General features: G+C 71.2%; 39 protein-coding genes, 1 pseudogene and 1 riboswitch. Of the genes and pseudogenes, 14 read left to right on the top strand and 26 right to left on the bottom strand.

Translation table 11 applies throughout. The features are described 5' to 3' along the window. Positions 1 to 140: 140 nt before the first annotated feature. From AB0D31_RS28425 to AB0D31_RS28410, 4 genes are all read right to left on the bottom strand, one after another. The gene (locus AB0D31_RS28425) at positions 141 to 725 is read right to left on the bottom strand and encodes a winged helix-turn-helix domain-containing protein (protein ID WP_362728344.1); all 585 of its coding nucleotides are present in this window, start codon (positions 723 to 725) and stop codon (positions 141 to 143) included. 433 nt (positions 726 to 1,158) lie between these two features. After that, positions 1,159 to 2,190 (bottom strand): glutamine synthetase, encoded by a 1,032-nt coding sequence (glnII, locus tag AB0D31_RS28420; protein ID WP_362728342.1) that lies wholly within the window; start codon positions 2,188 to 2,190, stop codon positions 1,159 to 1,161. A gap of 121 nt (positions 2,191 to 2,311) precedes the next feature. Beyond that, positions 2,312 to 3,412, bottom strand: coding sequence for a hypothetical protein (locus tag AB0D31_RS28415; protein ID WP_362728340.1), 1,101 nt, complete (start codon positions 3,410 to 3,412; stop codon positions 2,312 to 2,314). Beyond that, positions 3,409 to 4,830: a hypothetical protein gene (locus AB0D31_RS28410; protein ID WP_362728338.1), complete on the bottom strand. Its 1,422-nt coding sequence runs from the start codon at positions 4,828 to 4,830 to the stop codon at positions 3,409 to 3,411. Before AB0D31_RS28410 ends, AB0D31_RS28415 begins: the two co-directional genes overlap by 4 nt. A 179-nt stretch (positions 4,831 to 5,009) precedes the next feature. Between AB0D31_RS28410 and AB0D31_RS28405 the strand changes: the two genes are divergently transcribed. Continuing rightward, positions 5,010 to 5,915, top strand: a complete 906-nt coding sequence (locus AB0D31_RS28405) for a Gfo/Idh/MocA family oxidoreductase (protein ID WP_362728336.1) — start codon at positions 5,010 to 5,012, stop codon at positions 5,913 to 5,915. A gap of 39 nt (positions 5,916 to 5,954) precedes the next feature. Here the strand turns inward: AB0D31_RS28405 and AB0D31_RS28400 are convergent, their stop codons facing one another. Beyond that, positions 5,955 to 6,317 (bottom strand): arsenate reductase family protein, encoded by a 363-nt coding sequence (locus tag AB0D31_RS28400; RefSeq protein ID WP_362728334.1) that lies wholly within the window; start codon positions 6,315 to 6,317, stop codon positions 5,955 to 5,957. A 118-nt stretch (positions 6,318 to 6,435) separates the two neighbouring features. Between AB0D31_RS28400 and AB0D31_RS28395 the strand changes: the two genes are divergently transcribed. Next, positions 6,436 to 6,717 carry a hypothetical protein gene (locus tag AB0D31_RS28395; protein ID WP_362728332.1) on the top strand — a complete coding sequence of 94 codons (282 nt, stop codon included), beginning with the start codon at positions 6,436 to 6,438 and terminating at the stop codon, positions 6,715 to 6,717. 226 nt (positions 6,718 to 6,943) lie between these two features. Here AB0D31_RS28395 and AB0D31_RS28390 read toward each other — a convergent pair whose 3' ends face one another. Beyond that, positions 6,944 to 7,306, bottom strand: a complete 363-nt coding sequence (locus tag AB0D31_RS28390) for a metalloregulator ArsR/SmtB family transcription factor (protein WP_362728330.1) — start codon at positions 7,304 to 7,306, stop codon at positions 6,944 to 6,946. A 76-nt stretch (positions 7,307 to 7,382) separates the two neighbouring features. Next, positions 7,383 to 7,600: riboswitch (cobalamin riboswitch) on the top strand. Between the two features lie 27 nt (positions 7,601 to 7,627). On the opposite strand from AB0D31_RS28390, the gene AB0D31_RS28385 reads away from it, so the two are divergent. Then, a complete protein-coding gene (locus AB0D31_RS28385; RefSeq protein ID WP_362728328.1) occupies positions 7,628 to 8,734 on the top strand; it encodes a HoxN/HupN/NixA family nickel/cobalt transporter in 1,107 nt (368 codons plus the stop codon). Between the two features lie 37 nt (positions 8,735 to 8,771). Here AB0D31_RS28385 and AB0D31_RS28380 read toward each other — a convergent pair whose 3' ends face one another. Next, the gene (locus AB0D31_RS28380; protein WP_362728326.1) at positions 8,772 to 9,692 is read right to left on the bottom strand and encodes a LysR family transcriptional regulator; all 921 of its coding nucleotides are present in this window, start codon (positions 9,690 to 9,692) and stop codon (positions 8,772 to 8,774) included. A 144-nt stretch (positions 9,693 to 9,836) separates the two neighbouring features. Between AB0D31_RS28380 and AB0D31_RS28375 the strand changes: the two genes are divergently transcribed. Together AB0D31_RS28375 and AB0D31_RS28370 are read left to right on the top strand one after the other, a co-directional pair. Continuing rightward, positions 9,837 to 10,211, top strand: coding sequence for a nuclear transport factor 2 family protein (locus AB0D31_RS28375; RefSeq protein ID WP_362728324.1), 375 nt, complete (start codon positions 9,837 to 9,839; stop codon positions 10,209 to 10,211). 236 nt (positions 10,212 to 10,447) lie between these two features. Further along, a pseudogene (locus AB0D31_RS28370) lies at positions 10,448 to 12,016 on the top strand (mobilization protein). 56 nt (positions 12,017 to 12,072) lie between these two features. Here the strand turns inward: AB0D31_RS28370 and AB0D31_RS28365 are convergent. The 4 genes from AB0D31_RS28365 to AB0D31_RS28350 all read right to left on the bottom strand — a co-directional run bounded on the left by AB0D31_RS28365 (position 12,073) and on the right by AB0D31_RS28350 (position 15,132). Further along, on the bottom strand, positions 12,073 to 12,654 hold the full coding sequence (locus AB0D31_RS28365; protein WP_362728322.1) for an HAD domain-containing protein: 582 nt from the start codon (positions 12,652 to 12,654) through the stop codon (positions 12,073 to 12,075). A gap of 33 nt (positions 12,655 to 12,687) precedes the next feature. Continuing rightward, a complete protein-coding gene (locus AB0D31_RS28360; RefSeq protein WP_362728320.1) occupies positions 12,688 to 13,383 on the bottom strand; it encodes a class I SAM-dependent methyltransferase in 696 nt (231 codons plus the stop codon). After that, positions 13,384 to 14,295, bottom strand: a complete 912-nt coding sequence (locus AB0D31_RS28355; protein WP_362728318.1) for an aminoglycoside phosphotransferase family protein — start codon at positions 14,293 to 14,295, stop codon at positions 13,384 to 13,386. It lies immediately after the preceding gene. 72 nt (positions 14,296 to 14,367) lie between these two features. Then, positions 14,368 to 15,132 (bottom strand): hypothetical protein, encoded by a 765-nt coding sequence (locus tag AB0D31_RS28350; RefSeq protein WP_362728316.1) that lies wholly within the window; start codon positions 15,130 to 15,132, stop codon positions 14,368 to 14,370. Between the two features lie 228 nt (positions 15,133 to 15,360). Here AB0D31_RS28350 and AB0D31_RS28345 point away from each other — a divergent pair, with 228 nt between their 5' ends. Continuing rightward, positions 15,361 to 16,719 (top strand): tetratricopeptide repeat protein, encoded by a 1,359-nt coding sequence (locus AB0D31_RS28345; RefSeq protein ID WP_362728314.1) that lies wholly within the window; start codon positions 15,361 to 15,363, stop codon positions 16,717 to 16,719. A gap of 1 nt (position 16,720) precedes the next feature. Continuing rightward, entirely contained in the window at positions 16,721 to 17,257 is a 537-nt protein-coding gene (locus AB0D31_RS28340) for an NUDIX domain-containing protein (RefSeq protein WP_362728312.1), read from the top strand. A gap of 151 nt (positions 17,258 to 17,408) precedes the next feature. Here AB0D31_RS28340 and AB0D31_RS28335 read toward each other — a convergent pair whose 3' ends face one another. Both AB0D31_RS28335 and glnA read right to left on the bottom strand, forming a co-directional pair. Continuing rightward, entirely contained in the window at positions 17,409 to 18,587 is a 1,179-nt protein-coding gene (locus AB0D31_RS28335) for a hypothetical protein (protein ID WP_362728310.1), read from the bottom strand. Between the two features lie 377 nt (positions 18,588 to 18,964). After that, a complete protein-coding gene (glnA, locus tag AB0D31_RS28330; protein ID WP_362728308.1) occupies positions 18,965 to 20,374 on the bottom strand; it encodes a type I glutamate--ammonia ligase in 1,410 nt (469 codons plus the stop codon). Positions 20,375 to 20,582: 208 nt separating this feature from the next. Here glnA and AB0D31_RS28325 point away from each other — a divergent pair, with 208 nt between their 5' ends. Continuing rightward, positions 20,583 to 21,050 carry an RDD family protein gene (locus tag AB0D31_RS28325; protein WP_362728306.1) on the top strand — a complete coding sequence of 156 codons (468 nt, stop codon included), beginning with the start codon at positions 20,583 to 20,585 and terminating at the stop codon, positions 21,048 to 21,050. 166 nt (positions 21,051 to 21,216) lie between these two features. Here the strand turns inward: AB0D31_RS28325 and AB0D31_RS28320 are convergent, their stop codons facing one another. From AB0D31_RS28320 to lipB, 4 genes are all read right to left on the bottom strand, one after another. Next, positions 21,217 to 21,924: a DUF4191 domain-containing protein gene (locus AB0D31_RS28320; RefSeq protein ID WP_362728304.1), complete on the bottom strand. Its 708-nt coding sequence runs from the start codon at positions 21,922 to 21,924 to the stop codon at positions 21,217 to 21,219. Between the two features lie 19 nt (positions 21,925 to 21,943). After that, positions 21,944 to 22,156, bottom strand: a complete 213-nt coding sequence (locus AB0D31_RS28315; RefSeq protein WP_362728302.1) for a hypothetical protein — start codon at positions 22,154 to 22,156, stop codon at positions 21,944 to 21,946. Between the two features lie 272 nt (positions 22,157 to 22,428). Further along, complete coding sequence (gene lipA, locus AB0D31_RS28310) at positions 22,429 to 23,385, bottom strand: lipoyl synthase (RefSeq protein ID WP_362728300.1); 957 nt, start codon at positions 23,383 to 23,385, stop codon at positions 22,429 to 22,431. A 125-nt stretch (positions 23,386 to 23,510) separates the two neighbouring features. Further along, the gene (lipB, locus tag AB0D31_RS28305) at positions 23,511 to 24,308 is read right to left on the bottom strand and encodes a lipoyl(octanoyl) transferase LipB (RefSeq protein WP_362728298.1); all 798 of its coding nucleotides are present in this window, start codon (positions 24,306 to 24,308) and stop codon (positions 23,511 to 23,513) included. Between the two features lie 243 nt (positions 24,309 to 24,551). On the opposite strand from lipB, the gene AB0D31_RS28300 reads away from it, so the two are divergent. Then, positions 24,552 to 26,000 (top strand): regulator, encoded by a 1,449-nt coding sequence (locus AB0D31_RS28300; protein ID WP_362728296.1) that lies wholly within the window; start codon positions 24,552 to 24,554, stop codon positions 25,998 to 26,000. A 97-nt stretch (positions 26,001 to 26,097) separates the two neighbouring features. After that, the gene (locus AB0D31_RS28295; RefSeq protein ID WP_362728294.1) at positions 26,098 to 26,742 is read left to right on the top strand and encodes a hypothetical protein; all 645 of its coding nucleotides are present in this window, start codon (positions 26,098 to 26,100) and stop codon (positions 26,740 to 26,742) included. 110 nt (positions 26,743 to 26,852) lie between these two features. On the opposite strand, the gene AB0D31_RS28290 is transcribed toward AB0D31_RS28295, so the two are convergent. Then, positions 26,853 to 28,169, bottom strand: a complete 1,317-nt coding sequence (locus tag AB0D31_RS28290; protein ID WP_362728293.1) for an NAD(P)/FAD-dependent oxidoreductase — start codon at positions 28,167 to 28,169, stop codon at positions 26,853 to 26,855. A 539-nt stretch (positions 28,170 to 28,708) separates the two neighbouring features. Then, positions 28,709 to 29,602, bottom strand: coding sequence for a TIGR01777 family oxidoreductase (locus AB0D31_RS28285; protein ID WP_362728291.1), 894 nt, complete (start codon positions 29,600 to 29,602; stop codon positions 28,709 to 28,711). Between the two features lie 36 nt (positions 29,603 to 29,638). Between AB0D31_RS28285 and AB0D31_RS28280 the strand changes: the two genes are divergently transcribed. Beyond that, on the top strand, positions 29,639 to 30,166 hold the full coding sequence (locus tag AB0D31_RS28280; RefSeq protein WP_362728289.1) for a GNAT family N-acetyltransferase: 528 nt from the start codon (positions 29,639 to 29,641) through the stop codon (positions 30,164 to 30,166). Between the two features lie 37 nt (positions 30,167 to 30,203). Beyond that, positions 30,204 to 31,469, top strand: a complete 1,266-nt coding sequence (locus AB0D31_RS28275) for an amidohydrolase (protein WP_362728287.1) — start codon at positions 30,204 to 30,206, stop codon at positions 31,467 to 31,469. 11 nt (positions 31,470 to 31,480) lie between these two features. Here the strand turns inward: AB0D31_RS28275 and AB0D31_RS28270 are convergent, their stop codons facing one another. Continuing rightward, positions 31,481 to 32,131 carry a TetR family transcriptional regulator gene (locus AB0D31_RS28270; protein ID WP_362728285.1) on the bottom strand — a complete coding sequence of 217 codons (651 nt, stop codon included), beginning with the start codon at positions 32,129 to 32,131 and terminating at the stop codon, positions 31,481 to 31,483. A gap of 166 nt (positions 32,132 to 32,297) precedes the next feature. On the opposite strand from AB0D31_RS28270, the gene AB0D31_RS28265 reads away from it, so the two are divergent. Further along, entirely contained in the window at positions 32,298 to 33,101 is an 804-nt protein-coding gene (locus tag AB0D31_RS28265) for an SDR family NAD(P)-dependent oxidoreductase (RefSeq protein ID WP_362728283.1), read from the top strand. Positions 33,102 to 33,171: 70 nt separating this feature from the next. Here AB0D31_RS28265 and AB0D31_RS28260 read toward each other — a convergent pair whose 3' ends face one another. Both AB0D31_RS28260 and AB0D31_RS28255 read right to left on the bottom strand, forming a co-directional pair. Further along, positions 33,172 to 33,693: a DUF4240 domain-containing protein gene (locus AB0D31_RS28260; protein WP_362728346.1), complete on the bottom strand. Its 522-nt coding sequence runs from the start codon at positions 33,691 to 33,693 to the stop codon at positions 33,172 to 33,174. Positions 33,694 to 33,884: 191 nt separating this feature from the next. After that, the gene (locus AB0D31_RS28255; RefSeq protein ID WP_362728281.1) at positions 33,885 to 34,757 is read right to left on the bottom strand and encodes a winged helix-turn-helix domain-containing protein; all 873 of its coding nucleotides are present in this window, start codon (positions 34,755 to 34,757) and stop codon (positions 33,885 to 33,887) included. 259 nt (positions 34,758 to 35,016) lie between these two features. Here AB0D31_RS28255 and AB0D31_RS28250 point away from each other — a divergent pair, with 259 nt between their 5' ends. Beyond that, positions 35,017 to 35,244 carry a hypothetical protein gene (locus tag AB0D31_RS28250; RefSeq protein ID WP_362728279.1) on the top strand — a complete coding sequence of 76 codons (228 nt, stop codon included), beginning with the start codon at positions 35,017 to 35,019 and terminating at the stop codon, positions 35,242 to 35,244. Between the two features lie 10 nt (positions 35,245 to 35,254). On the opposite strand, the gene AB0D31_RS28245 is transcribed toward AB0D31_RS28250, so the two are convergent. The 4 genes from AB0D31_RS28245 to AB0D31_RS28230 form a co-directional block, all read right to left on the bottom strand. Next, entirely contained in the window at positions 35,255 to 36,172 is a 918-nt protein-coding gene (locus tag AB0D31_RS28245; RefSeq protein ID WP_362728278.1) for a winged helix-turn-helix domain-containing protein, read from the bottom strand. A 325-nt stretch (positions 36,173 to 36,497) separates the two neighbouring features. Further along, positions 36,498 to 37,283: a VOC family protein gene (locus AB0D31_RS28240; RefSeq protein ID WP_362728276.1), complete on the bottom strand. Its 786-nt coding sequence runs from the start codon at positions 37,281 to 37,283 to the stop codon at positions 36,498 to 36,500. A gap of 115 nt (positions 37,284 to 37,398) precedes the next feature. Further along, positions 37,399 to 40,095 carry a pyruvate dehydrogenase (acetyl-transferring), homodimeric type gene (gene aceE, locus AB0D31_RS28235; protein WP_362728274.1) on the bottom strand — a complete coding sequence of 899 codons (2,697 nt, stop codon included), beginning with the start codon at positions 40,093 to 40,095 and terminating at the stop codon, positions 37,399 to 37,401. Positions 40,096 to 40,365: 270 nt separating this feature from the next. After that, positions 40,366 to 40,992, bottom strand: coding sequence for a GntR family transcriptional regulator (locus tag AB0D31_RS28230; RefSeq protein ID WP_362728272.1), 627 nt, complete (start codon positions 40,990 to 40,992; stop codon positions 40,366 to 40,368). Positions 40,993 to 41,072: the final 80 nt, after the last annotated feature.

Below are 41,072 nucleotides of genomic sequence, written 5' to 3'. Positions count from 1 at the left end.
GGCACCACCCCGGGGCCGGGGCGCGGAGAAGCGTGCGCACACTCGCCCACGCCGGGGCGCGCAGAAGCGTGCGGACACCCGCTCGCACCGCGGACTCCGGACCGCACCGGGGCGCGCGCCGGACCTCGCCAACTGCCGTGTCAGGGCGTGTACTTGTAGCCCACGCGGCGCACGGTCTGGATGGCCCCGCGGTGCTCGGCGCCCAGCTTGCGGCGCAGTCGGGCCACATGGACGTCCACGGTGCGGCCGTCGCCGACGTGCCCGTACCCCCACACGGTGCTCACCAGCTGGTCGCGGGTGTGCACCCGGTGCGGATGGGCCACGAGGTGGGCGAGCAGCTCGAACTCCAGGTAGGTGAGGTCGAGTTGCTCGCCGTCCACCTCGGCGGTCCTGCGGACGGTGTCGATCCGCACCCGGGCGTCACCACCCGCCGTGGCGGGCCCGGCCGGCACCGGCGTCAGCGGCTCGGGCGCCGCGGCGAGCACCGGGGGCTGCTGGTCGGCCGGGACGAGTACGAGGTAGCCGATCATCGGCGGACGGCCCGGCAGTGCGGGCAGGGTGTGCTGCGGCGCGGGCAGCCAGGTGGCGCCCGGCGGAAGGAAGTCGAGGACCTGGGCGGCGGCCGGCCGGGCCGTCTCGTCGCGGTCCACGGCCCGCAGGCGATGGCGGCCGAGCGGCAGGGCGGCGGGGGCTTCGGCGGTCGGGAGGGTACGGGTGTTCGCCATGAGGGGTCAGCTCTTTCGCGCGGAGAGTCGTCGGCAGGGGACGTACGTCGGTGCGCGCGGGCCGAAGGCCTGGAGAGGATCGAGGCGTTAGAGGGCCGGCGCGTTCGTCGCGCGGCAACACACCCGGTCGAAGTCGTGGTCCTGGCGGGAGGGCCAGAACGGTTCGAGGTCGCTGCGACCCGTCACGGAGTTCTGGATGCTGGACATGCGCCCATTCAACCAGACGATCCGCCCCGAGCAGCAGTCCCCTCCCACGGACTGGTACGGATCCCTGGCACACCGTGACCGGAACATGTGCGTCCGCGCGGAGTGCGGCGGGAGGTCACCGGGTCGGCGCGGGGATCCCGGACGAACGCCGACAGGGCGCCCACCGCCGCGGCGGGGACGCCCTGTCGAGGCCGGACTCGGCTCAGTGGAGCGAGCGGCGGACGGCTCAGACCTGGCCGGCCTTCTCCAGACCGGTGCAGCAGGTGTCGACGATGAGGCGGGTCACGACGTACGGGTCGACGTTGGCGTTGGGGCGGCGGTCCTCGATGTACCCCTTCTTGTCCACCTCGACCTGCCACGGGATGCGTACCGAGGCGCCGCGGTCCGAGACGCCGTACTTGTACTGGTCCCACGGGGCGGTCTCGTGCAGACCGGTGAGGCGGTCGTCGATGCCGGCGCCGTAGTTCTTGACGTGGTCCATCGGCTTGGAGCCCTCGCCGAGCGCCTCGCACGCGGTGATGATCGCGTCGTAGCCCTCGCGCATCGCCTTGGTGGAGAAGTTGGTGTGCGCGCCCGCGCCGTTCCAGTCACCCTTGACCGGCTTGGGGTCGAGCGTCGCCGACACGTTGAAGTCCTCGGCGGTGCGGTACAGCAGCCAGCGGGCGATCCACAGCTGGTCGGAGACCTCCAGCGGGCCGACGGGGCCGACCTGGAACTCCCACTGGCCGGGCATGACTTCGGCGTTGATGCCGGAGATGCTCAGACCGGCGGCGAGGCAGTGGTCGAGGTGCTGCTCGACGATGTCGCGGCCGAAGATCTCGTCCGATCCGACACCGCAGTAGTAGCCGCCCTGCGCGGCGGGGAAGCCGTTCACGGGGAAGCCGAGCGGGCGGGCACCGTCGAAGAAGGTGTACTCCTGCTCGATGCCGAAGATCGCCTCCTGGTCCGCGAACCGCTCGGCCACGGGGCGCAGCAGGGCGCGGGTGTTGGACGCGTGCGGCGTCCCGTCGATGTCGAAGACCTCGCACAGAACGAGGATGTTCTCGCCGCCGCGGATCGGGTCCGGGCAGGAGAAGACGGGCTTGAGGACCCGGTCCGACGCGTGACCCTCGGCCTGGTTGGTGCTGGACCCGTCGAAGCCCCACAGCGGCAGCCCGTCGACGCCGGCCGGCGAACCGGTCATGATCTTCGTCTTGGAGCGGAGCTTGGCGGTCGGCTCGGTGCCGTCGATCCAGATGTACTCGGCCTTGAACGTCACGGAAGCCATCCTCTGTGGGAGCTGCGGGGTGTCTGCGCGCTGCCACGCTGCGGCGCTGCTGTACGCCCGGCAGCCTCACACCCCGAAATTTCCCGCCCGTTGCCCGTTTGTGAACCCGGTGTTACCTGGGGGGTTTCAGGAGGGCGGAAAAGCCCGCGGCGCGTATCCGCCTCGTCAGTTCCTCCGGCGTCGTCCCGAGCGCCTCGGCGCATCGTCCCAGATGCCAGTCGTGCGCGGCCAGACTCTGCAGCAGATGACCGCGCCGCACCTGGTTCTCGGAGAGGCGGAACGTCTTCAGATACGCCACCCGGCCCTTGCGGTCGGTGATCACCTCGCCGATGTGCTGGGCCGCGCCGCCGCGCTGGAACGGTGGCAGGAAGCGCCACAGGTCGAACCCGCCCATCCGGTGGACGCGGCTGAAGGCGTACGAGGTGTCGTACAGCTCCGCCGCCATCACCTCGTCATGGGCTACGCGCCAGGCCCGCTCCTGGGCTCGCGCCGCGGCGCGCAGATCGGCGACATCGCGCACGTTCCGGTCGTCGATGCGGGCCGTGAACTCCTCGACCGCACGCCCGTACCGCGCGTACTGGTGGATCAGCTCCCCCAACAGGTCCTGGAGCAGGGTGGCGTGCAGCGCCCGGTAGTCCTGTGGATGCGGCACCGCGAACGCGGCGCCCAGCGCGTCCGCCGCGTACACGAGGACCCCGCACTGGCCGGGGTGGATCTCGAACACCCGCAGCGCCTCGGCGAGCCCCGGTACCTCGGCCCCCAGGCAGGCGCTCTCGACGCGCGGCGAGAGCCCGGAGCGCACCGCCTCGCGCGACCAGGTCTCCCACAGGACGGACGGCCCGCCGAAGTGCAGCGCCAGATAGCCCTCGAGGGCCAGGTGCAGCGGCAGGAACCGCAGCCGGCTGCCGGGCCGCCGCTTCGCCAGCCGGTGCAGCGGCATGCGGCTCGGCGGGGCCTCGCCCAGGCTCGTGCCGTACGCGGCGCCGGTGCCCTCGCCCGACCAGTCCGCGACGAAGCCGTGCGGAATGTAGGAGAGGTAGCGGCTGCGCTCGTCCAGGCGCACGATCGACACCTCGTGGTCCTCGACGCCGTACGCCTCCCGGTGCAGCCGCAGCCCCGCCACCGGCTCCGCGCGGAGCAGCGGCACCAGCCGGATACCGCCCCACACCTGGGCGGGCCCGGCGGTCAGGCCGGTCAGGTCGAGCGAGGTCATCGCCGGCCCTTGGTGAAGTCGGCCGTGCGGCGGTCGAGATACGCGGAGAGCTCGGCCGGGCTGGTGCGCCCCTCGGCGAACTCGGCGATCTCCACCAGCGCGGGCAGGTCCTCCGCGTCGCGGATGCCGGCCGTCGGCACCGAGGGCGCGAGGCGGCGCACGTCGAAGCCGTCCGCGTCGTATACGGGATTGAGGTGCACCACCCGGGTGCGCCGGTCCGGGTCGAGGCGGGCGCGCCACACCCGCAGCACCTCGCCGGCCAGGCCCGGCGGCGCGTTGTCCCAGCCGTCGGAGACCACCACGAGCCGGTCCGGGCCGTCCTCCAGCGCGTCCAGGAGGCGGGAGCCGAGCGGGGTCGCGCCCTGCGGCCGCACGAGCAGCGCGTCCGTGCCGCCCGAGGTCCAGCGGCCCCGGTACGCCCCGGCGCCGGCCAGCGCCTCCAGGAGGAAGTGGCAGGCCAGCGCGACCGCGAGGGGGCGGCGGCGCTTCTCGCCCGAGCCGGACGAGGAGTAGCTGTCGTCGAGCACCGCCGAGACACGGCCCCACGTCCGCGCGTGCGGCCCGGCCGCGCGCGCCGCGGCGGCCCGCAGTGCGCCCGTGAGCTCGGCCCGGCGCGTGGCGCGCTCGTCGATGCCGAGCGAGAGGACGAACAGGGCGAGCCGGGTCAGCCCCAGGGTGGCCAGGTCGACGGCGGCCGCCCCGGGCTGGGCCTGAGTGCGCAGCCGTTCCAGCCGGGTGGTGCGGGGCGCGATCCGGTCGAGGAACACCGCGCGCGCCACCCCGTGCCGCGCGGCGAACCCCTCGGCGACCGTGAACGGCAGCTCGTACAGGGCGGCCTGCTCGTAGTGGGCACGGCGGTGGGCGTCAAGCAGTGGGTGCTCGTACCGCGCCCGGCGCCCCGGCCGGAACAGGAAGTCCCCCAACTCATCTTCCCCGTAAGGAAGATGGGCATGGCGGGCCGCCGACTTCAGGCCGGCCCGGTACTTCACCGCGTCGAACGCCGGGTCGGGGCGGGCCGCGAGCCAGTCGCGGAAGATCGCCCGGGTGCGCCGGTTGTTGACCTTCGCGGTCCGCAGCGCGCGCAGCAGCCGGTACACCCGCTGCGGGGGCAGCACCGCAAGACGCGCCGCGATCAGCCGCCCCTCGACGCGCTTGTCCTCGGCGCTCGCCTCGCCCGCGCTCTCCAGGAGGTGGCGCACGATGAGCGCGGCGTTGTGGTCGTTGATGTCCAGGGCGAGCACGGCGGCGTACACCCGGCGGTAGTTGACCCGGACGTAGGCGTGGAGAAATTCGAGGGAGAGCCGCTGCTCGGCCGCGCCCGAGCGGAACTCGCGCTGGCCGGTGGCGGTGACGGCGGCGTTCACGAAGAGGAGCACGTCCTCGGCCGCCACCAGGTCGGCGCGGCTCTCCTGAGCCATGGGATCTCCCGTGCGTGGATGGGGAAGCCGGCCGGGGAATGGGGGCGCGAGCAGCGAAATGTTTGCTGTAGAGGCAAGTCCCGGAAGTCGCGCCGGAGTCCCGCGGCCGGCTCCGAAAACGTAGCAGCCCGCCCCCCTGGTCCCGCCACCGGAATTCCGCCCGGGGCAGACTGGTCCTCATGAACCAGATCGCCCGGACCCCACGCATCGGACTCCTCGGCACCGGCCCCTGGGCCGTCGCCACGCACGCACCGGCGCTCGCCGCGCATCCCGGTGTCGACTTCGCGGGCGTGTGGGGGCGGCGGCCCGAGGCCGCGGCCGCCCTCGCCGACGAGCACGGGGTGACGGTGTACGACGACCCCGACGCGCTGTTCGCGGCGTGCGACGCCGTCGCCTTCGCGCTGCCGCCGGACGTGCAGGCGCCGCTCGCGGTCAGGGCCGCCGCGGCGGGCTGCCATCTGCTCCTGGACAAGCCGGTCGCCACCGATGTGGCCGGGGCCCGCGCGGTGGCGGACGCGGCGGAACGGGCCCAGGTCGCCTCCGTCGTGTTCTTCACGCTGCGCTTCGCGAAGGAGACCGCGGCCTGGGTGGCCCAACAGGCCGCCGCGCAGGGCTGGTTCACCGGGCGGGCGCGGTGGTACGGGTCGCTGTTCACGCCGGGCGCCGAGCAGAGCCCGTACGCCGCGTCGCCCTGGCGGGGTGAGAAGGGCGCGCTCTGGGACGTCGGGCCGCACGCGCTCGCCGTGCTGACCGGCGTGTTCGGCGAGGTGACCGCCCTGACGGCGGCGGGCGGCCCCGGCGACACCGCGCACCTGATCCTGCGCCACGCCTCGGGCGCCTCCAGTACCGCCGACCTCAGCTTCACCGCGCCGCCGGCCGCCGCGGGCGTCGAGGTGGCGCTGCTCGGCGAGGCCGGCGCCGAGGTCATGCCGGACTGGGGCGGCGCGCTCGACGCGTTCGGCGCCGCGATCGACGCACTCCTGGAGGCGGCCCGCACCGGCGTTCCGCACCCGTGCGACGCCCGGTTCGGCGCGCGGATCACCGAGCTGCTCGCCGACGCGGAGGCCCAGCTCGGCCGGGTCTGACGACGAGCTTCCGGGCGGGACGAGCTGCCGGGCGGAAGGCTATGTGCGCTTCAGGGCGTCCCGTACGGCGTCGTCGGTGCGGCCCACCACGGCCGTGCCGTCGTCGGCCGTGATGATCGGGCGCTGAATCAGCTTGGGGTGCTCGGCGAGCGCCGTCACCCAGCGCTCGCGGGCGTCCGCGTCGCGCGGCCAGTCCTTCAGGCCGAGCTCCTTGGCGTCGGCCTCCTGGGTGCGCGTAATGTCCCACGGTTCGAGACCGAGCCGGTCGAGGACGGCCCGGATCTCGTCGGGGGAGGGGACGTCTTCGAGGTAGCGGCGCACCGTGTAGTCGGCGCCCTCCGCGTCCAGCAGACTCACCGCGCTGCGGCACTTCGAACAGGCCGGGTTGATCCAGATCTCCATGCCCGCAAGCGTACTCGTGCCGCACCCTCAAAGCCCGGCCGACCAGGGGCGATTGTCAGTGGGCCCCGGTAAAATCGAAGCAGTAAGTGAGGGTTCCCGACTGCCCAGGAGGATGCCCATGACCGCTGCCGCACTGACCTCGCACGCCCCGAAACAGCTGTCCCTCCAGCCCCTTCGCAAGGTGCCGCTGCCCGCCGGGCGTCCGCGTGTGTGGTACGAGTCGCACAACCGGCGTCTGAAGGCCATGCGCCTGGCCATCGCCCTGCTCGACACGGGAGTGTACCGACCCGAGCAGGCACCCGACCGCACCATACGCACAGTGGCCGCGCTCATCGGCGTCCACCAGCCGTCGGAGACGACCTGCCGGATGGTGCGTGCGCTGATCTACGACGGCCGTTGACCCTCGACGGCCGTTGACCCACGACGGACGGTGGCTTACGACGGCCGTAGACCCTGCGACGGCCGCTGATCCGTGACGGCTGTTCAGCTGTTGGGCCGGCCGGTAGTTGAGTTGTCCCGGTTGGTGAGCTGTAACGGCCGGTGAGCTGTGACGGCCGTCGGCCGTGCGGTCGCCCGGCTCCGGTCATGCCAGCGAGGCGTGGCCGGGGTCCGGGCCGCGCCCGGGCTCACCCCGCCGTCGTCACCGCGTACTGGTCGAGGAGGCGCGCGACCACCTCGTCCACCAACCGGTAGCGCACCACGCGTCCCTCCTTCTCCCCGGCGACCGCCCCGGCGGCCCGCAGCAACCGCAGGGCCTGCGAGACGGCCGGATCGCGCATGCCCGTCGCCACCGCGAGGTCGGAGACGGCGAGCGGGCCCGTCCGGTGCAGGGCGAGCAGCAGCGCGAGCCGGTTGGCGTCGGCGAGCAGCGAGAACCGCTCGGCCCAGGCCCGTACGCGCTCGGGGTCGCCGATCGCGGCGATGGCGTCGCAGACCCGGTGGCCGTCGATGGTGCGGTGGCCGGCGCGGTCGGCGGGGACGAGATGCATACCCGCATCCTCGCAGGCGCCGGCCGGAGCACTCCGTGTGATCTTCGATACCTGCACAGCTGTGCAGCTGTGCGGGCAACTGCGCAGCGTCTAGGGTGAGCTGGCCGTGGTGTTCGGGAAGACCGGTGCGAAACCGGAGCGGCCCTCGCCACTGTGATCGGGTTCCCCCGTAAGGATTTTCCGGGGGAGCAGCCGTCCCCGCGACGCCACTGGCCAGGATCCACCTGGCTGGGAAGGCAGGGCGGCCGCACCCACCCGTCAGCCAGGAGACCGGCCGCGGCATCTCACGAAGTGATCCACGAGGTGCTGGAGCGTGACCGCATGACCCTGTCCACCCGCACGCCTTCCGAGGCGGGCGCCGCCTCGCCGATCTTCCGCTGGCGCCGCGAGGACACCGTCCGTACCGGCGTCCTGCTCGCGGTCATAGCCGCCCTGCACGTCGTCGCCTTCGGCATCCTGTTCCTTCTGGTGGCCCCCGCCCACTACGCGGTCGGCACCAAGACGTACGGCATAGGCCTCGGCATCACCGCGTACACCCTCGGCATGCGGCACGCCTTCGACGCCGACCACATCGCCGCCATCGACAACACGACCCGCAAGCTGATGGCCGACGGCAAGCGGCCGGTCTCCGTCGGTTTCTGGTTCGCGCTCGGCCACTCCAGCGTCGTCGTCGTCATGGCGGCGCTCGTGGCGGGTGGCGCCCAGCTCGCGGGCACCCTCATGAACGAGGGCTCCAGCACCCACCAGGTGCTCGGCGTCGTCGGAACCACCGCGTCCGGCTCGTTCCTCTATCTGATCGCCGCGCTCAACCTGGTCGCCCTGTTCGGCATCTTGAAGGTGTTCCGCGCGATGCGCTCGGGTGCGTACGACGAGAAGGAGCTCGAAGCCCACCTGGACTCGCGGGGGTTCATGAACCGCCTCCTCGGCCGGTTCACCAAGTCGATCTCGCGGCCGGGGCAGATGTTCCCGCTCGGCTTCCTCTTCGGCCTGGGCTTCGACACCGCCACCGAGGTCACCCTGATGGTGATGGCCGGCACGGGCGCGGCTGCGGGGCTGCCCTGGTACGCGATCCTGTGCCTGCCGCTGCTGTTCGCCGCCGGGATGAGCCTGTTCGACACCCTGGACGGCACCTTCATGAACTTCGCCTATCAGTGGGCGTTCTCCAACCCCGTGCGCAAGGTCTACTACAACCTCACCATCACCGGCCTGTCGATCGCCGTCGCCTTCTTCATCGGCACCATCGAACTGGTCGGGGTCATGCACGAGAAGTTCGACCTCACCGACCCGGTCAGCGGCTGGATCGCCGACCTCGACCTGGACAACGTGGGCTTCGTCATCGTCGGCCTGTTCGTGGTGGTGTGGGCGGCGGCGCTGGCGTACTGGCGGCTGGGGAAGGTGGAGCAGAAGTGGGCGGCTTCGGGGGCGTGAGGCTTCCGTAACGGGGTGCCCGGGGCCGGGGGAGGCCTCAGGAAGGCGCGCCCCCTCCCTTTGCGGACGCGGGGGAGGTGGTCGAGCCGAACGCCCGCCGTCCGTACGCGAGCAACTCCCGTACCGCGGGGCCGGCGTTGGGTCTCCAGACGAGCGACAGGAAGGCCGGCGCGTCGATGTCCTCGATGGGGCGGGCGGTGAGCCGGCCGCTGTAGCGCGCCGCCATCGACGCGCTGAGCACGGCGACGCCGAGTCCGCGGTCGGCGAGGTCGGCGATCGCGTCGGCGGCGCTCGCCTGGAAGGCGATCACGGGGGTGACGGCGCGCGCGGCGCAGGCCCGGTCGAAGACCGAGCGCAGCCCCGTGCCCTGCGGCATGCACACGATCGGGTACGCGGCGAGGTCGCGCAGGGCGACGCGGCGCCGCTTCGCCAACGGGTGGCCGTCCGGGACCGCCGCGACAAGGCCCTCCTCGATGATCGTCAGCGCGTCGAGGCCGTCGTGGGTGGCGCTCGGTGTCCCGATGAGGGCGAGGTCGAGGGTGCCGGTGCGGACCCAGTCGATCAGCCGGTCGGAGCTGTCCTCAAGCAGCGAGACCTCCACGCCGGGGTGGGCCCGGTGGAACGCGGCGAGGGCGTCGAACAGCGGGGTGATGGTGCAGCCGATGACCATGCCGATGCTCAGCCGACCCCGGACGAGGCCGGTGACCTCGCCCACCGACTGCCCGACCGCCGCGGCGGCCGAGAGCGCGGCGCGGGCGTGGCCGAGCGCGGCCCGCCCCGCGTCGGTGAGGGTGGCGGTGCGCGCCGACCTGTCGAAGAGCTGGGCCCCGAGCTCGCGCTCCAACTGCCGGATCTGGGCGCTGACCCCGGACTGGCTGATGTGCACCCGCTCGGCCGCCCGCGTGAAGTTCTGCTCCTCGGCGACCGCGACGAAGTATTCGAGCTGCCTGAGATCCATGACTACAGATTCTAGTTCCGATCCGACCCATCTGTTGGACTTCTGACGAGGACGGGACCAGGCTGGACGACGTCGGGACGAACTCGACGGCTACCGCTACTGCTACCGCTACCGCTACCGCTACGCGAGCATCAGGAGGAACCCGTGCCGGAGTACGAGAAGTACGAGAAGGCCATGCGGCCCGAGGACATCACCCGCCTGTTCGTCGAGCGCTCCAACGCCGGGGACGCGGCCGGGGTCGCCGCCCTGTACGCGGAGGACGCGGTCATGGCCTACCCGCCGGGCAGCCGGACGGTGGGCCGCGAGGCCATCCGCGAGCTATGGGCGAAGGTGCTCGCCAACCGCCCCCACTTCGAGCCGGAGCAGCCCCTGCCGACCCTGATCAACGGCGACATCGCCCTGACCTCGACCCCGCCGAAGGACGGCACGGGTGCCCGGGCCCAGGTGGTCCGCCGCCAGCCGGACGGCAGCTGGCTCCGCATCCTGGACCAGCCGGAGTTCGCCCCGCCCCGGGGATGAACGCGTCCACGGCGAGGCCACACGCTGACGGGCCGGGGGCCGGCGTCGCCCAACCGGACCTGCTGCGGGCCGCGTTCATGCCGCACCACCGGCTCATACGTCCCCGCACGGCCCTGCCGGCCGAGACGGGCTGCCTGCGGGCAAGCTTGACCGTGCGCATCACCAGCGCCCTCACACATACGGCCATCAGCCACCGCTCCGGCGGGCAGATCGCCCCCGGAACGGTCGGCAGCCTAATGGGGGATCGGCTGAAGGAGGGATTCCAACCCAGCGCGAGTCTGCCGTTGCTGTAGGCCAAGCGTCTTGACCACCATGTCGACCTGCGTTCCCGCGAACTCGGTACGAGGCCGCCGAAGCACGTGTGGCACTGTCCGGTGCGTACTGCGCCTGGTGACCGCTACCTGACCGATACGGAGTGGGCTGACGTCGCCCGCCGGGTCGTCGCGGCGACCGGAATTGCCCCGGTGGGCGACGACACTGCCTGCCGGTGGATCGCGGTGCGGCATGCGGACGACCACATCCACATCCTGGCCACCACCGTCCGTGGCGACGGCCGCCGCCCGCGTACGAACCGCGACGGGCAGCGTGCGCAGGCGGAATGCCGGAAGATCGAGGCAGAGTTCGGGCTGCGCCGTCGCAAGTCCGGTGACCTGACCGCCCCGAAGACGCCCACCGGAGCGGAACGCGCGAAGGCCGACCGCCAGGGCCAGGAGGTGACCGCCAGGGAGTGGCTGCGCGAACGCGCCTACGCGGTCGCCGCCGCCGTCCACAGCATCGACGACTACCTCTCCGTGCTCGCCTCGCTCGGGATCCAGGTCAAGACCCGCATTGGCCCCGAGAGCGGCGAGGTGACCGGCTACAGCCTGGCCGCCCCTGGCGACAGCATCTTCTTCGGCGGCTCCAAACTGGCTCCCGATCTGTCTTACAACCGCCTGACCGAACGCCTCCCCGTCCAGGACGTGGCGGACAGGCCGAAGGTGGCGGCGGACCTGGCCGAGCCATGGCGTCGTACGGAATCCGCTGAGCGTGCGGCTCTCACCGCGCTCGATTCGGGCGACGACGCCACTGCCCAGGAACAGCTGGATGCCTTCGCCGACACCCTGTACAACCTCGCCCGCGCCACCCCCGGTCTGCACCGGACTGAACTCCAAGCGGCAGCACAGGCGTTCAACCGCGCCCGCCGCTCAGCGATCCGCGCTGACCACCAGGCCGCAACCGAACTCCGCCAAGCCGCCAGGGAACTCGCCCACGCACCCAACCTCCCCGGCGGCCTCGCCATCGTGCTCGTCTTCACCGCCCTGCATCTGGCCCGCGCCGCCGCCCACTGGCACGCTCAGCGCGGCCACGAACAGCAAGCGGCAGCGGCCGAGGAAGCCTTCAGCCACCTCCAGACCGGCTACCAGCAGGTAGCCGCACCCCATCTGGCCGGCCTCGCCCAGCGCGCACCACGCCCCCAGACCATCCAGCGTCTCGAGACCGCCGTACGCGAGGCCATCCCCGACCACGCCGACCGCATCCTCACTGACCCTGCCTGGCCAGCCCTGTCCACCACCCTCGCCCGCGCCGAATCCGCCGGCCATACACCCCGCGTCCTCCTCGCCGAAGTGGCCGCCAGCCGGGAACTCGACACAGCCGAACGCCCAGCCGAGGTCCTCAACTGGCGCATCACCACACAACCCAACAAGCGAGCGCGGGCAGCGCGACAGCCCAGCACCTTCTTGGGCCCGGCAGCGGCGCCTCCCGCTGTCCAGCCTCCGGGTCTGACGATGAGCCCGACGCACGAGGAGCGTCGTCGGCACCGGTAGTTGCATGTGCCGCGGTGCCTGCGAGTCGCGAGGCCCCGGCGGATTCTGCGCCATGCCTACGGGGCTTCGCGCCGAGGCGAGGCCGCCGGCATAGGCGATGCGATGTCCCCGCTCAACCTTCTCGCCCACGCTGTGACCTGAGTGAGGTGCTCGGGTTGCAGCCCCAGGTGGGCGTCCGGCTGCACGAGGAGGGTGGGGAAGCCCGCAGCGGTGCGCTGCACGGCCCACCCGTGGTCGAGCGCGGTGAAGTCGTCATCGATCCAGACTGCGGGTTCGTCGCCGAGCCACGCGTCGACGTAGTCGCGCTTCCAGAGGTAGCCGTTGGGATGGGACGTCGTGATCTTGGGGCGCGGGAGATCGACGTACGTGAGGGCCGGGAGGCCGAGGAGCGGGCCGATCAGCGTGGTGGCGTCCCGGCGCCAACTCGTGCACCAGACCGGGGCGAGCGGAACGCTTCGGAAGATGTTGGTGAGCATCGGCCCGTGCACCGGGTTGAGCCAGACGGTGACCGGATCCTCCGGAGTCCGGCCGTCCGGTACGACCTCGTGGCGGACGTGCGTGGCGGGGATGCTGCCGTCGCCCTGGGGGAAAGGTATGAGGACACCGTCGATGTCCAGCAGCAGGTAGGGCACGTTCATGGGTGCCTCCATGGGGTGTGGCGGTCGGCAGCGTCAGAGCTTGCGGGCCGTTATCAGCAAGGTCGTGGGCCAGTGGCCGAGCCGGGCGTCGTGGAACTCGTGGGCGGCGGTGAGCCATAGACCGGCGTCGGCAAGATGCCGCTGCCACTGCTCGGCGCTGAAGTCCCAGCGGGCGAGGGGCAGTCGGGTGCGGTCGGGCAGAACGACGAAGTCCCGGCGGGGGCGGTCGCCCATGGCCGCGCGGCGTCCTCCTCGCTGTGGGTGCGGGGTGGAGAAGGTGAGGGCGCTTCCGGGCTTGAGCTGCTGAGCGATGGCAGGCAGCAGCAGTTCAGGGGCTACGAGGCCGACGGCGCCGAACACGGAGTAGATGGCGTCGAACTGCTCGTCGCAGCCCTGCAGGTAGTGCAGTGCGTGACCGGCGACGAAGGTGAGGTTGCTCAACCTTCCGTAGTGGGAGCGGGCACGGCGGACCTGGAGACCGACCAGGTCGACGCCGGTGACACGGGCGCCATGGCGTGTTGCGAGGTGGGCGGCGTTGCGGCCGGGGCCGCAGCCGAGCTCCAACACCCGCTTGCCGCTCAGGTCGTGGCCGAGGCTCTCAGCGCCCGGTCCGCGCCCTGGTCTCGTCGTCCACTCCATCCGCACCGGTACGGCCAGTGGCTCGGCGGGGCCGGTCGCGGTGCGCTGGAGGGCGTGGGCGTACCAGGGGGACGCCTGGGTGGTGAGCACCTAGACCTCCAGGAGTTGGAGGACGTCGGTGAGGTGGCGGCGTACGACGGTGATGTACGCGGGGTCGGTGGCCGGGTCGTTGATCCAGCGGATCGACTGCTCCATGAACCACTCGACCGCCCACATGCGGTGCCACCCGAGCGCCCACTGCTCGGCTGGCAGGCCGCCGCGCTCGGCGAGGGCGTCAGGGGTCCCGCCTGCGGTGACGTACTGGTCGAGGAAGACCCGCATCCGTACCGGGTCGGGGGTGTCGAGGGTGCCGTGCCAGCTGGCGAGGTCGAGTAGGCCGGGACCGGTGAAGGCACGGGCGAAGTCGAGCAGGCGCCAGCCGTGATTGCCGATGTGGAGGCTGGTGGGGTGGAACTCGGAGTGCACCCAGCCGAACGGGGCGAGCGTGGTGCCACTGGCGCGAGGGCCGGCGGCCTTGGTGATCTGGTCGAGGGCGTCTGCGATGTCGGCGGTGTCCGGCCAGCGGTCAGCCTGGTGGAGCTGGTCGAGGTGCTGGGCCGCACGGGCGGGCAGGCCGCTCAGGCGTTCCTCGTCGAGCAGGGGCAGGGCCGGCGCGGTGCCGGTGCCGTGGAGGACCACGGCCGCAGCGACACCGTCGAGGTCGTCCGCCTCACGGGAAGGGGTGCCGAGGTCTTCGAGGAGCATGCCGAGGCAGCCGTCCAGGATCGCCGTCGCGTGTAGTTCGGGTACGGGGACGCCGAGGGTGCGGGCTAGGTGCAGGGCCTGGGCTTCGCTGTCGAAGGGCTGCTTGGCGTACTTGAAGATGGCGGCGGTCCGGTCGGGGAAGGTGACGCGTTCGACGCCGGACATCGACCACACCCGCACCTCGGCGCGTTCGGGCAGGGGCACCCCCTTGACCGCGCACAGGTGGGTCAGGAGTTCGGCGGTCAGCTTCTCGTCCATGAGAGGGCTCCGTGGATTGGTGGCGTCCGGGGCGGGCGAGGTGGCCGGCCCGCCCCGGAGCCTGGTCGGGTGTTACGCGGCGGGGCCGGTCACGCGGTGGGCGTAGACCTGCTCCATCCATCCGGCCTTGAACTGGGCAAGATCCTCACGAAAGTTGGCCATCGAGGCACCGTAGGGTGCGACGACGCCGCCGGACTGGTCCGGCACGGACTGGCAGCCGTGCACGAGGCGTCCGCCGAGCGCGGCGTGGGCCTTGATGGACTCGATGCGGCGGTGCTCGTTGAACCAGCCGCCGTGGTAGACCTCGTCGAGCATGCCGCCGGTCTCGTCGTCGAGGTCGAAGACGACGGAGGTGGCGGCGGGGAAGAACCAGCACGGGCCGACGTTGGAGATGTGTCCGTCCAGCTCGACCTTGTTCAGTGCCATCAGCGTGGCCGCCTCGCGCAGCATCCGCAGATGCTCGGTGGTGATCTGCGGCATCCCGAGACCGGCGAGGTGCTCGTCGCGGAAGAGATACGCGTACACCTCGTACGCGGTGGCCAGGACCTGGGCCGCGTCCGACGTGGGCCCGGCGTTGGCCTTCACGAAGTCGAGGGCGAGCTGCTCGACCGCGCTCTGCGTGGTCTCGTCCACGTTCAGGAGCTGGGACTTGACCAGCTGCCAGTCGGCGACGAGCCAGGTGTTGGACTCGAAGCGGAAGAAGTACTCGGCCGGGTCGATGGTGATGCGCCGGCCTTCGACCTGGATGCCGGGCAGGCGGCTCCAGCGCTCGTCGAATGCCTCGGGCAGCACGACCGTGATCGCCGTGGTCGTGGCGGTGGTCTCGATGGTGGTCACCGGGTCTCCGTCTCTGTTCGGTCGGGTTCGGGCACAGGAATGCCCGAACCCGGAGCGGGTGTACGGAACTTGGGTGCCGCCCGGCCAAGTGGGGAGCCTGGATTCACGGTCGGAGCTGGAACCGTTCCGGGCGGCTGATGATTAGTGAACCGCCCGTCACGCTCAGTGGGTACGGTGAAGGGCAGGCCAAGCGGTATACGCGGTTTACAGCCCCGGAGCGGAGGGATCGTGGCAGCGCCTAGAGAGCCCAACTCCCGTCTGCGCGAGACCATCGAGGCTGTCGGCTGCACGTTCGAGGCCCTTGCCAAGGACGTCCGCCGCGTCGCCGCGGAGAACGGCGAGATGCTGCAGACCAACAAGTCGGCCATCTCGCATTGGGTAAGCGGAGTCCGCCAGCCCACCGGGAGGACCGGCCAGTACCTCGCCGAAGCCCTCTCCCGCCGGTCACACAGGACCATCACTCAAGTCGAGATCGGCCTGGCCGCCCCGGAGTCCGCAGCCGATGAGCCGGATCCGGACCCGGTCCTTGCCGCAACCGGCCTCGGCCGCGCCGACGTCGAGCGCCGCCGCTTCCTCGCCATCGCCGCCTTCACCACCGCCGGCGTCGCCATGCCCCTTGCGTACGATCACGAAGCCACCGCCCGAATGCTCCGTGCCCGTACCGGCATGACGCTGGTGGGAACGGAGGACGTGGATGTCGTTCGCCAGATCACCACAGCCTTCAGCGCCGCCGACGAACGCCTGGGTGGAGGTCACGGCCTGACCACCGTGACCGCCTACCTCGCCGACACAGCCGCTCCCATGCTCCGCGCCCGCTTCCCGACCGAAGGCTTACGCCGAGCCGCCTTCGGCGCGGTCGCTGAACTCGCCTACCTGGCAGGCTGGAAGCACCACGATCTTGGCCAAGAGGGCGCCGCCCAGCGCTACTACCAAGTCGGCTACCAACTCGCCTGCGAGGCAGATCCGCACGGCCACGCCGCCTGGATGATGCGCGCCCTCGCCCACCAAGCCCTCAGCCTCAAACAGCCCCACCACTGCATTGACCTGGCCGAAGCCGCGCTGGCCGGCGGCCTCGGTCACATTGACGGCCAGACCGAGGCCCTGCTCCACATCACCCACGCCCGCGCCTACGCAGCCACCGGCGAGCGACCACACGCCGCCCGCGCCCTACTCGCCGCGGAAGACGCCCTGCTCCGTGAGGACGGGCCGCAGCCCAGCTACTCCCGCGTCAGCGGCCCGGCCTCCGGCACCGTCGCCAGCCACACCGCCCGCACCCTGACCGACCTCGCCGATCACGTCGGCACCGAGCAGCAACACCGCGACGCGCTCACCCGCTGGGACCCTGAGAAGTACAAGCGAGTCCATGCCCTCACGTACGCCGACCTCGGCGACAGCCTCGCCGAGCAGGCCCGTGCCGACGAGGCAGTCGCCGCCTGGAGCCAGGCCGTGACGCTGATGGAGGGCATGACCTCGGACCGCACCCGCAAGGCGATCACGTCACTGCGCTCCACCCTCGCGATCTACCAGCGGCGCAAGGTACCTGGAGCCGCCGAACTCGCCCGCCGCGCACGGGAAGCGCTCGCCTAACATGCCCAGGAACCAGCCGATGAAGGGACGCACAGTGGCTCAACCGACCACCGACGATCAGCCCAAAGCCCTCAAGCCCGCGCTTGAATCCATGACCCTGCTGGTCGCCGGCGTCATCGTCCATGACCTGGCCACGAACCGCGTCGTACTCCTCCAGCGCAGCGAGAACGCGAAGTTCGCCCAGGGCATGTGGGATCTGCCTGTCGGCAAGAGCGAACCCGGCGAGCCCATCACCGAAACTGCGGTGCGCGAGCTCTACGAGGAGACCGGTCTGAGGGTGAAGCCGGAGGCGCTCAAGGTCGCTCATATCATCCACGGAGCGTGGGGAGTTGAAGCTCCCAATGGCTTTCTGACAGTCGTCTTCGTAGCCCATGAGTGGAGCGGCGAGCCTGAGAACCGTGAACCTCGCAAGCACGCCCATGTCCGCTGGGTGGATGCCAATGCCGTCCCCGAGGAGTTCGTCGACACCACCGCCAGTGCTCTCCACCGCTACCTTGACGATGGACCCCAGGTGTCTCTCGCTGGTTGGCGTCAGTAAACACGCGCCTCATTCGTAGGGCCCGGCAATGGCAATGACTCCAGGGAGCCGACTGTGAGCCATGAGTTGCTGGCCCAGCCCCATTGCCTGCAAGTGCTTATCTCTGGCGGCGAGGGCAGCCTCTGAGGGACATAGACGAGGCCGACTGCAGTCAGCTCGCGTTGCTCCGGCGATGGCGCGGGAAGGGGTCGCCGACCGGCCAGTGCTCGGGCAGGCCGAGGGCGGTGTAGATGGGGCAAGCCGGTGGCTGGTGTTCGACGTGGACATCGATCACCTGTGCCGTTGCCCAGGTGGGGAGGACAAGGGCCGGGAGCGAGCTGGGGTCGGAACTCTGCCAAAGGACGGGGGTGTGCTTCGTCCAGGTCCAGGGCGCCGGGTTGTTGACGGTGAGCACACCGCTGACCCGCCTGTGAGCGTGGTCGTAGGTTGCAGTCCAGTAGCCGTCGGGCTGCCGGCCGAAGGTCGGCGTGCTGTTGCGGACGTACTCGACGGAGGTCCCGTACAGTGCGGTCTCTACGTCTTCGTCTTCGGGGAAGGCGCCCGCACGGCCAACCGCCACGATGAACGGCAGCGCTAGATCGCCGTACTTCCCTCCCTTCTCCTTGACCGCGTCGAGCACTTGATCCGACTCGTCATTGAACCAGGTCATCGGGGGGTAGAAACCGATTGTCCTGCTCGTTGGATCTCCTCGCCTATCGGGGCTACGGGGGATCGCCTCGAACGAGAGGGACCAGCCGGTCTCCTGCCAGGTGTGCTTGGGCAATGGCGCCTTGTCGGCGATGACCTGATCGGGATCCAGGCTGGCGAGCCACCGCTCCAGCCCAGTTTTCAGCCGCCTCTGCGACGGTGTTCCCGACCCTGTCTGGTGAATCCTGTATGACACGAAAAAATTGGGGCTCGGTACACCGTCGATGGCATCGATCAGGACGGGTGGGAGCTGCCTGTTGGATATCGCTCCGTCCAGGCGCTGGACCGTCCATTTCGCCTCGACGACGAATTGCTCGCCCTCGCGGGTGACCAGGAAGTCGGGGTTCGTGCCGCGAGTACCTATTCCAGGCTCGATCTCCACGGTGCAACCGGACCCAAGCAGCATCTCGTGCAGGTACAACTCCCACAGCGCAGAGGAGACGTTCGCGTCGGAGTTCCGGTCGCGAAGCCGACTGCGCAAGCTGAGCTGACCCTGATCAGGGAGGTGCGACCACCACTCGTTGATCACATCCCGAACCTGATCCCAGTACGGACCGGCGATCCTGTCATAGAACTCTGATTCCGGCTCCGCAGCTCGCCTCGGCGAGGCGTCTGTCCGATTCCAGCTCGCGTATACGACCACGACCAACGAGCGTAGATGGTCCCACCGGCAACTCCCATACATTTTCTGCGGCGGGGTGGGCTGCAGGGCTCAGGTGGGATGGCTCTCTGGACGCTGCCATGTCTCTTGGAGCTCACGTCAGGTAGCGGATCAGAGCCAGCCTGTGTGGAAAGACGTCGTGACTGTCGTGTGGTCCGAGCAACGAGTGAAGGCCGTCACTTACAAGTGACGGCCTTCACTAACGTGTCTGACACCGAGTCAGGGTTTGCGTGCTCCGGTGCACACACGGTGCACAACGCAGTGGAAATCAGCCGGGACCCGTGAGAACTCGCGAGGCGTGCTTACGCAGGTCACGACACGTTTCGGATGATCCCTCGCAGGCCACCCGAACCCAGTCTTTAGATGTCGAAGTACAGCTCGAACTCGTGCGGGTGCGGGCGGAGCTGGATCGGGGCGATCTCGTGGGTGCGCTTGTAGTCGATCCACGTCTCGATCAGGTCGGAGGTGAAGACACCGCCGGCCTGGAGGTACTCGTTGTCGGCCTCAAGGGCGTCCAGGACGGCCGGGAGCGACGTCGGGACCTGCTGGACGCCCGCGTGCTCCTCGGGAGCCAGCTCGTAGAGGTCCTTGTCGATCGGCTCGGCCGGCTCGATCTTGTTCTTGATGCCGTCGAGGCCCGCGAGGAGCAGCGCGGAGAACGCCAGGTACGGGTTGGACGACGGGTCCGGGGCGCGGAACTCGACGCGCTTGGCCTTCGGGTTGGAGCCCGTGATCGGGATGCGCATCGCGGCGGAGCGGTTGCGCTGCGAGTAGACCATGTTGACCGGGGCCTCGAAGCCGGGCACCAGGCGGTGGTAGGAGTTCACCGTGGGGTTGGTGAAGGCGAGCAGCGACGGGGCGTGCTTGAGGATGCCGCCGATGTAGTAGCGCGCCATGTCCGACAGGCCCGCGTAGCCCTGCTCGTCGTAGAAGAGCGGGTCGCCGCCGGCCCACAGGGACTGGTGGACGTGCATGCCCGAACCGTTGTCGCCGAAGATCGGCTTCGGCATGAAGGTCGCGGTCTTGCCGTTGCGCCAGGCGACGTTCTTCACGATGTACTTGAAGAGCATCAGGTCGTCGGCCGCGGCGAGCAGCGTGTTGAACTTGTAGTTGATCTCCGCCTGGCCGGCCGTGCCGACCTCGTGGTGCTGGCGCTCGACCTGGAGGCCGGAGTTCTCCAGCTCCAGGGAGATCTCGGCGCGCAGGTCGGCGAAGTGGTCCACCGGCGGGGCCGGGAAGTAGCCGCCCTTGTAACGGACCTTGTAGCCGCGGTTGTTCTCCTCGGACCCGGTGTTCCAGGCGCCGGCCTCGGAGTCGATGTGGTAGAAGGACTGGTTCGCGGAGGTCTCGAACCGTACCGAGTCAAAGACGTAGAACTCGGCCTCGGGGCCGAAGTACGCGGTGTCCGCGATGCCGGTGGAGGCGAGGTAGGCCTCGGCCTTCTTGGCGATGTTGCGCGGGTCGCGGCTGTACTGCTCACCCGTGATCGGGTCGTGGATGAAGAAGTTGATGTTGACCGTCTTGTCCCGGCGGAACGGGTCGACGCGCGCCGTCGACAGGTCCGCGCGCAGCGCCATGTCGGACTCGTGGATGGCCTGGAAGCCGCGGATCGACGAACCGTCGAAGGCGAGCTCCTCGGCGGGGTCGAACGCCTTCGCGGGGATCGTGAAGTGCTGCATCACGCCCGGCAGGTCGCAGAACCGGACGTCGACGAACTTCACGTCGTTGTCCGCGATGAACTTCTTCGCGTCGTCGGCGTTCTGGAACATCCAACTCCTCCTACTCCCACCCGGGAGGGGCGGGGTTGCAGCTCGGTCGTGCGGCCAGTGCGGGGGCACACGCTGGACCCGACCATAGGCAGACGGGATTTCTCCGGCGTGACCCGTTTGTTTCACCCAAGTTAACCGGCCTGGTGGCGCGGGCGCCAAGGCCGACCCGGGCGGAAGTGATCGAAAACGGGCGCAGTACCTTGGTTGCGTGGACAACAGGCAAGCAATGGGATCGTGGCTCTCGGGGCCCCGCGCGGCCGCCGAAGACATGGGCGTCGACTTCGGCTACCGGGGCGAACGGCTCGGTCTGCCCAAGGACGGGCCCGGCTCGGTGGCCCCGCTCGGCCGGCGCTTCGGCGCCATCTTCATCGACTGGGCCCTGTGCGCCCTGATCGCGTACCAACTGATCGCCCGCGGCGACACGCACGCCGCCAACAACTGGGCGCTGCTCGTGTTCCTCGTGCTCGGCGTCCTGACCGTGGGCACCGTCGGGTTCACGCCCGGCAAGCGGCTGCTCGGGCTGCGCGTGGTCGCCGAGGAGGGCGGCCGGCTCGGCATTGTCCGGGTCGTCGTACGCACCGTGCTGCTGTGTCTGGCGATCCCCGCCCTGATCTGGGACCGCGACGGCCGGGGCCTGCACGACCGCCTCGCCCGCGCGGTCCAGGTCAGGATCTGAGCCCGCCCCGACAACTGAGCGCACGCGCCATCTGAGCCACCGCGCCATCTGAGCCCACCGCGACATCTGAGCGCACCGCGGCAACCGCGCAACGCCACCGACGTCAGAAGGCGGCCCGGACCATCCCGGTCCGGGCCGCCTTCGTATGCGTACGAGGTGAGGGGGGTCAGCGCATCTTTCCGCCGCGCGGCATCCGCATGCCCTTGGGCATCGGACCCTTCGGCAGCGGCATGTTGCTCATCAGGTCGCCCATGGCGCGCAGCCGGTCGTTGGCCGCCGTGACCTGCGGGCCGGACAGCACGCGGGGCAGCTTCAGAAGCGTGGTGCGCACCTTCTTCAGCGGCACCTGGCCCTCGCCGTCACCGACGATCACGTCGTGGACGGGAACGTCCACCACGATGCGGGCCATCTTCTTCTTCTCCGCGGCCAGCAGGGACTTCACCCGGTTCGGGTTGCCCTCCGCCACCAGCACGACGCCGGCCCGGCCGACGGCCCGGTGGACGACGTCCTGGCTGCGGTTCATCGCCACGGCCGGGGTGGTGGTCCAGCCGCGCCCGATGTTCTGGAGCACAGCCGCGGCAGCGCCCGGCTGGCCCTCCATCTGACCGAAGGCCGCCCGCTCGGCGCGCCGCCCGAAGACGATCGCCATCGCGAGCACGGCCACAAGGAGGCCGAGAATGCCCAGGTAGATCGGGTGTCCGAGCAGGAAACCGATCGCGAGGAAGACGCCGATGACGACGATTCCCACGCCGGCGATGACCAGCCCGATCTTGGAATCGGCCTTTCGGGTCATCTTGTAGGTCAGGGCGATCTGCTTCAGTCGCCCCGCATTCGCATCGTTCGCAGCGCTCTCTGCGGTTGCCTTCCTCGCCATAGCAGGAAGTTTACGTGGCCTAGGAGCGACGGGTGGCCACGGCCTCCAGTACGTGCTGTGCCTCGGTCCGGTCCTTGGCCCGGCGCCGGTCCTCCAGGACCGCGGTCCAGGCGTTGCGGCGGGCGGTGCGCTGGCCGGAACCCATGAGCAGCGACTCCATGGCGCGCAGGGCGCCGGTGACGGACGGAAGCGTGGTGGCTCGCACGGTCTGCGGAGCGGTAGCGGCCTGCATCGTCGAGGTCCCCCCTCGGGACGGGATCGGAAACGGGCGGTGGGTGTGGGGCATGCGCGGTGCGTAAAGCCATCGTCACTGACTGGTGTTACCAGGGCGTGTCCAAGCGGTCAAACCCCAATGAAACATTGACGCGGGCCCGGGCGAACCCGGAGAACGCCGACGCGGCCCGTACGCGTGCCCCGACCTGCGGGGACGGTACGAGCCGCGTCGTCGAGGCCATTACCGATCAGTAGTCGCTTGTGAGCGGGTTCACGTGCCCGCCGCCCGGGTCAGGCGGTGGCGGCGGCGCTCCGCGCCTCCATCGCCTGCTGGTACAGGCGGCCGGCGCGGTAGGAGGAGCGGACCAGCGGGCCCGACATCACACCGGAGAAACCGATCTCGTCGGCCTCCTCCTTCAGCTCTACAAACTCCTGCGGCTTCACCCAGCGCTCCACGGGGTGGTGGCGCACGGAGGGCCGCAGGTACTGCGTGATCGTGATGAGTTCGCAACCCGCGTCGTGCAGGTGCTGGAGCGCCTCGCTGACCTCCTCGCGGGTCTCACCCATGCCGAGGATCAGGTTCGACTTGGTGATCAGGCCGTAGTCGCGGGCCTGGGTGATCACGTCGAGGGAGCGCTCGTAGCGGAAGCCGGGGCGGATCCGCTTGAAGATCCGCGGCACGGTCTCGACGTTGTGCGCGAAGACCTCGGGGCGGGAGGAGAAGACCTCTTCGAGCTGCTCGGGGACCGCGTTGAAGTCGGGGGCCAGGAGCTCGACCTTGGTGCGCCCCTCGGCGCGGCCCTCGGTCTGCGCGTGGATCTGGCGCACGGTCTCCGCGTACAACCAGGCGCCGCCGTCGGCCAGGTCGTCGCGGGCGACGCCGGTGATGGTGGCGTAGTTCAGGTCCATCGTGACGACGGACTCGCCGACGCGGCGGGGCTCGTCACGGTCGAGCGCCTCGGGCTTGCCCGTGTCGATCTGGCAGAAGTCGCAGCGCCGCGTGCACTGGTCGCCGCCGATGAGGAAGGTCGCCTCGCGGTCCTCCCAGCACTCGAAGATGTTGGGACAGCCCGCCTCCTGGCAGACCGTGTGCAGTCCCTCGCTCTTCACCAGCTTCTGCAGCTGGTTGTACTCGGGGCCCATCTTCGCCCGGGTCTTGATCCACTCGGGCTTGCGCTCGATGGGGGTCTGGCTGTTCCGGACCTCCAGGCGCAGCATCTTGCGTCCGTCGGGTGCGACTGCGGACACGTCCGGCTCCCTGTGACTTCGATTCTTCGGCGAACCTAAGGGTACGCCCGTTGTTTGCTTGGGTGAGGTGGGGCTCCCGCCGGGGGTAACCCTGCGGAGCGCGGTGACATTCCCGGGGCCGGCGGCTACACGGAGGCCGGCTCGATCTCTCGTGGGGCCAGCTCCGCGTGCTCGATGACGGCGCGCAGGTGCTTCTCGACCACCGGCAGGACCTCCTCGATCGTGACCTCGCGCCCCAGCTCGTAGGAGAGCGACGTCACACCCGCGTCGCGGATCCCGCACGGCACGATCCGGTCGAACCAGGTGTTGTCCGGGTTCACGTTGAAGGAGAAGCCGTGCATCGTGACGCCCTTGGCGACGCGGATGCCGATCGCCGCCAGCTTGCGGTCCTCGCGGCGCTGGCCCGCGTTGGAGGGCGCGTACTCCGGGCCGTTGAGGCGTGCGTCGAACTCGTCGTCCGTCAGGCGCGGGTCGAAGTCGAGGGAGAGGCCGCCGAGCCGGGGGCGCTGCTCGACCGGGTCGCCGAGCACCCACACGCCGCTGCGGCCCTCGACGCGGGTGGTCGTGAGACCGAAGTCGGCGGCGGTGCGGATCAGGGCCTCTTCGAGCCGGCGTACGTGCGCGACGACGTCGACGGGACGCGGCAGCTTCTGGATCGGGTAGCCGACGAGCTGGCCGGGGCCGTGCCAGGTGATCTTGCCGCCGCGGTCGACGTCGATGACCGGGGTGCCGTCCAGGGGGCGCTCACTGTCCTCGGTGCGCCGCCCCGCCGTGTAGACCGGCTGGTGCTCCAGGAGCAGGCAGGTGTCCGTGATCTCGTCGGCGAACCGGGCCGCGTGCACCCGGCGCTGCTCGTCCCAGGCCTCCTGGTACTCGACCGCGTCCTCGCCGAAACCCAGCCGGACAAATCGCAGCTCGTTCACGCCAGCTCCCCTGTCGAACCTCTCGGATGCTCCCGGATGCGATCGATCGCGCGTCCTCCTTCACTGTACGACCGTGTTCGACACCCCTCGCACGCCCCCTGGAGCCGGCAGAAACGGCACGTCACCACACGATCGGATGAATGCGGGGCGAAGGTGGCGGCATTGGCCGTATTGACCGCTAAATTCTCGCCGTTCCATGAGGGCTGCACGCTTTGGCCCGGAAGGCAGGAGAACGCAGAGCTGATGACGGAACGACCCTCGCAGCGCACCCCCAACCGCCAGCTCGCCGCACTCATCGCAGAAGCCGGGTTCTCCAATGCCGGGCTCGCCCGCCGAGTCGACCAGCTCGGACTTGAGCACGGCCTGGACCTGCGCTACGACAAGACCTCGGTCACGCGGTGGCTGCGCGGCCAGCAACCGCGCGGCACCACACCCGCGCTGATCGCCGAGGTGTTCACCCGGCGGCTCGGCCGCCGCCTCTCCGCCCAGGACCTCGGGCTCGACGCCTGCGCGCCGGTGTACGCGGGCCTGGAGTTCGCGGCGACCCCGGAGGAAGCCGTCGACATCGTCAGCGGCCTCTGGCGCAAGGACTCGGGCAGCCACGCCGAGCTCCGCAAGATCGCGTTCACCCCCGCGGGCCTGGTGGTCCCGAGCAGAGACTGGCTCATCGGGCGGGCCGACGACCGGGTGGGGCGAGGTGAACCGGGCCCGCCGGGCAACGTGACCCGCATCCCCGTCCAAGGGCGCCCCTCCGTACCCCGCCAGCGCACCACCGACCGGGGCCCCGGACAGCGGGTGACCAGCGGGGACATCGCCGCGCTCCGCTCCGTCGGCGAACTGTTCCGCACGCTCGACCACGCCTACGGCGGCGGCCACGCGCGCCAGGCCCTGGTGCGCTATCTGGAGCACGAGGCCGAGCCGATGCTGCGCGGCACCTACGGCGAGAACGTGGGACGCCGCCTGTTCGCGGCCGCCGCCGACCTGACGAGACTGGCCGGCTGGACCTCGTACGACATCGCGGCGCACGGGCTCGCCCAGCGTTACTTCGTGCAGGCGCTGCGGCTCTCGCAGGCCGCGGGCGACCGGGCGTACGGCTCCTATGTGCTGGTCACGATGAGCCGTCAGGCCGTCTACCTCGGGCACGGCCGCGAGGCGGTGCAGCTGGCCCGGGTCGCCCAGCAGGGCGTGGGGTCCGCGGCGCCGCCCGTCGTGCAGTCGCTGCTCAACGCGGTGGAGGCGCGCGGACACGGGGTGCTCGGCGAGGTGCGTGCGTGCACCGCCTCGCTCGTACGGGCCGAGCGGGCCCTGGAGAGCGCGCGGCCCGGTGACGACGTGCCGCACTGGGCGCGCTTCTTCGACGAGGCGCAGCTCGCCGACGAGTTCGGTCACTGCCACCGCGACCTCCAGCAGTACCGGGCCTGCGCCCAGCACGCGGAGCGCTCCCTGCAACTGCGCGCCCCGGCTTACGCCCGCTCGCGCCTGTTCTGCCGCGTCGTGCTCGCCACGGCCCGGCTGGGCCTCGGCGAACTCGACCAGGCGTGCGCGCTCGGCGCGGAGGCCGCCCAGCAGGCGAGCGAGATGCGCTCGGCCCGCGCGGTCGAGTACGTCCGCGACTTCGAGCGCCGCCTGGAGCCGTACCGGGACGCGGCCGCGGTACGCACCTACCGGGACCGGGTGGCGGCGCTCGGCTGAGACCGACGTTCGCGGGGCCGTACGAGCCGGCCCCGCGAGCCGGCCCGCGCCGAGCGCGCGGGGCCGGATTGTCAGTGGCCGGGTCTACCGTCGCGGCATGGGTATCACCTCGGCCTGGTCCATCAGCGCCCATGACGACGACTTCGTCGCGGCCCTCGCTCCCCGGCTGCTCCCGCTGGTGGCCGCGGACCGCGACGCACCGGGCGTGCGGGAGCGCTGGGAGCGCTGGCGGCGGGAGCCGCTGCCCGACTTCCGTACGTGGGGGGAGGGTTTCGGGGAGTGGGGCGGACCGGGTGAGAAGGCGCTGACCTCGTTCTTGGAGCTGACCCACTCCGGGGATCACGTGCAGAAGCTGTATGACGGGCTCGGGCCGGAGGACGACTTCTCCCTGTACGGCGATGTATGGGACCAGGTGGACGACGGGGACGACATCTTCCTGTCGGTCCAGAGCAAGGAGTTCGCGCTGCGGGTCTTCCTCCACGCCGTCGGCCCCGAGCGGGCCGCCCTCCTGCCCGGCTGGTGTGGGAACTTCCTGCTCACTTCGGGAGAGGTGCGCGAGACGCTGCCCGCCGTCGAGCGGGCCCTCGGCTTCACCGCGCGGGAGCGCGCCGAGGCCGAGGACCAGGACTGGCTGGACTACCGCGACGACGAGGAGAGCGTGCTGGACGGGCCGTTGCGGATATGGCGACAGGCCGCGGCGACGGGCCGCGGCCTGTGCGGGGCGTCCGTCGTCATCTACTGACGCGGACACCCCCTGGGGCGGCGGTCCAGGGCTCAGGCCGCCGAGCGGACTGGGCGGGCACCCCGGGCACCCCGGGCGGACTGGGGGGCACCCCGGGCGGTCTCGGGGTGTCAGGCCGCCGAGCGGATCACCTCCGCCGTCCCCTGCCAGGGGCGGACGCCCAGGTCGGCGAGGATCGCGTGGGCCGCGCGGCGGCCCGAGAACAGGGCGCCCTGCACGGTGCTGGTGTCGCGGTGGTCGCCGCATACGTACAGGCCCGCGAGGAGCCGCACCGGGCGGCGCAGATCGTGCGGGGCGGGCATCGACGGCACGGCTTGCGGCGTGTGGTGCAGGGCAAGCAGTTCCCAGTCCGCGGTGGACGTGGCGTACAGGGAGGCCAGTTGGCGGCGTACGGCGCGCTCCACGTCGTCGGGCGGGGTGCCGAGCACGGCCGAGGTGATCAGCGTCCGGCCGTACGGAGCCCGGCTCGGGTCGACCTCGCTCATCACCGACGTGTACGCCACGGGCCCGCTGCGGTCCGCGTCCAGAAGCAGCGCGGGGTCGGCGAGCGGGGAGCGTGGCGCGGTGTGGTGCAGCACGGTCAGCGGGTGGAAGCCGGGGACCCGGAGGCCCGGCAGGAGTTCGGCGGCCGCGGGGGCGTCGGTGGCCAGGAGCACGGAGCGGCAGCCGAACACGCCGTGGTCCGCGGTGGTGACCGAGGTCGTGGCGACGGAGGTCACCTCCACGTCCGTACGGACGGTGCCGGGCGGCAGGGCGGCGGCGAGCAGCTCCGGCAGGGTGGCCGCGCCGCCCGCCGGCACACACAGCCGGCCGCGGGCGAAGCCCCGCAGGGCGAGGTCGGCGCAGCGGCTGGACGTGGTCAGGTCGGGGTCGCAGAGCAGGGCGGAGAGCAGCGGGCGTACGAAGCCGTCCAGGGTGCGGGCGGGCAGGCCACGGCTCAACAGGGCCTGGCCGATGGGGAGTTCGGGGCGGGTGGTGATGCGCTCCAGGGGAGTGGCGGCCAGCTTGGCGAGTGCCTTGCCGAGCCGGGCCTGGTCGAGCGCGCCGCCGAGGGGGGTGGCGGTGCCGCGAGGGGCGCTCGCCCGGGCGCGCGCGGCGGCCAGTGCGCCCCTCGCGCTCCCTGCGGCGCCCGCCCGGTGGTGGCGGCCCTCGCTGTGTACGAGGACACCGGGCGAGAAGGGGCGCAGCGGCAGCTCCTCCAGGTCCGGGGTGCGGGTCAGTTCCGGGTACGACGTCGACAGGAGCTGCCCGATCCGGTCCAGCCGGAAGCCGTCGACCGACTGCGTCGACATGCGGCCGCCCACGCTGGGGGCTGCCTCCAGGACGCTGACCGTGACTCCCGCGCCGGTCAGCCGATGAGCGGCAGACAGGCCCGCGAGCCCGGCTCCCACGATGAGTACGTCCGCATGGTGTGCGGTGCTGTGCACGTGGTCCTCCCCGAGGTAGGCGCGGTAGGTGGAGGCCTCATGCCCCCAACTGGCCCACGGAATGCCGGAGTTCGAGGAGAGAGTAGGGAGGTTCTGAGGGGTGGCCCCTCGCGCAGGGGGGTGAGCGTTGGGGCATGCCGGGCGCACGGGGTCCCTCTGGGGGAGGCGGGGTGGGGCATCCCGGGCCCGCGGGGGTCTTTGCGTCCCTCAAGTACTCGGTGCCGGCCGGCGCGCACATCCTCAGCCCGTCCGGCGTTTGAGGACGAGCGCCCTTCAGGCGCGAACGGGGTCTGGGGCGGAGTCCCAGGGGCCCGTCTCCAGGGTGCGGACCGTGGAGGGCTGGTCGCGCGGTTCCCCGCGCCCCCAGTAGGGCACCCGGTGTACCCCGGTCGCGGCGGAGCCGCGCAGAGGGCAGGGCGCCGGCCCCCTGAACTGCTCGGTGCCGGCCAGCATGCCCACCCTCAGCCCGTCCGGCGATTGAGGACGAGCGCCCTTGAGGCGCGAATCGGGGTTTGGGGCGGAGCCCCGGGAAGTACTGGCTACGCTGCCCGGAGCGCGGCCTCCACGCTTGGGAAGGCGTACCGGAACCCCGCCGCCAGCAGCGCCGCAGGCACAACCCGCTGACCCGCCAGCACATCCCCCGCCGCCTCCCCGAGAACGACCCGCAGCGCGGCAGACGGCACCGGCAGCAGGGCCGGGCGACCCAGCACCCGGGACATCACCTCCGTCGCCTCCCGGTTCGTCACCGGCTCCGGCGCCGTCAGGTTCACCGGACCGGAAAGGGACTCCGTGTCCACCAGGAACCGCAGTGCCGCCACCTCGTCGTGCAGCGCGATGAACGACCAGTACTGGCGCCCGCTGCCGAGCCGCCCCCCGAGTCCCGCCCGGAACAGCGGGATGAGCTTCGCCCACGCGCCGCCCCGGCGGGACACCACAAGACCCGTACGGGCGAACACGGTGCGGATGCCCGCCTCCGCGGCCGGGGCCGCCGCCTCCTCCCACTCCACGCACACCGAGGGGAGGAAGCCGTCGCCGGGCGGCGCCGACTCGTCCACCGCGCGCTCGCCCGTGGAGCCGTAGTAGCCGACCGCCGACCCGCTGACCAGCACCTTCGGCGGGGTGTCGAGGGAGGCCAGCGCCTCGGCCAGTGCGGCCGTGCCGAGCACCCGACTGTCCCGGATCTCCTTCTTGTACGCAGCCGTCCAGCGGTGGTCGGCCACCCCCGCCCCGGCCAGATGCACCACCGCCTCACAGCCGGCCAGGCCCGCCGCGTCCACGTACTGGCGCGCCGGATCCCACTCCACCTCGTCCGGCGCGTCCGCGCCCCGCCGCACCAGACGCAGCACCTCGTGCCCGTCCGCTCGCAGGGAGCGCACCAGCTCCGTACCGATCAGTCCCGTCGAACCCGTCACCGCGATCTTCATGGAGCCCATCCTCGCCTTGTCCGACCCACATGGCACAGTGGCCGCATGGACGAGTCGTACCCCAAGCCCCGTACTTCTCCGCCTGTGCTGATCCGGGCCGCCCGGCGCTCCGACGGCGACCGGCTCGCCGTGCTCACCCGCGAGGCGTGGTCCACGCTGCACGCGGTCGGGCCGCGTCCGGCCGGGCCGTACGAGCCCTTCTTCGACGACCTGCACCTGCCGTCGCACTACCTCGTCGCCGAGTTGGACGGCGAGGTGGCGGGTTTCATCCGTCTGGTCCCGGCCTCCTCGCTCGCCGCCAACCGTCACGTCCGCCAGATCCAGGGGCTGGAGATCGCCGCGTCCGCGCGCCGCCGCGGAGTGGGCCGTGCCCTGCTGCGCGGCGCGTACGAGGCGGCCCGCCGCCAGAGCGCCACCCGGATCACCCTGCACGTCCTCGGCCACAACGCCCCGGCCCGCGCGCTGTACGAGGCGGAGGGCTTCACCGTCGAGGGCGTACTGCCCGGCGAGTTCCTCCTGGAGGGCGCGTACGTCGACGACGTCCTCATGGGCCGCTCCCTCACCGACGGCTGACCACCTCCACCGCACCCCCGAGAGCAGGGCAGGCACCGTGTCCCCTTCCACCTCCTCCGCCCAGGCCACCGCCGACACCGCCCGCACCGTCCTGCGCGGGCTCGACGCGCTCCACACCGACCTCGCCGAGCTCTACCGCGATCTGCACGCCCACCCCGAGCTCTCCTTCGCGGAGCACCGCACCGCCGCCGAAGTCGCGCGCAGGGCACGGGAGTACGGGTGTGAGGTGACGACGGGGGTGGGCCGCACCGGAGTCGTCGCGGTCCTGAAGAACGGGCCCGGGCCCACCGTGCTGCTGCGGGCCGACTTCGACGCGCTTCCGGTGACCGAGCGGACCGGTCTCGGCCACGCCTCCACCGTCGAAGGGGTCATGCACGCCTGCGGCCACGACATGCACGCCACCTGTCTGCTCGGCACGCTCAAGCTGCTCGCCGACGCCAGCGCGCTGTGGAGCGGCACCGTCCTCGGGGTCTTCCAGCCCGCGGAGGAGATCGGCCGGGGCGCGCGGGCCATGCTCGACGACGGGCTCTACGAACGCTTCGGCACGCCCGATGTCGTACTCGGCCAGCATGTGGGGCCCTTCCCGGCCGGGATGGTCGGCGCGCACCCGGGTCCCGCCTTCGCCGGCGCGGACTCGCTCCGGGTCGTCCTGTACGGCAAGGGTGCCCACGGTTCGCGGCCCGAGGCGTCCGTCGACCCGGTGGTGATGGCCGCCTCCACCGTGCTGCGGCTCCAGACGATCGTGTCGCGCGAGATCCCGGGCAGCGAGACGGCCGTCGTCACCGTCGGCGCCCTGAACGCGGGGACCAAGGACAACATCATCCCGGACGAGGCCGAGCTGAAGCTCAACATCCGTACGTACAAACCGGATGTACGCGACAAGGTGCTCGCCGCCGTCGAGCGGATCGTGCGCGGCGAGGCGGCCGTCGCCGGGGCCCTGCGCGGGCCCGAGATCGAGACGATCGCCTCCTTCCCGGTCCTGGTCAACGACGACGGCGCGGTGGCACGGACCATGGCCGCCGTCGGCGCGGTCATCGGCGACGACAAGGTGCTCGACCCGGGCGCGGTGACCGGTAGCGAGGATGTCGGCCTGTTCGGATCCGATGCCCAAGTCCCGCTCTGCTACTGGCTGTTCGGGGGAGCGGACCCGGAGGCCTACGGCGCCGCGTTCGCCGCCGGCACCCTCGACCAGGACATCCCCTCCAACCACTCGCCCGTCTTCGCGCCGGTCGTCGACCCCACCCTGGCCACTGGGGTCACCGCCCTCACCACCGCCGCGCTGGCCTGGCTCGACGCCCGGTAGCGGTACGCGGTTCAGCGGCCCAACAGGCGCATTGCGCCGGTGAGTTCGCGCAGACAGCGCACCGCGAGTTCGGCGGGGCAGCCGGGGCCCGAGGCCGGGGCGTCGGTGGCGGCCCACGCTTCGAGGGCCACCCGGATGGCGTCGGTGGCCGCGGCCGCCGCGAGGCGCACCTCCAAGGCGTCCGCCCCGGGCCCCGCCAGGCGGGCGAGCACGGGCAGCAGGCGTTCCTCGGAGTCCTGGTTGACCCGGTACCAGACCGCGCGCAGCGCCGCGTCGTGCTCGGCCGCGCGCAGCAGCCCGCGCGTCCACCGGAACTGTTCCGCGGCGTGCGCGTCGGGCGCCGCGAGGGCCTCGCGCACGGCCGCCTCCAGGGTCTTGGCGAGCGGGCCGGGCTCGGCGGCTTCGAGCAGCGCACGCCAGCGTTCGGCACCGCCCGAAAGGAGCGGGCCGACCGCGTCCTGCTTGGAGCGGAAGTAGCGGTAGAAGGTGCGCAGGGCGACGCCGGCGTGCCGGGCGATGGCCTCGGCGGTGGTGCCGTCGGGCCCGTGCTCGGCGAAGAGCGCGGCCGCGGCGCGCGCGATGTCGAGCTGGGTCGCGGCCTTGCGGCGTTCGGTCAGGGACGGCTTGGGCGGCGGGGTGGGCTGCGCGGCGGGCTGGATCACCGCCCCAGCGTACGCCCGAACCCCAAGGTGCTGCACGTATTGACGACATGGCAAAGCGTGCCATCTGGGCGTACGGTGGTGGTCGACTCTCCCCGGACCCACGAGCCCCGGCGCCCCCTGCGGCCCCCTCAGGCTCGGGCCCCGATCTCAAGAAAGCTGGACCGCGATGAGCGTGCACACCGTCACCGACCGCTACGAAGGACGCCGGGCGCTGGTCACCGGCGGCGGCTCCGGCATCGGGCAGGCCACGGTGCTGCGCCTGCTCGCCGAGGGCGGCCATGTGGCGGCCGCGGACGTCAGCGAGGCCGGTCTGAAGGACACCGCCGGCAAGGCGGGCGCCGGCATCGGACGGCTGACCACCCTTGTCGTCGACATAGCCGACGAGGCCTCGGTGCGGGAGGGCGTCGCCGCAGCGGTCTCGGCGCTCGGCGGCCTCGACGTGCTGGTCAACGCGGCCGGCATCCTGCGCTCCTCGCACACCCACGAGACGAGCCTCGCCGACTTCAACCGGGTGGTCGCGGTCAACCTGACCGGCACCTTCCTGATGATCCGCGAGGCGATCCCGGCGCTCCTCGAAGGCAACGGCGCGGCCGTCGTCAACTTCAGCTCCACCTCGGCGATGTTCGCCCACCCCTACATGGCGGCGTACGCGGCCAGCAAGGGCGGCATCCAGTCGATGACGCACGCGCTCGCCGCCGAGTACGCGAAGCAGGGCATCCGCTTCACCGCCGTGCAGCCCGGCTCGATCTCCTCCGGCATGACCGACGGAACCGGCGCCTCCCGCTCCAGCGTGGGCCCGGGCCTCCCCGCCGACGCCGACATGTCGCTCTTCATGAAGCTCGCCCCGGCCATCGGCGCGGGCTTCGCGGGGCCGGAGACGGTGGCGTCGGTGGTCGCGATGCTCGCCAGTGACGACGGTCGGTTCATCACCGGCACCGAGGTCCGCGTCGACGGCGGCACGCACTTCTGAGCCCCAGAGAGGACGGGCGTAGGGGAGGGGCTAGGTGTGTTGCCCTGTGAGGTTGGGGCCGCGGCTCGGCTCAGCCCGTGCCGAACCGCTCCCACAGGCGCGGATATTGCTCCGAGAGCGCCGACTCGTCCTCGAAGTCCAGGGGGGTGCCGTCCGGCTCCTCGGGCTGCGGCGGGATGCCGAGGTCGGGCGCTTCGACGCCGGTGAGCTGCTCGTACGCCTCGTCCGCCGCGTAGCCGAGCTCCTCGCCGTCACCGTCGACCTCTTCGTCGAACGCGCCGAGGAGGTCGGCGAGGGCGTCGGGGTCGTGCACCGCGCCCTCGAAGACCTCGCGGCCCTGGCCGATGAGCCAGCAGCGGAAGTAGTCGAAGGCGTCGTCGCTCGCCCCGCCGAGCAGCACGGCGGCGGCGCCCCACAGGTCCCAGCGGTACGCGCGGTTGTAGCGCGCCTCGAAGTGCCGGGCGAAGTCGAGCACGGAGTCGGGGTCCAGCTGCAGCAGCCGGTCCACGAGCAGGTCGGCCTGTTCCTCCGGGTCGCCGTCGGCGGCCTCGCGCGTACGGTCGACGATCTCCCAGAACTCCGTCTCGTCCATCACGCAACCAGCATCGTGGGTCGGGGGTTGCGGCGCACGCGGAGCGGCGCTTTTCGTCCGGTTGCCGCCGATCGCCACCCCTGGCACATCTGTCGCCATAGCGCGCGGTGGCCCGTCGCGGCGGGCCCGGTCACCCGTCGGGCCCGACGCGGTGGGCCCGGTCAGTCGTCGGGCGCGTCCCGGTGGGCCGGTCACTCATCGAGCGGGCGCAGGGGCGTGGCGACCATCTCCCAGCGCGAGTCGAACCAGGCCTGCACCTGCTGGAACTCCGCTCGCTCCAGGGAGCGCGCCCCGTTGCCCTCCGCCGTGGCCGGGAACAGGGTGTCGCTGTGCAGTTCGAGGACCTCTATCGAGGCGGCGTCGACCAGGATCCGGGTCGTCCGAAGGAAGTAGTAGCCGGTGAGCATCTGGCTGCCGTTGATGAGATACCGCTTTTCGCCGGGCACGGTGGGCAGGCTCCGGATCTCCACGGACACCGAGCTCACCGTCCCCTCCTCGGCCAGCTGGGTGAGTGAGTGGTGCAGCGCCTCCGCGTACATCCGGATGACGCGCCGCAGCCGGCGCAGCGGACGCAGGTCCTGCGGGTCGTCGACGTGACGCGGGTAGGGGTGGTGGGTGTCGAGGTCCGGCACCAGGACCCGCACTCGTATCGAACGCGGGGCTGCGCGGTCGCCGAGCCGGATGAGTTCGGCCTGCTGCTGGATCGCCCGGGACAGCTCCTCGGTGTGCAGCGACCAGACGTCGAGCGAGACGTGGGGCGCGTCGAAGGCGCGGGAGATGTAATGGCCCAATGGCCGTCCGATGGCAGCCTGCCGGGCCACCCGGGCGCCCCGGCCCGACACCCCCGCCTCCAGGAGCTGCTCGTCGCGCAGCAGCTGCAACGCCTTCTGTACGGTCCCGCGGCCGCAGCTGAAACGCCGCATGAGCTGCTCCTGCTTGGGCAGCGCCTCGCCGGGCGCGGGGGTGCCGTTCTGGATGTCCCGGCGCAGCGCGTCGGCCACCACGCGGTAGCGGGGGGTCTCCCCGGCGTCGTCCCGGCCGGCCCCTGAGGTGTGGGTCGTCACCCCGTGAGGCTACAACTAGCGGTCAGGAGTGCACAGATGGCTGCACCAAGCGGTCAACTTCGGTTCCTGCCCCTGTGGTTGGCCGTGTCAGCCGTGCAACACGCCATTGGCATAGTCGTGTTGCCCAATATGCAGTCGGTTGACCATAGATGGCAGCCATTCACGCCGGGTAGGAGGAGGGAACACAATCGCCGGCCATTGAGGGCACCGACCGTCAGGGGGCGCGGTCCGCGGCGGCGACTACCGGAGGAGGTGTTCCATGGGCCTGGAGACACGTGTGCAGATCGTCCTCGAACTGCTGTCGAACGCGGGCGCGGTGTCCCTGTTCGGCCCGTCGGGCCTGCTGGTGCTCGCCCTGGGCGTGCTGCTCACGAAGGGCGGCCGTGCGGAGTCCCGGGAGCCGGGTCCGGTTCCGGCCGGGCCGCGCACCAACCTGGTGTGCGTGGCGGCGGTGGTCGTGGTGCTGCTGCTGATCGCCGCGGTGTGAGGCGGGCGGCTCACCCCTCGTTCGGGTCCAGGGGGCGGGCGATGGTGTTCCACAGCGAGTCGAACCACTGCTGGGTCTGCTCGACGTAGCCGCGGGTCACGTGGTCGTCGTCGACCACGGTGTGCCGGAAGAGCATGCCTTCCACGCCGAGCATGTCGTAGATCTCGATCGGGGTCCGGTCGAGATCCACCGTGCGTTCCGTCACCTGGTAGTGGCCGGCCAGGACCTCGCGGCCGTTGAGGATGTACACCTTCTGCGTCGGGGTGATCGCCACCTTGCGCGCCTCGACGCTCACCTCGGGGACCAGGTCGCGGACCTTGAGCATGCGCAGGGAGTGGCGCAGTGAGCCGTAGATGTGGTTGCTGGTGATCCGCAGCCGCTCGCGCGGCCGGAGGTTGCCCAGGTCGCCGACGACCTGGGGGAGCGCGAGCGGGGCCTCGGCGTCCGGCAGCAGGATGCGCACCGCGACGCTGCGTGGGCCGGATCCCTCGGCCTGGACGGCGACGAGCGGGCCCGCGAGCGCGGAGGCCAGCGTCTCGCCGTTGAGGCAGTACGCGTCGATGGTGACCTCGTCCTCACGGAAGCACTGGGCCACGCGCTCGCCCAGGAAGACCCCGGCGGGGCGGGGCGAGTGGCGGCGCGGGCCCGGCAGGTCGTGCCAGTGTGCGGGGGTCGAGGTGGTGGCGGGGCGGGTCACCGTGGGCGGTGTGCCCTGCTGGGCCCGCCTGACCAGGCCCTCCCGCTCCAGGAGCTCGACGGCGCTGCGGACCGCGCCGCGCGGCACGGCGAACCGGGCGCTGAGCTCTGCCTGGGTCGGCAGCCGCTCGCCTGCCTGCAGCTCGCCCTCGCAGATCAGGGCGCGCAGGCCGTCGGCGACCACGTCCCGTGGACGGCGTTGTCCTTCGTTCGAAGCGCTGTTGCCGGGCACGGTGTCATGGTACAACGCGCTGCCATTGAACGGGAGTTGTCGGTTCCCCTCTGCCAATGTGCCGCCCTCCGGCGCGGGTTGCCCCCTCCCGAGGGCGCTCGTCCTCAATCTTCCCCAAGGCCGTAAGGGCCGGGGGGACCCCCATGACGGACTCGCTGTGTCGGTGGGGGCCGGCACCGACCCCGCCAGGGGCGCGGGGAACTGCGCGCCCAGCCATCAGCGGCCCGCAGGCAAACGCCACCCCAGCAACCCGCAACCCGCAGGCAAGGGCAACCCCGCCCCCGCCGCACCCGCACCCCCCCGCCCACAGGCGAACCGCACCTCCTCAACCCGCCCCGCCGCGCGGCGCAAGCGCGATGACCGAGAACACACCGCCCTGCGGGTCCCGCAGGAGGGCGAAACGGCCCGGTGGGATCGACGTGGGCGGGACGTGGACCTCTCCGCCCAGCTCCCGCACCCGCTCCGCCACCGCGTCGCACGACTCGACCTGGACGTACACCATCCAGTGCGACGGCACCTCCGGCGGGAAGTCGGAACCCATCCGCATCATGCCGCTGAAGCTCTCCCCGTCGAGCTTCCACTCCGTGTACTCGGAGGACGCCCCGTAGGGGTTGGCGTCGCCGCCGTCCCAGCCGAAGACCGTTCCGTAGAACGTCCGCGCCTGGTCGCAGTCGCGGGTCAGGAGCTCGAACCAGCACATGCCGCCCGGTCGGTCCACGACGCCGAAGCCCTTGTGCTCCTTGGGCTGCCAGACGCCGAAGACGGAGCCTTCGGGGTCGGCGAACACCGCGAGGCGGCCCGAGTCGAAGACGTCCATGGGGCCGGCCACGATCGAACCGCCGTTGCCGGTCACCGCCGCGGCCGTCGCGTCGGCCGACTCGACCTGGAAGTACACGAGCCACGCCACCGGCTGCCCCGGCGCCATGCAGGGCCCGTATCCGCCTGCGTACTCATCGCCGAGCAGGAACATGCCGTAACCGCCGGCCTCGTCCATCGGAACGTCCGCGCCCTGCCAGCCGAAGAGGCCCCCGTAGAAGGCCTTGGCGGCGGGTACGTCGGTCGTCGAGAGGTCGGCCCAGGCCGGTGCCGAGGGGCGGTTGTAGATCTTCATGCGGTGCTCCCGGGGTCGTATCGCCTCCGGTCGACCATTCACGCACGCGTGCCCCGTCCCGGCAATCGGGACGGGGCACGCGTGCGTGAACTTCTGAGACCTACCGCCTCAGGACCTACAGGCCGTAGCGCTCGCGCGCTTCCTTCACGGCCGTGACCGGGACCTCGCCGCGCCGGGCGAGCTGGGCCAGTGCCGCGACGACGATCGACTGGGCGTCGACGCCGAAGTGGCGGCGGGCCGCCTCACGGGTGTCGGAGAGGCCGAAGCCGTCCGCACCGAGCGAGGACCAGTCCTGCTCGACCCACTGCGCGATCTGGTCCGGGACCTGACGCATGTAGTCCGAGACCGCGAGGACGGGGGAGTCCACGCCCTCAAGTGCCTTGCGGATGAAGGGGATTCGCTCCTCGCCGCGCAGCAGGGCCGCGTCCGCCTCCAGGGCGTCGCGCCGCAGCTCGGTCCACGAGGTCGCGGACCACACGTCGGCGGCCACGCCCCACTCCTCGGCGAGCAGCTTCTGGGCCTGAAGGGTCCAGTGGATCGCCGTGCCGGAGCCCAGCAGCTGGATGCGCGAGGCGTTGACAGGGACGGTCACCCCGGCCGACTCCGCCGTGTTGAAGCGGTACAGGCCCTTGATGATGCCCTCGTCGATGCCCGCGGGCTTCGCCGGCTGCGGCATCGGCTCGTTGTAGACGGTCAGGTAGTAGAAGACGTCCCGGTCCTCGCCCGGGGCCGCCTCGCCGTACATGCGGCGCAGACCGTCCTTGACGATGGCCGCGACCTCGTACGCGAAGGCCGGGTCGTACGACATGGCCGCCGGGTTGGTCGCCGCGATCACCGGGGAGTGGCCGTCCGCGTGCTGGAGGCCCTCACCGGTCAGGGTCGTACGACCGGCGGTGGCGCCCACCAGGAAGCCGCGGCCCAGCTGGTCGCCGAGCTGCCACATCTGGTCGGCCGTGCGCTGCCAGCCGAACATCGAGTAGAAGATGTAGAACGGGATCATCGCTTCGCCGTGCGTGGAGTACGACGACGCCGCGGCGATGAAGTCGGCCATCGAGCCGGCCTCGGTGATGCCCTCGTTGAGGATCTGGCCGTCCTTGGCCTCGCGGTAGTACATCAGCTGGTCGCGGTCGACCGGCTCGTACGTCTGGCCCTTCGGCGAGTAGATGCCGAGCGAGGGGAAGAGCGACTCCATGCCGAAGGTGCGGGCCTCGTCCGGGACGATCGGGACCCAGCGCTTGCCGGTCGTCTTGTCGCGGATCAGGTCCTTCATCAGCCGGACGAACGCCATGGTGGTGGCCATGGACTGGCTGCCGGAGCCCTTGTCGAACGCCGCGAACGACTTGTCGGCCGGGGCCGGCAGCGCCTCGATCGCGTGGCTGCGGCGGGCCGGGGCCGGGCCGCCGAGCGCCGCGCGGCGCTCCTGGAGGTAGCGCACCTCGGGGGAGTCGGCGCCGGGGTGGCCGTAGGGGACCACGCCGTCGACGAACTGGTCGTCCGAGATGGGCAGTTCAAGAAGGTCACGCATGTTCTTGAACTCGTCGTTGGTGAGCTTCTTCATCTGGTGGTTCGCGTTCTTGGACGCGAAGCCGTCGCCGAGGGTGAAGCCCTTGACCGTCTGGGCCAGGATGACGGTCGGCGCGCCCTTGTGGGAGAGGGCGGCCTTGTAGGCGGCGTACACCTTGCGCGGCTCGTGGCCACCGCGCGAGAGGTGGAAGCACTCCAGGATCTTGTCGTCCGAGAGCAGCTTCGCCATCTCGACGAGCGCCGGGTCCTTGCCGAAGAAGTCCTCGCGGATGTAGGCCGCGTCACGCGTCTGGTACGTCTGCACCTGGGCGTCGGGGACCTCGCGCAGTCGGCGGACGAGGGCGCCGGTGGTGTCGAGCTGGAAGAGCTCGTCCCAGGCGCCGCCCCACAGCGACTTCACGACGTTCCAGCCGGCGCCGCGGAACTGCGCCTCCAGCTCCTGCACGATCTTGAAGTTGGCGCGGACCGGGCCGTCGAGGCGCTGCAGGTTGCAGTTGATGACGAAGGTCAGGTTGTCGAGGCCTTCGCGGGCGGCGAGCGCGAGGGCCGCCGTCGACTCGGGCTCGTCCATCTCGCCGTCACCGAGGAACGCCCACACGTGGGAGTTGGAGACGTCCTTGATGTTCCGGTTGGTGAGGTACCGGTTGAAGCGCGCCTGGTAGATCGCGGAGAGCGGGCCCAGACCCATCGAGACGGTCGGGAACTCCCACAGCCAGGGCAGGCGGCGCGGGTGCGGGTAGGAGGGCAGGCCGTCGCCGGCGGACTCCTGGCGGAACTTGTCGAGGTGCGCCTCGGTGAGGCGGCCGTCGAGGAAGGCACGGGCGTAGATGCCGGGGGACGCGTGGCCCTGGATGTAGAGCTGGTCGCCGGATCCGTCGCCCTCCTTCCCGCGGAAGAAGTGGTTGAAGCCGGTCTCGTACAGCCAGGCCGCGGACGCGAAGGTCGCGATGTGGCCGCCGACGCCGTACTTCGAGCCGCGGGTCACCATGGCCGCCGCGTTCCAGCGGTTCCATGCGGTGATCCGGCGCTCCATCTCCTCGTCGCCGTCGATGACGGGCTCCGAGGAGGAGGGAATGGTGTTGACGTAGTCCGTCTCCAGCAGCTTCGGCAGGGCGAGGCCCGCGCCTTCGGCATGCTGGAGCGTGCGGCGCATCAGATACGCGGCCCTATGCGGGCCGGCGGCCTTGGCGACGGCATCGAGGGAGGCCGCCCATTCGGCGGTCTCCTCGGTGTCACGGTCCGGGAGCTGGTCGAGCTCACTCGGAAACTTGGCTACGGGGTCGATCACGATCGCCGCCTTCCGGACAGGAGGGGGGTGGAGAAAAAGGGGGCCTTTGTCTGGCAGGACGGGGCCTTGGACCGGTGAGTCCGCCGTTGACTGTAAGCCGACGATCGATGATCGATCAAAGTGTTGGACCCAAAAACTTCTTCGAATCGCGAAAGTCGGCACAGGGTGCCGCGAAACCGGGCACCGGGTGCCTTGTTTTCCAAGGGGGGGGCGAGTGCCCTCGGCGGGGCTCTCGCTCTCGGCGGCCGACTGAGAGTTACGCGGTGCTGCTCAGGCGCTACGCGGCGCACACCCCAGAACATGGGCCTTCACCATCAGACCGATGGCCGGATCCCGCCGCCGGAACGCCGCCACGAGGTCCTCGTGCTCCTCCGCGTACGACTTCTGTACGGTGCCGAGCCAGCGGATCGAGAGCGCCGTGAACACCTCGATGCCGAGGCCCTCCCATGTGTGCAACAGCACACTGTTGTCGGCCGCCCGCACCAGCTCGCGGTGGAAACCGACCGTGTGCCGCACCTGCGCGGTCCCGTCGGTCGCCCGGTCCGCTTCGTACAGGGCCGCCACATGCGGCTCCAGGGCCGAGCAGTCCTCGGCGAGGCGCCCGGCCGCCAGCTCCGCCGCGATCTGCTCCAGACCGGCCCGCACCGGGTAGCTCTCCTCCAGGTCGGCCGCGCTCAGGCTCCGCACCCGTACGCCCTTGTTGGGCGCCGACTCGATCAGGCGCAGGCTCTCCAGCTCCCTCAGGGCCTCACGGACGGGCGTCTGGCTCACCTGGAGCTCCGCCGCGATGCGCCGCTCCACGATCCGCTCACCGGGCTTCCAGCGCCCGCTGACGATCCCCTCCACGATGTGCTCGCGGATCTGCTCGCGCAGCGAGTGGACGACGGGCACGGTCATGGGGGCTCCTTCAAACGAGCGGCGACCTGCCAAACAATACGGCCGCGCCCCCGCCCGGGAAGAGCCCGGGCGGGGGCGCG

It is taken from the genome of Streptomyces sp. NPDC048361 (genome assembly GCF_040651795.1).
Taxonomy (GTDB): Bacteria; Actinomycetota; Actinomycetes; order Streptomycetales; family Streptomycetaceae; genus Streptomyces.
Note: the sequence above shows the minus strand (reverse complement) of the source record. Positions and strands in the feature narration are given on the sequence as shown.

What these genes read in the sequence shown, in the direction of transcription:
- AB0D31_RS28365 (WP_362728322.1), bottom strand. Translation starts at nt 12,654, where the DNA reads ATGAACGTGCCCTACCTGCTGCTGGACATCGACGGTGTCCTCATACCT.
- AB0D31_RS28405 (WP_362728336.1), top strand. Translation starts at nt 5,010, where the DNA reads ATGAACCAGATCGCCCGGACCCCACGCATCGGACTCCTCGGCACCGGC.
- AB0D31_RS28300 (WP_362728296.1), top strand. Translation starts at nt 24,552, where the DNA reads ATGACGGAACGACCCTCGCAGCGCACCCCCAACCGCCAGCTCGCCGCA.
- AB0D31_RS28280 (WP_362728289.1), top strand. Translation starts at nt 29,639, where the DNA reads ATGGACGAGTCGTACCCCAAGCCCCGTACTTCTCCGCCTGTGCTGATC.
- AB0D31_RS28250 (WP_362728279.1), top strand. Translation starts at nt 35,017, where the DNA reads ATGGGCCTGGAGACACGTGTGCAGATCGTCCTCGAACTGCTGTCGAAC.
- AB0D31_RS28320 (WP_362728304.1), bottom strand. Translation starts at nt 21,924, where the DNA reads ATGGCGAGGAAGGCAACCGCAGAGAGCGCTGCGAACGATGCGAATGCG.
- AB0D31_RS28285 (WP_362728291.1), bottom strand. Translation starts at nt 29,602, where the DNA reads ATGGGCTCCATGAAGATCGCGGTGACGGGTTCGACGGGACTGATCGGT.
- AB0D31_RS28295 (WP_362728294.1), top strand. Translation starts at nt 26,098, where the DNA reads ATGGGTATCACCTCGGCCTGGTCCATCAGCGCCCATGACGACGACTTC.
- AB0D31_RS28410 (WP_362728338.1), bottom strand. Translation starts at nt 4,830, where the DNA reads ATGGCTCAGGAGAGCCGCGCCGACCTGGTGGCGGCCGAGGACGTGCTC.
- AB0D31_RS28385 (WP_362728328.1), top strand. Translation starts at nt 7,628, where the DNA reads ATGACCCTGTCCACCCGCACGCCTTCCGAGGCGGGCGCCGCCTCGCCG.
- AB0D31_RS28265 (WP_362728283.1), top strand. Translation starts at nt 32,298, where the DNA reads ATGAGCGTGCACACCGTCACCGACCGCTACGAAGGACGCCGGGCGCTG.
- AB0D31_RS28415 (WP_362728340.1), bottom strand. Translation starts at nt 3,412, where the DNA reads ATGACCTCGCTCGACCTGACCGGCCTGACCGCCGGGCCCGCCCAGGTG.
- AB0D31_RS28240 (WP_362728276.1), bottom strand. Translation starts at nt 37,283, where the DNA reads ATGAAGATCTACAACCGCCCCTCGGCACCGGCCTGGGCCGACCTCTCG.
- AB0D31_RS28355 (WP_362728318.1), bottom strand. Translation starts at nt 14,295, where the DNA reads ATGGACGAGAAGCTGACCGCCGAACTCCTGACCCACCTGTGCGCGGTC.
- AB0D31_RS28400 (WP_362728334.1), bottom strand. Translation starts at nt 6,317, where the DNA reads ATGGAGATCTGGATCAACCCGGCCTGTTCGAAGTGCCGCAGCGCGGTG.
- AB0D31_RS28395 (WP_362728332.1), top strand. Translation starts at nt 6,436, where the DNA reads ATGACCGCTGCCGCACTGACCTCGCACGCCCCGAAACAGCTGTCCCTC.
- AB0D31_RS28390 (WP_362728330.1), bottom strand. Translation starts at nt 7,306, where the DNA reads ATGCATCTCGTCCCCGCCGACCGCGCCGGCCACCGCACCATCGACGGC.
- AB0D31_RS28425 (WP_362728344.1), bottom strand. Translation starts at nt 725, where the DNA reads ATGGCGAACACCCGTACCCTCCCGACCGCCGAAGCCCCCGCCGCCCTG.
- glnA (WP_362728308.1), bottom strand. Translation starts at nt 20,374, where the DNA reads ATGTTCCAGAACGCCGACGACGCGAAGAAGTTCATCGCGGACAACGAC.
- AB0D31_RS28380 (WP_362728326.1), bottom strand. Translation starts at nt 9,692, where the DNA reads ATGGATCTCAGGCAGCTCGAATACTTCGTCGCGGTCGCCGAGGAGCAG.
- AB0D31_RS28260 (WP_362728346.1), bottom strand. Translation starts at nt 33,693, where the DNA reads ATGGACGAGACGGAGTTCTGGGAGATCGTCGACCGTACGCGCGAGGCC.
- AB0D31_RS28315 (WP_362728302.1), bottom strand. Translation starts at nt 22,156, where the DNA reads ATGCAGGCCGCTACCGCTCCGCAGACCGTGCGAGCCACCACGCTTCCG.
- AB0D31_RS28230 (WP_362728272.1), bottom strand. Translation starts at nt 40,992, where the DNA reads ATGACCGTGCCCGTCGTCCACTCGCTGCGCGAGCAGATCCGCGAGCAC.
- AB0D31_RS28340 (WP_362728312.1), top strand. Translation starts at nt 16,721, where the DNA reads ATGCCCAGGAACCAGCCGATGAAGGGACGCACAGTGGCTCAACCGACC.